The sequence below is a fragment of the Amycolatopsis sp. NPDC005003 genome, from assembly GCF_053600695.1.
The window spans coordinates 1-56,225 of the sequence record NZ_JBSGAI010000035.1 but is presented as its reverse complement, the minus strand read 5'-3'; the positions used below and the strand labels follow the sequence as shown (position 1 = coordinate 56,225).

Annotated in this window: 51 protein-coding genes (1 of these 51 running past the window's edge); 22 read left to right on the top strand and 29 right to left on the bottom strand. The window is 71.9% G+C overall.

All coding sequences use genetic code 11. From position 1 onward, the window contains the following. Together ACWED2_RS33415 and ACWED2_RS33410 are read right to left on the bottom strand one after the other, a co-directional pair. Positions 1-808 carry the start of a class I adenylate-forming enzyme family protein gene (locus tag ACWED2_RS33415; RefSeq protein WP_449694495.1) on the bottom strand. It extends 884 nt beyond the left edge of the window, so 808 of the gene's 1,692 nt are visible here — the first part of the coding sequence; its start codon is at positions 806-808; its stop codon lies off the left edge, out of view. Further along, on the bottom strand, positions 805-2,277 hold the full coding sequence (locus tag ACWED2_RS33410) for a carotenoid oxygenase family protein (protein ID WP_449694494.1): 1,473 nt from the start codon (positions 2,275-2,277) through the stop codon (positions 805-807). The genes ACWED2_RS33415 and ACWED2_RS33410 overlap by 4 nt, the downstream gene beginning before the upstream one ends. A gap of 139 nt (positions 2,278-2,416) precedes the next feature. On the opposite strand from ACWED2_RS33410, the gene ACWED2_RS33405 reads away from it, so the two are divergent. Beyond that, on the top strand, positions 2,417-3,373 hold the full coding sequence (locus ACWED2_RS33405; RefSeq protein ID WP_449694493.1) for a winged helix-turn-helix transcriptional regulator: 957 nt from the start codon (positions 2,417-2,419) through the stop codon (positions 3,371-3,373). 71 nt (positions 3,374-3,444) lie between these two features. After that, complete coding sequence (locus ACWED2_RS33400; protein WP_086858770.1) at positions 3,445-3,630, top strand: DUF5302 domain-containing protein; 186 nt, start codon at positions 3,445-3,447, stop codon at positions 3,628-3,630. Positions 3,631-3,774: 144 nt separating this feature from the next. Here ACWED2_RS33400 and ACWED2_RS33395 read toward each other — a convergent pair whose 3' ends face one another. After that, positions 3,775-4,704, bottom strand: a complete 930-nt coding sequence (locus ACWED2_RS33395; RefSeq protein WP_449694492.1) for an MBL fold metallo-hydrolase — start codon at positions 4,702-4,704, stop codon at positions 3,775-3,777. A gap of 14 nt (positions 4,705-4,718) precedes the next feature. Here ACWED2_RS33395 and ACWED2_RS33390 point away from each other — a divergent pair, with 14 nt between their 5' ends. Then, positions 4,719-5,732 (top strand): LysR substrate-binding domain-containing protein, encoded by a 1,014-nt coding sequence (locus tag ACWED2_RS33390; protein ID WP_449694491.1) that lies wholly within the window; start codon positions 4,719-4,721, stop codon positions 5,730-5,732. On the opposite strand, the gene ACWED2_RS33385 is transcribed toward ACWED2_RS33390, so the two are convergent. The 5 genes from ACWED2_RS33385 to ACWED2_RS33365 form a co-directional block, all read right to left on the bottom strand. Continuing rightward, a complete protein-coding gene (locus tag ACWED2_RS33385) occupies positions 5,717-6,517 on the bottom strand; it encodes a serine hydrolase (RefSeq protein WP_449694490.1) in 801 nt (266 codons plus the stop codon). The two genes, ACWED2_RS33390 and ACWED2_RS33385, sit on opposite strands and share 16 nt — an antisense overlap. After that, positions 6,514-7,587 carry a Glu/Leu/Phe/Val dehydrogenase dimerization domain-containing protein gene (locus tag ACWED2_RS33380; protein WP_449694489.1) on the bottom strand — a complete coding sequence of 358 codons (1,074 nt, stop codon included), beginning with the start codon at positions 7,585-7,587 and terminating at the stop codon, positions 6,514-6,516. Before ACWED2_RS33380 ends, ACWED2_RS33385 begins: the two co-directional genes overlap by 4 nt. Positions 7,588-7,748: 161 nt before the next feature. Continuing rightward, the gene (locus tag ACWED2_RS33375; protein ID WP_449694488.1) at positions 7,749-8,942 is read right to left on the bottom strand and encodes a kynureninase; all 1,194 of its coding nucleotides are present in this window, start codon (positions 8,940-8,942) and stop codon (positions 7,749-7,751) included. Beyond that, positions 8,939-9,733: a tryptophan 2,3-dioxygenase gene (locus ACWED2_RS33370; RefSeq protein WP_449694487.1), complete on the bottom strand. Its 795-nt coding sequence runs from the start codon at positions 9,731-9,733 to the stop codon at positions 8,939-8,941. The genes ACWED2_RS33375 and ACWED2_RS33370 overlap by 4 nt, the downstream gene beginning before the upstream one ends. Continuing rightward, positions 9,730-10,545, bottom strand: a complete 816-nt coding sequence (locus tag ACWED2_RS33365; protein WP_449694486.1) for a PaaX family transcriptional regulator — start codon at positions 10,543-10,545, stop codon at positions 9,730-9,732. Before ACWED2_RS33365 ends, ACWED2_RS33370 begins: the two co-directional genes overlap by 4 nt. 48 nt (positions 10,546-10,593) lie before the next feature. Between ACWED2_RS33365 and ACWED2_RS33360 the strand changes: the two genes are divergently transcribed. Genes ACWED2_RS33360 through ACWED2_RS33345 form a run of 4 tightly spaced genes read left to right on the top strand, consistent with a single transcriptional unit; the run spans position 10,594 to position 14,372 of the window. Further along, complete coding sequence (locus ACWED2_RS33360; protein WP_449694485.1) at positions 10,594-11,346, top strand: creatininase family protein; 753 nt, start codon at positions 10,594-10,596, stop codon at positions 11,344-11,346. Next, the gene (locus ACWED2_RS33355) at positions 11,339-12,859 is read left to right on the top strand and encodes a benzoate-CoA ligase family protein (protein ID WP_449694484.1); all 1,521 of its coding nucleotides are present in this window, start codon (positions 11,339-11,341) and stop codon (positions 12,857-12,859) included. The genes ACWED2_RS33360 and ACWED2_RS33355 overlap by 8 nt, the downstream gene beginning before the upstream one ends. Beyond that, positions 12,856-13,548: an SDR family NAD(P)-dependent oxidoreductase gene (locus ACWED2_RS33350; RefSeq protein WP_449694483.1), complete on the top strand. Its 693-nt coding sequence runs from the start codon at positions 12,856-12,858 to the stop codon at positions 13,546-13,548. Before ACWED2_RS33355 ends, ACWED2_RS33350 begins: the two co-directional genes overlap by 4 nt. After that, positions 13,545-14,372 (top strand): enoyl-CoA hydratase family protein, encoded by an 828-nt coding sequence (locus ACWED2_RS33345; protein ID WP_449694482.1) that lies wholly within the window; start codon positions 13,545-13,547, stop codon positions 14,370-14,372. Before ACWED2_RS33350 ends, ACWED2_RS33345 begins: the two co-directional genes overlap by 4 nt. Before the next feature lie 4 nt (positions 14,373-14,376). Here ACWED2_RS33345 and ACWED2_RS33340 read toward each other — a convergent pair whose 3' ends face one another. From ACWED2_RS33340 to ACWED2_RS33325, 4 genes are read right to left on the bottom strand one after another with little or no spacing between them, the layout of a single operon-like run. Continuing rightward, positions 14,377-15,291, bottom strand: coding sequence for an SMP-30/gluconolactonase/LRE family protein (locus ACWED2_RS33340; protein ID WP_449694481.1), 915 nt, complete (start codon positions 15,289-15,291; stop codon positions 14,377-14,379). Between the two features lie 10 nt (positions 15,292-15,301). Then, positions 15,302-15,958: a histidine phosphatase family protein gene (locus ACWED2_RS33335; RefSeq protein ID WP_449694480.1), complete on the bottom strand. Its 657-nt coding sequence runs from the start codon at positions 15,956-15,958 to the stop codon at positions 15,302-15,304. Then, positions 15,958-17,016, bottom strand: a complete 1,059-nt coding sequence (locus ACWED2_RS33330) for a phosphotransferase family protein (RefSeq protein ID WP_449694479.1) — start codon at positions 17,014-17,016, stop codon at positions 15,958-15,960. The genes ACWED2_RS33335 and ACWED2_RS33330 overlap by 1 nt, the downstream gene beginning before the upstream one ends. Next, entirely contained in the window at positions 17,013-17,765 is a 753-nt protein-coding gene (locus ACWED2_RS33325; protein WP_449694478.1) for an SDR family oxidoreductase, read from the bottom strand. Before ACWED2_RS33325 ends, ACWED2_RS33330 begins: the two co-directional genes overlap by 4 nt. Before the next feature lie 382 nt (positions 17,766-18,147). Here ACWED2_RS33325 and ACWED2_RS33320 point away from each other — a divergent pair, with 382 nt between their 5' ends. Next, positions 18,148-19,077, top strand: a complete 930-nt coding sequence (locus tag ACWED2_RS33320) for a hypothetical protein (protein WP_449694477.1) — start codon at positions 18,148-18,150, stop codon at positions 19,075-19,077. A 3-nt stretch (positions 19,078-19,080) separates the two neighbouring features. On the opposite strand, the gene ACWED2_RS33315 is transcribed toward ACWED2_RS33320, so the two are convergent. Next, a complete protein-coding gene (locus ACWED2_RS33315; RefSeq protein WP_449694476.1) occupies positions 19,081-22,020 on the bottom strand; it encodes a helix-turn-helix transcriptional regulator in 2,940 nt (979 codons plus the stop codon). 76 nt (positions 22,021-22,096) lie between these two features. Between ACWED2_RS33315 and ACWED2_RS33310 the strand changes: the two genes are divergently transcribed. Beyond that, positions 22,097-22,387 (top strand): nuclear transport factor 2 family protein, encoded by a 291-nt coding sequence (locus ACWED2_RS33310; protein WP_449694475.1) that lies wholly within the window; start codon positions 22,097-22,099, stop codon positions 22,385-22,387. A gap of 36 nt (positions 22,388-22,423) precedes the next feature. Here ACWED2_RS33310 and ACWED2_RS33305 read toward each other — a convergent pair whose 3' ends face one another. Beyond that, entirely contained in the window at positions 22,424-24,058 is a 1,635-nt protein-coding gene (locus ACWED2_RS33305; RefSeq protein WP_449694474.1) for an acyl-CoA synthetase, read from the bottom strand. Between the two features lie 152 nt (positions 24,059-24,210). Between ACWED2_RS33305 and ACWED2_RS33300 the strand changes: the two genes are divergently transcribed. Beyond that, positions 24,211-25,899, top strand: coding sequence for a bifunctional 3'-5' exonuclease/DNA polymerase (locus ACWED2_RS33300; protein WP_449694473.1), 1,689 nt, complete (start codon positions 24,211-24,213; stop codon positions 25,897-25,899). Positions 25,900-25,980: 81 nt separating this feature from the next. On the opposite strand, the gene ACWED2_RS33295 is transcribed toward ACWED2_RS33300, so the two are convergent. The 4 genes from ACWED2_RS33295 to ACWED2_RS33280 all read right to left on the bottom strand — a co-directional run bounded on the left by ACWED2_RS33295 (position 25,981) and on the right by ACWED2_RS33280 (position 33,369). Then, on the bottom strand, positions 25,981-27,687 hold the full coding sequence (locus tag ACWED2_RS33295; protein WP_449694472.1) for a sialidase family protein: 1,707 nt from the start codon (positions 27,685-27,687) through the stop codon (positions 25,981-25,983). Positions 27,688-27,786: 99 nt separating this feature from the next. Then, positions 27,787-31,677 carry an ATP-dependent RNA helicase HrpA gene (hrpA, locus tag ACWED2_RS33290; protein ID WP_449694471.1) on the bottom strand — a complete coding sequence of 1,297 codons (3,891 nt, stop codon included), beginning with the start codon at positions 31,675-31,677 and terminating at the stop codon, positions 27,787-27,789. A gap of 148 nt (positions 31,678-31,825) precedes the next feature. Next, complete coding sequence (locus ACWED2_RS33285; RefSeq protein ID WP_449694470.1) at positions 31,826-32,086, bottom strand: hypothetical protein; 261 nt, start codon at positions 32,084-32,086, stop codon at positions 31,826-31,828. Between the two features lie 119 nt (positions 32,087-32,205). Further along, positions 32,206-33,369, bottom strand: coding sequence for a lactate 2-monooxygenase (locus ACWED2_RS33280; RefSeq protein ID WP_449694469.1), 1,164 nt, complete (start codon positions 33,367-33,369; stop codon positions 32,206-32,208). A 104-nt stretch (positions 33,370-33,473) separates the two neighbouring features. Here ACWED2_RS33280 and ACWED2_RS33275 point away from each other — a divergent pair, with 104 nt between their 5' ends. Then, positions 33,474-34,652: a saccharopine dehydrogenase family protein gene (locus tag ACWED2_RS33275; RefSeq protein ID WP_449694468.1), complete on the top strand. Its 1,179-nt coding sequence runs from the start codon at positions 33,474-33,476 to the stop codon at positions 34,650-34,652. Positions 34,653-34,656: 4 nt separating this feature from the next. Here the strand turns inward: ACWED2_RS33275 and ACWED2_RS33270 are convergent, their stop codons facing one another. Continuing rightward, positions 34,657-35,487, bottom strand: a complete 831-nt coding sequence (locus ACWED2_RS33270) for an SDR family oxidoreductase (RefSeq protein WP_449694467.1) — start codon at positions 35,485-35,487, stop codon at positions 34,657-34,659. Further along, the gene (locus ACWED2_RS33265) at positions 35,468-36,946 is read right to left on the bottom strand and encodes a flavin-containing monooxygenase (protein ID WP_449694466.1); all 1,479 of its coding nucleotides are present in this window, start codon (positions 36,944-36,946) and stop codon (positions 35,468-35,470) included. Before ACWED2_RS33265 ends, ACWED2_RS33270 begins: the two co-directional genes overlap by 20 nt. Positions 36,947-37,014: 68 nt before the next feature. On the opposite strand from ACWED2_RS33265, the gene ACWED2_RS33260 reads away from it, so the two are divergent. Next, positions 37,015-37,605, top strand: a complete 591-nt coding sequence (locus ACWED2_RS33260) for a TetR/AcrR family transcriptional regulator (protein ID WP_449694465.1) — start codon at positions 37,015-37,017, stop codon at positions 37,603-37,605. A 175-nt stretch (positions 37,606-37,780) separates the two neighbouring features. Beyond that, positions 37,781-38,626, top strand: a complete 846-nt coding sequence (locus ACWED2_RS33255; protein WP_449694464.1) for a chitosanase — start codon at positions 37,781-37,783, stop codon at positions 38,624-38,626. Between the two features lie 5 nt (positions 38,627-38,631). Here the strand turns inward: ACWED2_RS33255 and ACWED2_RS33250 are convergent, their stop codons facing one another. The 3 genes from ACWED2_RS33250 to ACWED2_RS33240 are packed head-to-tail and all read right to left on the bottom strand — an operon-like array spanning position 38,632 to position 40,781. Next, on the bottom strand, positions 38,632-39,618 hold the full coding sequence (locus ACWED2_RS33250) for a PHP domain-containing protein (protein ID WP_449694463.1): 987 nt from the start codon (positions 39,616-39,618) through the stop codon (positions 38,632-38,634). A 9-nt stretch (positions 39,619-39,627) separates the two neighbouring features. Next, the gene (locus ACWED2_RS33245) at positions 39,628-40,131 is read right to left on the bottom strand and encodes a metallophosphoesterase family protein (protein WP_449665016.1); all 504 of its coding nucleotides are present in this window, start codon (positions 40,129-40,131) and stop codon (positions 39,628-39,630) included. Continuing rightward, a complete protein-coding gene (locus tag ACWED2_RS33240; RefSeq protein ID WP_449694462.1) occupies positions 40,128-40,781 on the bottom strand; it encodes a GntR family transcriptional regulator in 654 nt (217 codons plus the stop codon). Before ACWED2_RS33240 ends, ACWED2_RS33245 begins: the two co-directional genes overlap by 4 nt. A gap of 75 nt (positions 40,782-40,856) precedes the next feature. On the opposite strand from ACWED2_RS33240, the gene araD reads away from it, so the two are divergent. From araD to ACWED2_RS33225, 3 genes are all read left to right on the top strand, one after another. Then, positions 40,857-42,569: an L-arabinonate dehydratase gene (gene araD, locus ACWED2_RS33235; RefSeq protein ID WP_449694461.1), complete on the top strand. Its 1,713-nt coding sequence runs from the start codon at positions 40,857-40,859 to the stop codon at positions 42,567-42,569. 116 nt (positions 42,570-42,685) lie between these two features. Then, positions 42,686-44,470, top strand: coding sequence for a VanW family protein (locus ACWED2_RS33230; protein WP_449694460.1), 1,785 nt, complete (start codon positions 42,686-42,688; stop codon positions 44,468-44,470). A gap of 51 nt (positions 44,471-44,521) precedes the next feature. Next, the gene (locus ACWED2_RS33225) at positions 44,522-45,715 is read left to right on the top strand and encodes an MFS transporter (RefSeq protein ID WP_449694459.1); all 1,194 of its coding nucleotides are present in this window, start codon (positions 44,522-44,524) and stop codon (positions 45,713-45,715) included. Positions 45,716-45,870: 155 nt separating this feature from the next. On the opposite strand, the gene ACWED2_RS33220 is transcribed toward ACWED2_RS33225, so the two are convergent. Then, the gene (locus ACWED2_RS33220; RefSeq protein WP_449694458.1) at positions 45,871-46,149 is read right to left on the bottom strand and encodes a hypothetical protein; all 279 of its coding nucleotides are present in this window, start codon (positions 46,147-46,149) and stop codon (positions 45,871-45,873) included. 209 nt (positions 46,150-46,358) lie between these two features. On the opposite strand from ACWED2_RS33220, the gene ACWED2_RS33215 reads away from it, so the two are divergent. Beyond that, the gene (locus ACWED2_RS33215) at positions 46,359-47,633 is read left to right on the top strand and encodes a diguanylate cyclase (protein ID WP_449694457.1); all 1,275 of its coding nucleotides are present in this window, start codon (positions 46,359-46,361) and stop codon (positions 47,631-47,633) included. A gap of 5 nt (positions 47,634-47,638) precedes the next feature. On the opposite strand, the gene ACWED2_RS33210 is transcribed toward ACWED2_RS33215, so the two are convergent. Next, the gene (locus tag ACWED2_RS33210; RefSeq protein ID WP_449694456.1) at positions 47,639-48,991 is read right to left on the bottom strand and encodes a TrpB-like pyridoxal phosphate-dependent enzyme; all 1,353 of its coding nucleotides are present in this window, start codon (positions 48,989-48,991) and stop codon (positions 47,639-47,641) included. 77 nt (positions 48,992-49,068) lie between these two features. Between ACWED2_RS33210 and ACWED2_RS33205 the strand changes: the two genes are divergently transcribed. From ACWED2_RS33205 to ACWED2_RS33190, 4 genes are all read left to right on the top strand, one after another. After that, positions 49,069-49,734, top strand: coding sequence for a dienelactone hydrolase family protein (locus ACWED2_RS33205; RefSeq protein WP_449694546.1), 666 nt, complete (start codon positions 49,069-49,071; stop codon positions 49,732-49,734). Further along, positions 49,731-50,462 (top strand): phosphatase PAP2 family protein, encoded by a 732-nt coding sequence (locus ACWED2_RS33200; protein ID WP_449694455.1) that lies wholly within the window; start codon positions 49,731-49,733, stop codon positions 50,460-50,462. The genes ACWED2_RS33205 and ACWED2_RS33200 overlap by 4 nt, the downstream gene beginning before the upstream one ends. Before the next feature lie 64 nt (positions 50,463-50,526). Next, the gene (locus tag ACWED2_RS33195) at positions 50,527-50,874 is read left to right on the top strand and encodes a GntR family transcriptional regulator (protein WP_449694454.1); all 348 of its coding nucleotides are present in this window, start codon (positions 50,527-50,529) and stop codon (positions 50,872-50,874) included. A 20-nt stretch (positions 50,875-50,894) separates the two neighbouring features. Then, positions 50,895-51,395 carry a hypothetical protein gene (locus ACWED2_RS33190; protein WP_449694453.1) on the top strand — a complete coding sequence of 167 codons (501 nt, stop codon included), beginning with the start codon at positions 50,895-50,897 and terminating at the stop codon, positions 51,393-51,395. A 13-nt stretch (positions 51,396-51,408) separates the two neighbouring features. Here the strand turns inward: ACWED2_RS33190 and ACWED2_RS33185 are convergent, their stop codons facing one another. From ACWED2_RS33185 to ACWED2_RS33175, 3 genes are all read right to left on the bottom strand, one after another. Then, positions 51,409-53,007 carry a hypothetical protein gene (locus tag ACWED2_RS33185; RefSeq protein WP_449694452.1) on the bottom strand — a complete coding sequence of 533 codons (1,599 nt, stop codon included), beginning with the start codon at positions 53,005-53,007 and terminating at the stop codon, positions 51,409-51,411. 115 nt (positions 53,008-53,122) lie between these two features. Further along, complete coding sequence (locus ACWED2_RS33180) at positions 53,123-54,346, bottom strand: RNA polymerase sigma factor (RefSeq protein ID WP_449694451.1); 1,224 nt, start codon at positions 54,344-54,346, stop codon at positions 53,123-53,125. Continuing rightward, complete coding sequence (locus tag ACWED2_RS33175; protein ID WP_449694450.1) at positions 54,343-54,666, bottom strand: YciI family protein; 324 nt, start codon at positions 54,664-54,666, stop codon at positions 54,343-54,345. The genes ACWED2_RS33180 and ACWED2_RS33175 overlap by 4 nt, the downstream gene beginning before the upstream one ends. 129 nt (positions 54,667-54,795) lie before the next feature. Between ACWED2_RS33175 and ACWED2_RS33170 the strand changes: the two genes are divergently transcribed. Beyond that, the gene (locus ACWED2_RS33170) at positions 54,796-55,257 is read left to right on the top strand and encodes a phage tail protein (protein ID WP_449694449.1); all 462 of its coding nucleotides are present in this window, start codon (positions 54,796-54,798) and stop codon (positions 55,255-55,257) included. A 3-nt stretch (positions 55,258-55,260) separates the two neighbouring features. On the opposite strand, the gene ACWED2_RS33165 is transcribed toward ACWED2_RS33170, so the two are convergent. Then, on the bottom strand, positions 55,261-56,121 hold the full coding sequence (locus tag ACWED2_RS33165) for an aminoglycoside phosphotransferase family protein (protein ID WP_449694448.1): 861 nt from the start codon (positions 56,119-56,121) through the stop codon (positions 55,261-55,263). Positions 56,122-56,225 lie beyond the last annotated feature (104 nt).

The following is a 56,225-nucleotide window of genomic DNA, read 5'->3' as shown; positions in this document are numbered from 1 at the left end:
GGACGAACACCGCGCCGGTCAGCAGCCACGGCAGGAACATGCCGCCGATGCCGGCCATGTTCGTCATCGGGAACGGCGAGAGCAGGACGTCTTCGCGGGTCATCCCGGCGGCCTGGGCGCAACCGGCGGCCGTCGCCAGCCAGTCGCCGTGGCAGCGGGGCACGGCCTTCGGTTCGGCTTCGGTGCCGGACGTCCAGCAGATGGTGACGCAGTCGTTCACGTCGGCTTCGGTCAGGTGTGCGGCCAAAGCGGACTTCTCCGCTTCGGACAGCGGGGCTTCGGGCCAGGCCAGGGCGCCGGCCGGTTCGTCGTCCCCCGAGGCGACGACGAACCGGACCGACGGCGCCGAAGCGCCAACTAGCCCAAGGGCCGCCCCGGCGAGCTCGTGCTCGCCGTATCTGGATGCGGTCACCACCCCGACGGCGCCGGTGCGCCGGCACATCGGGCCGATCTCGTGTTCCCGGTAGGACACCGGGAACGGGGTGACGATCGCGCCGATCCGCACGATCGCGAGGAACGCCTGCACCAGGACCGAGCAGTTCGGCAGCTGCACGGCCACGACGTCACCTGCCCGCACCCCTCTGGCGAGCAGGAACGCGGCCAGGACGTCGACGCGTTCGTCGAGCCGGTTCCAGGTCCACCGCACCGGGTCGCGTCCGACCAGTGCGGTGGTGTTCGGTGGATCGACCAGCGCGAGACCCTCCGGGTCGGCACTGACCCGCTCCTTCACGAGCTGGTCGATCGTCTCCGCACTCCACCATCCCCGCGCCCGGAAGTCCCGGGCGCGACCCTCTCGATGGCATCTCATGAACGGAGGTTTTCCAGCTGGTCCGCCCGGACCCAGGTCGCGTGAAAACCGAGCGGGACACGCTGGGGAAGCAGGACCCTGGCCACGGGTCCGGCAGCGAGATCGGCGGCGTCGAAGACGTCCAGTTCGGAGCGCCCCTCACGCTCGTCCTGCACGAACGTCACCAGATAACCGTCCGCCGAGTCGGCGGCTGCTCCTTCGCGGGGTGCGAACGGAGCCTCACTGCCCCACCGGCCGGGACCGAACCGGTATTCGGTCTTCGTGCCGGCAAGATTGTCGTGGCGCACCAGCCCGTCGAACTTCAGCGTCGACTCGGGCGAGATGTGCACCGCGTAGGAGTACCGGTTCTTCCGGCCGACGCCGCGGGCGTCGACGGTCGGGAACTCGGTGTTGTCGTCGTCGAGCGGCGCCTCGTGACACGCGCCGGTCCGCAGGTCGAAGCGGTAGCGGTGCAGCTGGGCGTCCAGCCGCAGGTAGGACAGCATTTTCGCGAGCGGCGTGTGCGCGTCGGCGCGCGGCTGCGGGCGCTGCACGCGGCAGACGTCGAGGATGACCTCGTCGCCCTGCTCCCAGGCGTTGACGACGTGGTAGATGTAGCACGGGCTCGCTTCGAACCACCGGATCTGGCTACCTTCTCCGTAGCGTGGCATGACGCCGAAGCGGCTCGGCAGCGAGCGGTCGAAGTGCAGCTTGTGGCGCCCCCGCTTCGCCGCCGCGAGGTCCTGGACCAGCGGCAGGTCCATCAGCACCGCGTAGTGCTCGGTGATGGCCATGTCGTGCGGCAGGCGCGGGCCGGGCAGCTCGATGTCGGTGGTGCGCACGACCGTGCCGTCCGCGCTGATCACGCCGTAGCGCAGGTACGGCGGGCGAGGTCCGTAGTCGAACCAGAACAGCTCGCCGGTGGTCTCGTCGACCTTGGGGTGGGCCATCATGTCGCCGGCCAGCGTGCCGAGGAAGTCCTCGGCGCCGAGGGTCTCCAGCGAGAGCGGGTCGACCGCGTACGGCGAGCCGCAGAGGTACCAGGTGGCGAGGATCCGGCCGCGGTGGAAGATGACGTCGGTGTTGGCGTTGTCCTTCAGGCCCAGGCCGTGGGTGTTGCCGAAGGGGTTGTCCTTCGGGTTCTCCATGACGCCGGTCCAGAGCGCCTTGCCCGCCGCGGACTCGGCCTCGAAGGCCTTCGTGCGGATCCAGCGGTTGCGGTAGCGGGCCTTGCCGTTCTCCAGGTGGACGGCGTGGATCATGCCGTCGCCGTCGAACCAGTGGTAGCGGCCTTCCGGGGCGAACCGCGGGTTCGGGCCGTTGCGCAGGTAGACGCCGTTGAGGTCTTTCGGGATCTTGCCGATGACCTGCAGGTCTTCGGCGTCGATCTCGGTGCCGACCGGGGCGTAGACGCCCAGCAGGTAGGGGTTGTCCTCGCCGGTGTCCGCCGTCCGGGCCACCATCAGCGGCTGTTCGGAGGTGCTGGTCATCGGGCTGCTCCCTGGCTGTGGGCCTCGGTCGGCGGGCTGCTGGAAACGAGACTATGATTTGTGTACCCAGCTGTCAATAGGCTTCTTTTGGTGTAGTCAGGTGCTACCCTGAAGCCGCCATGTAACGAGGGGGAAGGTTTTGGTGGAGGCGACTGCACAGCGCATCCGGCCGGCGGGAGATCCGCTCCGCCGGGCGCTCGAGCTCGTCGGTGACCAGTGGACGCTGCTCATCCTGCAGAGCCTGTTCCTGCGCTTCCGCCGGTACGAAGAGCTGCGCCTGCGCCTGGGCATTTCGCCGACGGCGCTGTCCGGACGGCTGCGGGACATGGTGGACGCGGGCATGCTCGTCCGCGTGCCGTACCGGGACGCGCGCCGCACGCGGCACGAGTACCGGCTCACCGAGCGCGGCCTGGAGCTGTGGCCGCTGCTGATCTCGATCTGGGCGTGGGAGCGCGAGTGGGTCGAAGGCCGCCGCGAGGTACTGCCGACGCTGATCCACCTCGACTGTGAGCTGGCTACATCAGCGCCGCTGGGGTGCGCGGCCTGCGGCCGCCGGGTCGACGCCCGGGACGTGCGGGCCTCGCGGCTGGACAGCACCGGCGTCGCGGCGGCGACGGCGTCCAAGCGCTTCCGCCGCAAGGACGCGGATTCGCTGGCCGGCGACCCGATGATGTTCTTCCCGGACACGATGGAGCTGCTCGGCGACCGGTGGTCGACCGGCCTGCTGGTCTCGGCGCTGCTCGGCTGCCGGCACTTTTCGGAGTTCGAGCGCGAGCTGGGCATCGGGCCGAGCGTGCTCTCGGCCCGGCTGAGCAAGCTGGTCGAGGTGGGCGTGCTGCGGACGGGAGCGGCCGCCACGCGCACGGACGCGCGCGACTACCGCCTGACGGCGAAGGGCCTGGCGTTCTTCCCGGCGCTGGCGTTCATCGCGGAGTGGTCCCGCGGGTTCGAGGTGACGGGCCAGGAGCCGGACATCACCCTCCACCACGTCGAGTGCGGCGAGCGCCTGCGCCCGATGCTGCTGTGCGACCACTGCGGCCGCCCGCTGACCCGCAAGTCGGTGCAGTTCGGCGGCGTGCCGTCCCCGAAACGCTGAAATCGACTCGCCAATCGGGTGCGCGGCTGCCAGGCTGGAACGGTCACACGTCGTCGTTTTCGGAGGTAAGCATGAGTGAACCGACCCCGTCGCCCAGCGGCGAGGAGGACGACGTCAAGCGCAAGTTCCGCGAGGCACTGGAGCGCAAGCAGGCCCACGCCCGCTCGGGAGCATCCCACGAGAACGGCGGCGGAAAGAACCAGCACGCCCACGGCCCGGCGGCGAACAAGCGAACCTTCCGACGCAAGAGCGGCTGACCGGCAGGCAGGACCCCGGGAAACTCCCCCGCCCTCCCTGGGGGGCGTCCCCAAGTCCAGTCTATCGGCCCCCACCGACAAAGCCGCCCGAACGAGCTTCGGGCGGCTTTGCTGTGCACATCACGGCGAGATTGTGGACAACCACTACGGGGTGAACTCGCCCAGGTGGTCGAGGACCACGAACTCGCTGTCCGGGCTCGCCGCCGCCACCGCCTTGCGCAGTGTTTCCAGGCCGCCGGCGTCCTTCACCTGGCCGAGTGGCAGGTCGAAGTCGTCCCAGTGCGTTGCCGCCACGTATCTCGGGTTGCCCACCGTGCGCAGCAGCCGGGGGACGTACTCGCGGACCTTCGCCCCTCCCGGCGGCAGCAGCACCACGTCCGGACGCAGGCCGGGGAGCTCGGACTCGACGTAGTTCGATCCGCCGAAGTCCAGCACGCTCGCCCCGCCGCCGGACACGAGATAAGCCAGCGTGCCGCCCTCCAGGAGGTCCGCGATCACCCGCGGGCGGTCGCGGCGGGACAGGGGCCTCGTTCCCGGGAACGCCACCTGGGCCCGGCTTCCCGTGGCCGAGTGCAGGGATCGCAGCACCCGGATCGAGTACCCGTCGAACGTCAGGTCCTCACCGCCCGTCGCGATCGACAGCTGGTCCTCCGGGGCACCCAAGGCCGCCATGAGACTCAAATGCGTCTCGGTGCCGATGATCGTGGCTCCGGTGCGTTCGGCCAGGTACGGGACGTCCGTCAGGTGGTCGTAGTGGCCGTGGGTCACCAGGATGTGGTCCGCGCGGAGGAAACCGCGGTCGAGGTACCCGTCGATCAGCGACCGGTTCACCGAGAGCGGGGTGCGGGGGTCCGCGCCCGCCGGGGTGTACGTGCCCGTCTTGAAGCGGGTCGGCCACGGGTCGATCAGGACCGTCTTCGACCCGATGCGGATTTCCCAGCCATTGTTGCCCCACCAGCGCAACGTCATCCCGGAAGCCGAAGCCGCCCGTGCCACGCCCGGCGCGCCCGCGAGGATCGCCGCGGCCGCCGCGCCCGCGCCGAACAGCCCGCGCCTGCTGATTCCTGTCTCCATGGGACCACCCGACCATGAACCACCGAAGCCTGTCCAAGATCGACGACGGCACCAACCCATATGCGAACGGCTATCGTCGCAGCGTGGACCACCTTCGTTCGCTGCGGTACTTCCTCGTCGTCGCCGACGAACTGCACTTCGGGCGGGCCGCCGAGCGGCTCGGGATCGCGCAGCCGCCGTTGAGCCAGCGCGTCAAACGGCTCGAAGCCGAGCTGGGCGCGACACTCTTCGAGCGCGGCCGCCGCGTCACGCTCACCGAGGCCGGCGAGGTGCTGCGCGCCGAAGCCCGCGATCTGCTCGCCCGGTGGGACCGGATGACGGCGCTGGTCGGCAAAGCCGGTCGCGGGGAGCTGGACGGCCTGCGCGCGGGCGTGCCACCGGACCTGCCCGGCCGGGCGCTGGCCGCGATCCTGACGGAGTTCGCCGACGAGTGCCCGGCCGTGCGGCTGGACCTGCAGGAACTCACCACCGCCGAACAGTCCCGGCTGCTCGCCGGCCGCGAACTCGACGCCGGCCTCCTGCAACTGCCCGTGGACGTGGTCGGGCTCGAGCTCGGCCCGGTCGTCGACACCCCGCTGGGCGTGGTGCTCCCCCGCGACGCACCCCTCGCGCGGCGCTCGAAGCTCGCCCTCGCCGACCTGGCCGGGGAAGGGCTGGTGCACGCCCCGCGCGCCGCCGCGCCGGGGAGTTACGACGCGCTGCTGCGCACCTGCTGGGACCACGGCTTCCGCCCGGCCGCGATCCGGCACGCCCGCAACCCGGAGTTCGTCCTCGGCCTGGTGCTGGCCGGGCACGGCGTGGCGTTCGAACCCGCGGCCCGCAAGGAACCGCGGTTGGTGTGGCGGCCGCTGGACGGCGAAGTGCTGCGGACCCGGATGGCCTTCGCCTGGCCCGCGGCCAGCCCGCACCCGCAGGCCGCGACCCTCGCGCGGATCGCGGCCACGGTCCTCGGGGACGACGGAGTCTCCCGCCTGGTGCCACCGCCGCAGGAGCCGCGGCCGTGGGACGTGTTCTACGAGCGCAGCTGATCGACCGCCGCCCGCGCCGCGCTTCCGATCGCGCGGTCGATGTCCGGGCGCCGCAGCGTCTCCGCGCCGCCGACCGTGAACACCGCCACCGCGTACGCCGCGCCGTCCGGGTAGGTCGCGACACCGATTTCGTTGCGGATCCCCGGGAGCGTGCCCGTCTTGCCCGCCACCGCCACCTCCGGCGGGAACCCCGCCGCCAGCCGGTGCCAGCTGACCTGGGCGGACATCCACTCGCGGACCGGGGCGCCGGCGTCGTCCGCCCAGATCGCCGCCAGCAACGCCGTCATCTCCCGGGGCGTGGTCGCGGACGTCCTCAGTGGATCCAGCGCCCGCGGCGGGCGGCCGGCCGCGGTGTCCTCGATGATCGTGCGCAGCACGTCCCGCGGCGCGCCGACCACCGAAGTGCGCGTCAGGCCCAGCTCCGCCAGCAACGACCGGACGTTGTCCACGCCGACCCGGTCGAACAGCAGGTCCGCCGCGGTGTTGTCGGACACCGAAAGCGCCAGCAGCGCCGCGTCCCGCAGGCTGTAGGAGACGTCGTCGGCGAAGCCCGCCGAACCGGTGCCGCCCAAGCGGTCCGCCGCGGACGCCCGCACCCGGTCGGTGGGGTCGAGCAGGCCGGCCGCCACCTGGCGCGCGAACTCGAACGCCAGCGGCACCTTCACCACGGACGCCAGCACCACCGGCGAATCCGCACCCCAGCCCAGTGCATCGACGGAACCGAGCCGGCGGGCGTGCAGGAAACCCCGCACGCCCGCCGCTTCGAAGAACGCGGAAGGACTCACCCGGTCATGATGGACCGCAGCCGGCCGACCTCCGCCATCCGGCGCTCGGCGAGGCGGTCGGCCGCCGTCGCCGGGGGCACGCCGTCGGTGTCGGCCAGCGCGAACACCGCCTTCGTCGTGTCGTAGATGGCCGTCGTCTTGCGCTTGGCGCGCTCGAAGTCGAAGCCGTGGCGTTCGTCGTCGACCTGGATCACGCCGCCCGCGTTCACCAGGTAGTCCGGGGCGTACAGGACGCCGCGGTCGGCGAGCTGCTTGTCGATGCCGGCGTGCGCGAGCTGGTTGTTCGCCGCGCCGCAGACGATCCGGGCACCGAGCACCGGCACCGTCTCGTCGTTGAGGACGCCGCCCAGCGCGCACGGCGCGAACACGTCCAGCTCGGTGCGCAGCAGGGTGTCCACATCGGACACAACCTGCACGGACGGGTGCGCCTCGAGCGTGCGGGCGATCGCCGGCGCGTACACGTCGGCGATCGTGACCTGCGCGCCGGCCGCCACGAGGTGGCCGACCAGGATGTGGCCGACCTTGCCGACGCCGGCCACGCCGACGCGCTTGCCGGCCAGGTCCGGGCTGCCCCACACGTGCTCGGCCGAGGCCCGCATGCCCTGGTAGACGCCGAACGCGGTGAGCACCGACGAGTCGCCGGCGCCGCCGTCTTCGGGCGAGCGGCCGGTGACGTACCGGCATTCGCGGGCCACGACGTCCATGTCCTGCACGTACGTGCCCACGTCGCACGCCGTGATGTAGCGGCCGCCCAGTGACTGCACGAAGCGCCCGTACGCGCGCAGCAGCGCTTCGGACTTGAGCGTCTTCGGGTCGCCGATGATGACGGCCTTGCCGCCGCCGAGGTCGAGCCCGGCCAGCGCGTTCTTGTACGCCATGCCCTTGGACAGCGCGAGCACGTCGTCGAGCGCGTCGGATTCGGTGGCGTAGGGGTGGAAGCGCGTCCCGCCCAAGGCGGGGCCGAGCGCGGTGGAGTAGATGCCGATGATGGCCTTGAGGCCACTGGCCTGGTCGTGGCAGTACACGACCTGTTCGTGCCCGGTGCCCCGGGCGAACACTCCTTCGGTCACGGGTGGTGACTCCTTTGTCATCCGCGCCCGGTTCGTGGCCGGGACGCGCCTCACGGGTTGGCGGGCGCCCGGCGCGGAGGTCGTCCGCTCGGGTGCCCGGGATCAACCTAGATCCCCGGTGATCGCGAGACCAGTGGAGGTCTCGCGATACGGACCGGTAATCAGCCGTTGATCACCTTGCCCAGCGTGCGCATCGCGGTCTCCAGCTGGGTGTCCGAGAGGTACGGCGCCGGCCCGAAGCGCAGGTACGGCCCCCGGCTGTCGGTGCGGACGCCCTCCGCGGCCAGCGCCACCTGCAGCCCCGCGGCGTCGGCGCAGCGCAGCGACAGGAACCCGCCGAGCATCCCGAGCGGCGTCTCGCGGTCGCGGGTGACGACGTCCTCGGGCAGCCCCAGCGAATCGAACACCGACGCGAGCAGCCCCACCTGGTGCTGCGACACCTCGCGGAGGAACTCCGGGGTGAGGCCCTGCTCGGCGAAGAACCGCTGGACCCGGACGCCGCGGTAGTGGCTTGCCGGGTCGTAGGTGGCGCCGGCGAACCGGTCGCCGCCGGTGGCGTAGGGCACCGCGCCCGGGTGGCGCTCGTCGGCCAGCGCGCCGAACTCGGCGTACCAGCCGGTGATCACCGGCCGCAGCTCCTGGGCGTGCGCGGGCAGCCGCAGGAAGCAGTTGCCCTCGCCCAGCTGCAGGTACTTGTAGCCGCCGCCGAGCACCCAGGCGTTGGTGAGCCCGAGGTCGTGCAGCGCGAACGGGACGACGCCGAGCGCGTGGTAGGCGTCGACGACGAGCTCGATCGAGCGGCCGCGGCAGACGTCGGCCAAGTGCGCCAGCCCCGGTACCAACCGAGACGTCTCGAACAGCACCGCGGACACGAGCACGGCGGCGGTGTTGCCGTCGACCTCGCCGGCGACGCGCTCGGCGAGGGTCGTCACCGGGTCGAGCGGCACCCGCACGACCTCGACGCCTTCCTCTTCGAGGCGGGCGAGCTGACGGCGGAGGGTGTGGAACTCGCCGTCGGTGGTGACCAGGCGCGGCCGGCGCGGCAGCTCCATCGCCGACAGGAAGCGCAGCACCAGGTCGTGCGTGCTCGCGCCCAGCGCGTATTCGCCGTGCGGGTCGCCGAGCAGCAGGCGGAAGCCCGCGCGCAGCTCGTCCGCCTTGGCGAAGGCGCGGTCCCACTTGCCGTCGACGTCACGGGCGGCGTCGGCGAAGGACTCCAAGAGCCCCTCTTCGGCGACGTCCGGCCAGGCCTGGTGCGAGTGCCCGGAGAGCAGGAGGCGGTCGGCCACCGCGAACCGGGTGTAGTGCGCGGCGAGGCTGTTGGCGTCCGCGCGCAGGTCGTCCAAAGTGGTCACAGTCGGCTCCGTACGGCCCAGAGATCCGGGAACATCGGCTGGAAAAGCGTGGTACGCAGGTAAGTCGCGCCGGATGATCCTCCCGTCCCGGTCTTGTCGCCGATGGTGCGTTCGACCATCTTCACGTGCCGGTAGCGCCACTCCTGCATCCCTTCGTCGAGATCGACCAGACACTCCGCGACGACCGAGGGTCCCCCGTCGTCGCTGTACACGTCCAGCAATATCGCCTGCAGGGCCGGGGACGGCTCCACCGGTCGAGTGACGTCTCGGTCACACTCGACCGCGTAGCCAGAAACCTTGAGGTACGCGAGAAAAGAGTCGAACAAGGACGGTCGCGCCATCGCTTCGGCAATGCGTTTCCGCTGCTCGCCACCCTCGGGGTAGTGCGCGAACACGCGCTCGTCACGCCGCCCGAGCACCGCCTCCAGCTCGCGGAACTGGGCCGACTGGAAGCCGCTCGAAGCGTCCAAACGGGCGCGGAAACTGGTGAACTGGCTGGGCGTCATCGTTTCCAGCACGTCGATCTGCGCGACCGCGACCTTGAGGATGGTCAGGATCCGGCGCAGCGTGCGGATGGCGTGCGCGGTGTTGCCCTTTTCGAGGTTCCGCTGGAGGAAATCGATTTCGTGCAGGATCTGCTTGAACCACAGCTCGTACACCTGGTGGATCACGATGAACAGCAGCTCGTCGTGCTCGTCGGAGCGCAGGCGCTGCGCGTTCAGCACTTCGTCGAGCCCGAGGTACGAGGTGTAGCTCAGGGCTTCCTGGGTCGCTTGGCTGGGTTGGGTCATCCCTTGGTCACCTCGTCGAAATGGCGCTGGGCAGGCTGCGCGAGCGCGGTGTACAGATCGTGGAACAGCTCGACCGCCGCCGCCCGGCGGTCCGGAGCGGGCACCAGGTCGGCGGGCAGTTCCGGGTCGAGCGACGGGAACATCCGGAAGGTGTGCACCAGCCGGGTGCGCACCTCGAACGCCTCGGCGTCCGGCGGCTCCCGGCCCGCGTACCCGCCGAACTGACCGACGAACGCGGCGTACCGCGCGGCCAGGTCGTCGAGGTCCCAGGCCCGGCCGGCGAACCGGCGGACGTCGAGGGCGGCCGACGGCCGGCCGAGCAGCAGGCCGGCGTGCTCGGTGACGTCGAGCTCGCCGAGCAGGGCGACGACCTCGGCCTCGCGGTCGTGCGGGGCGATCCAGGTGCCGTCGGAGTAGGGCCCGAACCCGAGGAACCGCAGCCGCCGGACCAGGCGTTCCCGGGCCTGGCGGCGGCTCTCCGGGATGCTCTGCCACAGCACGGTCCACTCGCCGGCGGCCCGCTCGCGGCGGCCCAGGGAGAAGATCCGCCGGTCGCCGTCGGCGAGCAGGGCGACCGTGCGCCTGGTCAGCGAGTAGTGCACGGTCCGGCCTTCGCGGTGGCGCTGCAGCAGGCCGCGACGCACCAGGCGGGTGAGCGCGATCCGCGCGGCGCCGTCGGAGAAGCCCAGCTCGGCGAGCACCGCGACCAGGCCGCCCGACCACACCCGGCGGGTTTCGCGCGGGTGCACGTAGCTGCCCAGCAACGTCATGACCAGCTCCTGAGGGCCGGCTTCGAAGGCATCGGTGGGCATGGGCGCAACTCTATACACCTCAGGCCGCTGCGGTGTAGCGTGAATTGCGTGACGTACTTCGCGGACCTCACCTCGCGGCAGGTCGCTTCGTTGCCGGACGGCGAGCGCGTCCCCGTGCTGCTGCTCCCGGTGGGCGCGGTCGAGCCGCACGGCCCGCACGCGCCACTGGGCACCGACCCGCTCATCTCGCGCGGGATGTGCGAGCGGGCGGTTGCTCGCTTGGCCGCCGACGAGGACGTCCGCGTGCTCGTCCTCCCCGAAGTGCCGTACGGGGTGACCCGGTTCGCGGCCGGGTTCGCCGGCGGGATCCACGTCGGCGAGGAGACGCTGCACTCGCTGCTCGTCGACATCGGCGCGGCCCTGATCGGCCAGCGGCTCCGGCGGATTCTGCTGGTCAACAACCACTTCGAGCCCGCCCACCTGGTGACGCTGCGGCGGGCGGTGGAGACGCTGAACTTCGCCTACGACGGGCGGGTCGCCCTGCTCGACCTGGTCCGGCGGCGGCACGCGGAGCGGCTGACCGAGGAGTTCCGCTCCGGGGAGTGCCACGCGGGGCGGTACGAGACGTCGCTGGTGCTGGCCGACCGGCCCGAGCTCGTCGACCAGGCGCTGATGCGGACCCTGCCGCACGTGCCGGTCAGTCTCGCCGCGGCTCCTTCCGACGGGGGCTTCCGGGAGATGGGCATGACCGAGGCGTACTGCGGCGCGCCGGCCGAGGCGACCCCTTCCGAGGGCGAAGAGACCTTCTCGACGTTGACCGACCTGCTGGTGGAAGCGATCCGGGAGCTGGCCCGTGAGTGAGCCGTTCAACCTCGCCACGCACTTCCTCGACCGGCACGTGGCGGCGGGCCGGGGTGACCGGACGGCCCTGTTCGTCGGGGACCGCACGATCAGCTACGCCTCGCTCGCGGCGCTGGCGAACCGCGTCGGCAACGTCCTGCTGGACGCCGGTGTCCGGCGCGGACAACGGGTGCTGCTGGCGCTGAGCGACGGCGACGAGTTCGTCGCCGCCTGGTACGGCGCCCAGAAGATCGGCGCGGTGACCGCCGAGGTGTACCCGTTCCTGCAGCCCAAGGACTACGCGTACTACCTCGGCTACACCGAGGCCGTCGCGGTGCTCGCGGACGCCGTCACGCTGCCCGCGCTGCGCCAGGCGGGCGCCACCGGGTTGCTCGTCACGGGCGTGCCCGAAAGTGAGCTGCTCCCGGGTGAGCGTCCATTCCGGACCCTGGTCGACGCCGCGCCGGATTCGCTGGAGGCCGCACCGACCACTGTGGACGACGTCGGCATCTGGAAGTTCACCACCGGCAGCACGGGCGCGCCCAAGGCGTGCGTGCATCCCTTGCGCAGTCCGCTGGAGAGCTTCGAGCGGTACGCCGTCCAGGTGCTCGGCCTGCGCGAGGACGATCGGATCCTCGCCGTGCCGAAGCTGTTCTTCGGCTATGCGCGTGATCTGGTGGCGCTGTTCCCGTTCGGCGTCGGTGCCGCGGGGATCGCGTTCCCCGAGCGCACCACGGCGGACCTGGTGTTCGAGCTGATCGCCCGCCACCGGCCGACCGTGCTGGTCAACGTGCCGACGATGATGAGCGCGATGGTCGCCCACCCGGCCGCGGCGAAGCAGGACCTGAGCTGCCTGCGGATGACGACGTCGGCGGGCGAGGCACTGCCGTCGGAGCTGCACCGCAAGTGGGACGCGGCCTTCGGCGTGCCGGTGGTGGACGGGATCGGCTCGTCCGAGGCGTACCACATCTACCTGTCGAACCGGCCGGGCGCCGCGCGCGTCGGCACGTTGGGCACGCCCGTGCCCGGCTACACCGCCGAGGTGGTCGACGAGCTCGGGAATCCCTTGCCGGACGGCGAGATCGGGCCTCTCCGGGTGACCGGGCCGACGATCGCGCTGGAGTACCACGGCGACCCGGAGAAGTCGGCGCGGACGTTCGACGGCGACACGCTCACGTCGAGCGACCTGTTCAGCCGCGCCCCGGACGGGTACTTCCGCCACCACGGCCGCGCCGACGCGCTGCTCAAGGTCGGTGGCGTGTTCGTCGCGCCCGGCGAGATCGAGGACTGCCTGCTGGGCCACCCGGACGTCACCGACTGCGCGGTGGTCGGCCACGAGGCCGACGGCCTGGTCGTGCCGCGCGCGTACGTCGTGCTGCAGCCCGGTTCGGCGGTCACCGCCGACGCGCTGAAGGACCACGCGAAAGCCCACCTGGCCAAGCACAAGTACCCCCGCGAGGTGGTCTTCATGACGGAACTCCCCCGCACGGCCAACGGAAAGCTCGACCGGCGCGCCCTGGCGGCCCGCCCGTGAGCCGCCTGGTGGTGGTCACCGGCGGCACGCGCGGCATCGGCGCGGCGATCGCGGCCCGGTTCCGGTCTTCCGGCGACACGGTGCTGGCGCCGGGCCGTGCGGACTGCGACGTCACGTCCGAGGAAGCCGTGGCCGCGTATTTCGCTTCGGCGGGCCCGGTCGACGTGCTGGTCAACAACGCCGGAATCTCCTCGAGCGCCCCGGTTTCCCGGACTTCGCTGGCCGACTGGCGCGAGCAGTTCGAGGTGAACGCGACGGGCGCGTTCCTCTGCACGCGCGCGGTGCTGGACGGGATGCGCGCACGCGACCGCGGCCGGATCGTCACGGTGGCGTCGACGGCTTCGCACGTCGGCTACCGCTACACGGCGGGCTACACGGCGTCGAAGCACGCGGCGGTGGGCTTCATGCGCGCGGTGGCGGCGGAGCTGGCCGGCACCGGCGTCACGGCGAACGCGGTGTGCCCGGCGTTCGTCCGCACCGACATGACGGCGACCTCGGTGGAGCGGATCGTCTCCCGCTCCGGCCGGTCCTCTTCGGAGGCGGAAGCGGCGCTGGCGGCGGCGTCCCCGCTCGGCCGGCTGCTGGAGCCGTCGGAAGTGGCGTTCGCGGTGTCCTTCCTGGCGGCCCCGGAGGCCGCCGCGATCAACGGCCAGACCCTCGTACTCGACGGCGGAGGAATCCAGTCATGAGCCCGTTCCGCGCAACCGCCCCGCTGACCCGCGAATGGGAGCACTTCGGCTTCGCGGTGGCCGACGGGGTGGCGACGGTGACGTTCACGCGTCCTTCGAAGCTCAACGCGCTGACGTTCGACGTTTATGCGGATCTGCGGGACCTGGTCATCGAGCTCCCGCAGCACGAGGACGTCCGGGTCCTCGTGATCACGGGCGAAGGCCGCGGGTTCTGTTCCGGAGGTGACGTCGAGGAGATCATCGGCGAGCTCCAGAAGTTCGAGACGGCGGAGCTGCTGGAGTTCACCCGCATGACGGGCGCGGTGGTGAAGGCCCTGCGCGAGTGCCCGATCCCGGTGATCGCGGCGGTCAACGGCGTGGCGGCCGGAGCGGGTTCGGTGATCGCGCTGGCCAGCGACTTCCGGCTGCTGGCCGAGTCGGCGAAGTTCGCGTTCCTGTTCACGAAGGTGGGCTTGGCGGGGGCGGACATGGGCTCGGCGTACCTGCTGCCGCGGCTGGTTGGCCTGGGCCGGGCGACGGAACTGCTCATCCTGGGCGACAAGGTGTCGGCGTCGCGAGCTTCGGAGATCGGCTTGGCTTCGCAGGTGGTGCCCGACTCGGAACTCCCCGATGCGGCCGCGGCGTTGGCACGCCGGCTGGCCGACGGCCCGGCGCTGGCGTACGCGACGACGAAGGTGCTGCTGACCCGCGAGCTGGACATGGACCTGGGCAGCGCCATCGAGCTGGAGGCGATCACGCAGGCGCTGCTGATGACGGCGAAGGACCACAAGGAGTTCTACGCGGCTTGGACCGCGGGCCGGGAGCCGCGCTGGACCGGACGCTGAAGGCTCAGCTCACGGGCGTCACCGCGATCGCCGACTCCTCCAACGAGCCGAAATACAGCCGCCCCTGCCACTCGCGGACGCCCACGAGCATGTGGAAGCCCGGGATTTCGCCACGCAGCTCACGCACCACCGTCCCGTCCGCCGCCACCCCCAGGACACCCACCTCCCGCCCCGGCGAGGGCTGCAGCGACGTCGGCAGCCGCCGGACACCCGCCCGGAGGAAGGCCGGCAGCCGCCGGACCACGTCGAGAGCCGCGACGCGAGGGGACGCCTGCGTGATCCAGATCAGGCCGTCCGTACCCGTCGAGATGTTGTCCGGGAAGCCCCACAGACCGTCGACGAACACCTCCGAACGGCCGTCGGCAAGCCATACCCGGGACACGCTGAACCCGCCCGTCTCCGCCACCGCCACGAACGACCCGTCCGGGGCCAGCGCCACGCCGTTCGCGAACTGGAGGCCGTCGAGCAGCAGGTCGATCGTGCCGTCCGGGGACCGGCGCAGCAGCCGTCCTCCTGCCGTCTGCTCGATCAGGTCGTCGCGCCAGTTGTCGATGCCGAAGCGGCGGGAGGAATCCGTGAAGTAGACCGTCCCGTCCGCCGCCACCGCCGCGTTGTTGCAGAACACGAAGTCCAGCCCCAAGGCGGAAGTCGCCAGGGTGGAAACCGCACCGCCGGCGAGGGGGACCACCAGCAGCCCGGCGCGGGCGTCGCAGACCAGCAGCTCGTCCTCGCCGTACAGCTCCAGCCCGAGCGGGCGCCCGCCGGTGTCGGCGATGACGTCGATGCGCTGCCCGTCGGGCGAGAGGCGCAGGATCCGGCCGTCGTCGACGCCGGTGTAGATCCGGCCCTCGCCGTCGACGACGACGTCCTCCGGGCCGTGCCCGTTCACCGGGTACAGCGTGACCTCGCCGAACTCCATCGAGCGCCTCCTACCGGTAGGTGAGCAACGCGGCCGCGTCCGCCTCGAAGTGCGGGTGCTCGTTGAACGACAGCAGCGTGACGCCGCCGCGGCCGGACACCAGCTTGGTGATCCCGCCGTTGACCGTGACGCGGTTGAGCTTGAGCAAGCCGGTCTCGGGGGTGCCCATGAGCAGGCCGCAGATCGTGGCGATCACGCCGCCGGAGGTGAACACGACCGCGTGCTCGCCCTTGCCCAGCGACGCCACCAGGTCTTCCAGCGCGGACCGGCAGCGCGCGAGGAACGCGGGCCACGTCTCGGCGCACGGCCCGCCGTCGCCCGCCGACGCCCACGCCGTCAGGGCCGCGTCCAGGATGCCTTGGTAGGCCCGCGAATCCTCCTGCGGCGCCCCGCCGGCGTGGTGGAGCGCGATGTCGACGTGGTCGTACTCGTTCCACCGGGGGTCCTCGACCACCGGGACGTCGCTGCCGAGCACCTTCAGCACCGTCGCCGCGGTGTCGCGCTGCCGCGCCAGCGTTCCGGACCGGACCTGACTGAAGACCACGTTGCGCCGCAGCAGTTCCGAACCGACCACAGTGGACTGCTCGAAGCCGCGCGGCGACAGCGCGTCGTAGTCCGAAGCGCCGAACGACGCCTGTCCGTGCCGAACGAGGTAAATCGCGCCCACTACACGCTCCCCTTCGCGATGATCTCGCGGCAGCGCCAGTCCAGGTAGCCGACGAACTGCCAGAAGTCCTTGAACGCCGGGTTGCGGGTGGCGCCGTCGCGATACCGCCGGTACAGCTGCTGCAGCACCGCGGCGAGCCGGAACAGGCCGTAGACCTCGTAGAACCGCCAGTTCCCGATCGACAGCCCGGTCTTCTCAGCGTAGCGCGCGACGAACTCCTCCCGGGTGAACATGCCGGGCAGGTGGGTCGGCTGGCGGCGGCTGGCGTGCATGACGTCGTCGTCGCCGGCCTGGACCCAGTAGGCGAGCATGCTGCCGAGCTCCATCAGCGGGTCGCCGAGCGTGGCCATTTCCCAGTCGAGGACGCCGGTGATGTTCAGCGTCGACGGGCCGTCCAGCACGAGGTTGTCGAGCCGGTAGTCGTTGTGGATCAGGCAGATCCGGACCTCGCCGGGCTGGTTGGCGGCCAGCCACGCGCGCACCTCGGCGAAGTCGCCGACGTTGTCCGTGCGCGCCGCCACGTACCGCTCGGACCAGCCGCGGACCTGCCGTTCGACGTATCCGGCGCCCTTGCCGAGATCGGCGAGGCCGGCCTTTCCGACGTCGACGGCGTGCAGGTCCACCAGCCGGTCGACGACCTTGCCGGACAGCTCGCGCGCCTGCTCCGGCGCCAGCGTCATCCCCGGCGGGAGGTCGCCGCGCAGGATCAGGCCGCCGAGCTTCTCCATGACGTAGAAGTCGCCGCCGAGCACGGCCGGGTCGTCCCCGAACGCCACCATCCGCGGCACGTACGGGAACACCGGCTTCAGCGCGTGCTGCACGCGGTACTCGCGCCGCATGTCGTGCGCCGACGCGGCTTTGTGCCCGGCCGGCGGGCGGCGCAGGATCAGCTCGCGGTCCGGGTAGGTGAGCAGGTACGTCAGGTTGGACGCGCCGCCGGGGAACTGCCGGACGTGCGGCGGTTCGTCCCCGAGGCCGTCGATCTTCGCGCGGAGCCAGGCGTGCACCGCGGCGATGTCGAAGGCGTCCTCCGCGCGGACCTCGACCGGGGCGTTCACGCGAACTTCCGCAGCAGCGCGGCCGGCACCACGCGCATGACGACGCTCAGCGGCACCCACGGCCACGCCGGGACGTAGGCGCGGCGCGGTTCGGCCTCGATCGCCTTGGCCAGCGCCCTGGCCCCGGTGTCCGCCTTGGCCAGCAAGGGGTTCCGGCCGATCCGGTCGTTCATCTCCGACTCGATGTAGCCGGGCCGGACGTCGGTGACGGCGATGCCCCGGCGCTTCAGCTCGATCCGGGTGCCGTCGACGAACGCCGAGATCCCGGCCTTCGAAGCGGCGTACGCGGTGAGCTTGCCCGGAAACGGGCGAAGCGCGCTGAACGAGGAGATGACGGCGAGGTGGCCGGCGCCCTGCTCGCGGAAGATCCCGGCGGCGGCCTCGATCTGGGCGGCGGCCGCGACGAAGTTGACCTCGAGGGTCTGGCGGTTGGCGTCGAACCGGCCGGTGCCGACCCGCTGCCCTTTCCCGAGCCCGGCGTTCACAATCACCCGGTCGAGGGACCCGAGCTCGGCGCGGAACTCCTCGAAGACGGCGAACACGCGGTCGTGGTCGGTGACGTCGAGGGTGCGCGTGACGACCGTGATCCCCGGGTGCGCCGCGGTCAGCTCGGCGGCCAGCTTCTCGAGCCGCTCGGTGCGCCGCGCGCACAGCGCCAGGTTGCGCCCCTTCGCCGCGAACCGGCGGGCCATGCCTTCGCCCAACCCGCTGCTGGCGCCGGTGATCAGGATGTTCTTCCGGAGCGTCATGCCCGGGATGCTACCCGGTGGTAACAAGACCGGTGGCCCGGCGCTGGGGGCGTCGCCGGGCCACCGGTCATCGCGCGGCCACCTCGGCCGGTCGCACAACTCGGCCGGGTGAACCGGAGCCGGAACCGCTCGCGCGGCCGGTCACACCTGCGCCCGGGTGGGCCGTGAGGGGGAGGCGGTGCCACCGGCGCAGGCAAGTCATACAAGCGCGTCGCCCCAGGCCGGGGCAATGGTTCACAGTTGCCAGTACTAGCCCGTTCGCCTGAGTGGCAGCCCCGGTGGCACGGCCGAAGAGGGGCACGGAGACCGGGCGGAAAACTGCTAACGTGCTCCTGGTCGGGAATCGTCGGGGGACGGCATGGGGCGGGTCGGGATTTCAGCGATGGCGAGCAGCACGGTGGGTGACGACCAGGAGAGCGGGCGCACCGAATTCGCCATCCGGCTACGCGCGGCCATCGCCACCAGCGGGCTCTCGCTCGACCGGATCCAGGCGCGGCTGCGGGCCCGCGGCGTCGTCATCAGCGTCACCGCGCTCAGTTATTGGCAGTCGGGCAAAAGACAGCCGGAGCGGCAGAGCTCGCTCTCGGCCGTCCGCACGCTCGAAGAGATCCTCGACGTCCCCGCCGGGTCCCTGCTCGGGCTGCTGCCGCCGCCCCGGCCCCGCGGCGGCGCCGGGAAGCGCCAGGCCGGCGGCGAGCCGATGTCGTTCCCGCGTGAGGTGCTGCAGCCGCTGCTGGAGAAGGTCGGCGCGCCGCACGCCCTCGAGCGCCAGCAGCCGCTGAGGATGGTCGGGCTGCACGACCTGTGCGAGATCGCCGCCGACGGCGGCCAGCGGGCGGTGACCGCGCGGGCGGTGTTCCAGGCGGTCGCCGACGGCCAGGACCGCTGGCTGCTGGTCTACACCCAGGACGACCCGGCGGCGGGTGTGCCGGAGCTGCACGCCGTGCGCAACTGCCGGGTCGGCCGCGCCGAGATCGACGAGGCACACGGCCTGCTCGTCTCCGAACTGCTCTTCGACCAGCCGATCAACCGCGGCGAGACGCACCTGATCGAGTACACGCTGACCAACGGCGGGCCGCCGTACCCGGAATGCCGCAACACGCACTACCGCGAGTTCCGCCGCCCGGTGCGGGAGTACCTGCTGGAGGTCCGGTTCGCCCCGGGAACGGCACCGGACCGCTGCTGGCAGTACTCCCGGAACGGCGCGAACGGCACCCTCGCCCGCCGGGCGCTGAAACTCGACGGCGCGGACGGGGTGCACGCGGTGGCGTTCGACTTCGGCCCGGGCGTCTTCGGCATCGACTGGGACTGACCTTCAGCCGAGCCGGGCCGCCGCGAGGGCAGCCAGTTCGGTGCGGTTCGCGATCCCGAGCTTCGCGTAGACGTGCGCCAGGTGCGTCTTCACCGTGCCGCGGCTCATGAACAGCCGGGTGCCGATCTCCGGGTTCGTGCAGCCCTCCGCCGCCAGCTTCACCACCTCGAGCTCGGTCGGTGTCAGGCTGCCCCAGCCGCTCGACGGCCGGCCGCGGCTGCCGCGGGCCCGGCGCACGAACGCGACCACGTCGTCGAGGGCCATCGGCGGTTCGGCGGTCACCAGGCCGAGCGCGTCGAGCTCCGCCTGGGCGGCCGGACGGCGAGGCACGCCCAGCTCGGCCCGGGCCTGTGCAGCCGAGACGAGCACCCGGGCCGCGTCGGCCTCGCGGCCGGTGCGCGCGAGCAGCGTCGTCAACGCATCGAGGCCGGCCAGGACGCCCAGCCGGAGGCCGTGGTCGAGGCGCAGGCTCAGGGCTTCGTGGTGCAGCTCGGCCGCCTGCTCCGGCTCCGCCAGGTACCCCTGCTGGTCCAGGGCGTCGGCCAGCGGCGACGGCAGCGACCAGCGGCGGGTCAGCTCGACGGCGGTGGCCAGCACCTCCGCGGCCTCGTCGGGCCGGCCGAGCTCGCGCAGCAAAGCACCGCGTTCGGGCAGGCCCTGCGCGGCCATGTACGTCCCGGGCACGGCTTCACGCTCGAACCAGCGCAACGCCGCTTCGGACTCGCCCCGCCGCCAGTGCAACTCGCCCAGCACCCCGGCCATGCCCGGCACGAAGACGTCCCCCGCCGTTTCGAGCAGCCGCAGGAACGGTTCCATCACGCGGAACCCGGCGTCGGCGTCCCCGGCGAAGCCGTGCACCCGGGCCGACTGGCACAGGGTCGTGTTGACCCGGTGGAAGTCCCCGAGCGGCGCGGCGACCTCGACGGCCCGCTCGGCGAGTTCCTTCGCCCGGGGCAGGTCCGCCGCCGCCAGCGCACTCGCCGACTGCACACTGAGGACGGTCGAGGCGAGCCCGCGGTCGCCGCGCCGGAGAAGCCCTCGGGCCGCCTCGGCGAGCAGCGGGGCCGCGTCGTCGTGCCGGTCGCGGACGGTCCGGATGATTCCGCGCAGCATCAACGCGCTGTCCCGCGCGAAGCCGTCGGCTTCCTTTTCGGCTTCGACGGCGAGGTCCCAGGCGGTGTCCAAGTCCGTGTAGAGGTGACCGAGCGCGGTCAGGGCGAGGCACCGCGCGCGCAGGTCCGCTTCGCCGAGTTCGGTGGCCAGGGCCAGCCCCTGCCGCGCGGCTTCGACGTCGAACGGCGCCGTGGTGTCCGCGACCAGTCCCATCCCGGTCAGCAGCCGGGCCTGCAGCGGCGTCCGGTCGTCCGGGCGGCGGGCCACCGCGCGCCTGAGATACGCCAAGCCTTCGTGCCCGCGGCCACCCAGGTTCCACAGCCACGCGACGGCCGCGGCGAGCCGGCGGCCCCGGTCCGGGTCCTCGTGCGCCAGGCCCCATTCCAGGGCCGCGCGCAGGTTGTCCCGCTCGGGCTCGACCCGGGCCCGCCAGGCGTCCTTGTCGCGGTCGAGCTCGGGTTCGGCGGCTTCGGCCAGCGCCAGGAAGTGGTCGAGGTGACGGTCGCGGACGGCGGCGGTCTCCCCCGCCTCGGCCAGCCGGGCCGCCGCGTACTCGCGGAGCGTCTCCAAGAGCCGGTAGCGGCCGTCTTCGGCGAGCACCAAGGACTTGTCGACGAGCCGGCCGAGCGCGGGCAGCACGGCCGGGCCGCCCGCCGCGTCGAGGGTGAACCCGTCGGCGAACACCGCGAGCCGCCGGAACACCGCGCGGTCTTCGCCGTCGAGCTGGTCGTGGCTCCACGCGATCGAGCCCTCGAGGGTCCGCTGCCGCTCCGGCACCCCGCGCGGACCGCGGGTCAGCAGCGCGAACCGGTCCTCGAGACCGGCGTCGATCTGGTGCGGGGTCAGGGTTCCCAGCCACGCCGCGGCCAGCTCCACGGCCAGGGGGATGCCGTCGAGCCGGGTGCAGATCGACCGGACGGCGGCCGCGCTGGAGGCGTCCAAGGTGAACAGCGGCCGGACCGCGCCCGCGCGCTCCACGAACAGCGCGACGGCCTCGTCGACGGCCAGCGGCGGCACCCGCCACACGGTCTCCCCCGGCACGCCCAGCGGCTCCCGGCTGGTCGTCAGCACCGCCACCTCGGGGCAGGACCGCAGCAGCTCGATCGCGACCTCGGCGGCGCCGTCGAGGACGTGCTCGCAGTTGTCGAGGCAGAGCAGGACGCGCCGGTCGCGCAGTTCCGTCGCGACCGAGCGCGCCGCACCGGCCTGGGGTTCCACCGGCACGCCGAGCGTCGCGGCGACCCGCTCGGCGACCTCGGTGACGGCGTCGAGCGCCACCCACCAGACGCCGTCCGGCCACTCCGTGCTCGCGGCGACCTGGGCGGCGAGCCGCGTCTTGCCGCTGCCGCCGGGGCCGGCCAGCGTCACCAGCCGGGTGCCGGCGAGCTGCCGCCGGACGTCGCGGACCTCGGCGTCGCGGCCCACGAACCCGGTCAGCTGCACGGGGAGGTTGTTCGGGACGGTGTCGAGCGAGCGCAGCGGCCCCGGTGTCTCGCCGAGCTCGAAGACGCGCTCGGGCGCGGCGAGGTCCGGCAGCCGGTGGCGGCCGAGGTCGTGCAGCGTCACGGCGTCACCGAGGGCCGTCGCGGCCCGGGCCGACACGAGGATCCGGCCCTCGTCCGCCAGCGCGCGCAGCTGTTCGCAGCGGCGGACGGCGGGTCCGGTGGGCGTGCCGTCGTCGCGGATCAGCACGTCTCCGGTGTGCACGGCCGCCGGGCCGCCGGTCAGCGCGGCGAGGGCCTCGCCGGGGGTCGTGAAGACCACCGGGGCGGCGTCGCCGGCGCAGAGGATGGTGACCGTGCCGGCCGGGAGGAGTTTCGTCGCAGTCATGGCCCGGTCAGTCTGCCAGCGGATCTCGGCCAGGTGGCCGATGTTGCGCTACTGGGTGCCTGCGACCGTCGGAACCGTGGAGACGTTCGAGGAACTGCTGGCCCGCTGGCGGGACGCCGAAACCCGCGGCGACGGCGCTGCGTCCCTGCTGGCCGCCGACTTCCGCGGTGACGGCCCGGACGGGCTGGTGCTCGACCGCGACCACTGGCCCGGCCGGGCGCCGGCCGCGGCGTTCCGGTGGACCCGGCTGGAGGTGACCGCCGCCGTCGGTGTCGCGACCGGACACCGCGACGGTGCCGCCTGCACCGTCGTCGCCGCGTGCCGGGAGGGACGCTGGCTGATCGTCAACGTCCAGCGAGGGTCATGAGAGCTTTTCGGGGGCCGGGTGGCGAAGCCTCGGTTGTCACTGGAGTTTGGTGCGGAGCACCTTTCCGGTCGCGTTGCGGGGCAGTTCGTCCAGGAACTCGACGTCGCGGGGCACCTTGTAGCGGGCCAGGTTCGCCTTGACGTAGTCGCGGATCTCGTCGGCTTCGAGGTCGGCGCCTTCCGCCCGGACCACGAACGCCTTCAGCCGCTGCCCGAACTCCGGGTCCTCGACGCCGATCACCGCCGCCTCGACCACGTCTTCGCGCTCGACCAGCAGGTTCTCCACCTCGATCGGGAACACGTTCTCGCCGCCGGAGACGATCATTTCGTCGTCGCGGCCGTCGATGAACAGGAGGCCGTCTTCGTCGAAGTGGCCGACGTCGCCGCTGGAGAGCAGGCCGTCGATGATCTCCTTGTGGCGGCCGTCGGTGTAGCCGCCGAAGCTGAGCCCGCTGCCGACGAACACCCGGCCCGTCACGTGCGGCTCGGTGATGCGGCTGCCGTTCTGGTCGTAGAGCGCCACCTTGCAGCCGACCGGCGCGCGGCCGACCGTGCCCGGGGCCTTCGCCCAGTCCTCCGGCGTCGCGACCGTCGCCACCGCGACCTCGGTGGAGCCGTAGAGGTTGTGCACGACCGGGCCGAACGCCTCGTTGGCCCGGTTGCCCAGGTCCGGCGAGAGCGCCGAGCCGGCGACGAAGATGATCCGCAGCGCCGAGGTGTCGTACTTGTCCCGGACGTCCTTCGGCAGGTCCACGATGCGCTGCAGCATGGTCGGGACGAGCACGAGCGCGGTGCACTTGTGCTCGGCCACGCCGCGCAGCGCCTCTTCGGGGTGGAACTTGCGCCGCATCACGACCTTCGAGCCGAGCGCGAAGGACAGGATGAACTGCGACAGGCCGGTGCCGTGGAACAGCGGCGCGCCCATGTAGGTGGCCTCGTTCGACCGCAGCGGGATCCGGTCGAGGAACTGCGCGGACGCGAGCGCGGAGGTGTGCGGCCGCGGCGCGCCCTTCGGCGTGCCGGTGGTGCCGCTGGTCAGCAGCACGAACCCGCCCGGCTTGGCCGGCGCGGGCCAGGGCCGGTCGTCGGTGCTGGCGATGATCTCGTCGAGCACCGGGACGGTCCGGTCGGTCAGGTCCGAGCCCGGGTCGACCCAGGCGAGGTAGCGGTCGACGCCGTCGGGGATCGCGTCGAGCAGGCCGGTGAACTCCTGGTCGTAGACGAGCGCGGTGACGCCTTCGCGCTTGGCGACGTCGGCGAGCTGCGGCTTCGCGAACCCGGTGTTCATCAGCAGCAGGCGGACGCCGAGCTTGCCGGCCGCGGCCATCGTGATGACGAGGCCGCGGTGGTCACGGCACAGCGCGGCGACCACCTGGCCGGGCCGGATGCCGCGCTCGGACCAGGCCCTGGCCAGGGCGTTCGACTGGTCGTCGAGCTGCTTGTAGGTGAGCGGGCCGAGCTCGTCGACGATGCCGACGGCGGCCGGGTCGCGGCGGGCGGAGATGTGGTTGGCGCCGGCGAACGGGCCGAACTTCCGCAGCGCGACCAGCGAACGCACGCCTTCGTCGACTCTGGGGAAGGGGACGAGGCCCGCCCGCCGCATCACGTCGACGCTGCGCACCGTCTCGGTCACCTTGTCCGCCACCGTGGTGGCGAGCGCGACCAGGCTCATCCGGGCACCTCCGTTGCTGCGGGAAGAGAGCCCATGCCGACGGCGGGCGTACCGGCGGTATGGGAGCTACCGGAGAGTAAACCAAGGGTAGGCCGAACGCACCAGCCCGCGAGCGAGCGGAAACTGTCGGTGGTGGTCGGCATGATGTCCGGGTGCAGGTGATCGCGGGACGGGAGGAGGACGGCAGCTTCACCGTGCACACGCCTTCGGACACGGTGTCCGGCCTGGACGAGGCGGCTTTCGCGGGGCTGGCGCGGGAGCTGGAGTCGTCGCTGGCGCCGCGGTGGGTGTTCCCGTCGGTGGAGCGGGCGTACCCGGTGCTGATCGCGGCCGGGCTGCGGGTGCGCCGCTGCTACGACCTCGAGCTGGCCGAGGGGCTGCTGCTGGCGTACGAGGGCGCGGAGGCGCAGTCGCGGAGCCTGCGTGCGGCGTGGGCCAGGGCGAACGGCGAGGAACCGCCACCGGATTCGGCGGCCGTCGAGTTGGCGCAGCCGACGCTGTTCGAGACGAGGGCGCCGACGCTGCCCGAGGGCGTGACGGTCGTCACGGCGGTGCGGCGCGTCCTCGCGGAGCAGGAGCGGCGGGTGGCGGCTGTCGAGCACCCGGACCGGATGCGGCTGCTGCTGGCGGCGGAGTCGGCGAGCGCGCTGGCGGCGGCGGAGATGTCGGCCGACGGTCTGCCGTGGCGCGCCGACGTGCACGAGGAGCTGCTGGCTGCGCGGCTCGGGCCGCGGGTGCCGGCCGGGCAGCGGCCGAAGGCGCTGGTCGAGCTGGGCGCGAAGATCAGCGAGGCGTTCGGCGGGCGGCCGGTGAACCCGGACTCGCCGCCGAGCGTGGTCCGGGCGCTGGCCCGCGAGGGGATCGAGGTGCCGGCGGCGCGGAAGTACCTGCTCCGCGGGATCGATCACCCGGCCGTCGGGCCGCTGCTGGAGTACAAGGAGCTGTCGCGGCTCTTCGCGGCGAACGGCTGGGCGTGGCTCGAAGAGTGGGTCACCGAGGGCCGGTTCCGGCCGCACTACGTCGTCGGCGGAGTGGTGACCGGGCGGTGGGCCAGCCGCGGCGGCGGGGCGCTGCAGATCCCGAAGGTGCTGCGGACGTGCGTGCGCGCGGACCCGGGCTGGAAGCTGGTGGTGGCGGACGCGGCCCAGCTGGAGCCGCGGGTGCTCACGGCGCTGTCGGGCGACCGGCGGCTGGCCGACGTCGCGGCGGCGACGGACCTGTACGCCCGGCTGGGCGAGGCGCTGTTCTCCGGCAACCGCTGGGTCCCGGCGGCGAACGACGACCGCGACGACCGGGCCCGCGCGAAGATCGCGATGCTGTCGGCGATGTACGGGGGCACGTCCGGCGAGGCCGGGCCGCTGCTGGGCCTGCTGCGGCAGCGCTTCCCGGACGCGGTGTCCTATGTGGAGCGTGCCGCGCAGGCGGGCGAGCGCGGCGAGCGGGTCCGGTCCCGGCTGGGCCGCACTTCGCCGGCACCGTCGGCGGCTTGGCGCGCGCTGACGGGCGGGCCGGCATCGGACGAAGCGGCCGAGCTGAAGGCGCGACGGGCGTCGCGGGGCTGGGGCCGGTTCACCCGCAACTTCGTGGTCCAGGCCAGCGCGGCGGACATGACGGCGGTGATGCTGGCGACCCTCCGCACCCGCCTGCCCTCACCCGCCCACCTGGTGTTCTTCCAGCACGACGAGGTGATCGTCCACACCCCGGCCGAGCTGGCCGCCTCCGTCACCCAGGCCATCGAGGACTCGGTGACAGAGGCGGCCCGCCTCCTGTTCGGCCCGGCCTGCCCGGTCCGCTTCCCCATGCAGACCGCGGCAGTCGACACCTACGCCGACGCGAAATAGCGAGTGATGCCCGCTCAGTCACGCGAGATCCCCCGCCAATCACGCGAGATCCGCGCTCAATCACGCGAGATCCGCGTTCCGCTACGGGAACATCGGCAGGGTCTGCGTCCCGACGTCCTGGTTCGGCAGCGTCCGGCCCGGGTTGCCGCGGAAGTCGGTCCACGCCGGGTGCAGCCGGAAGTCGGCGCCGACGGCCGCGGCCGTGTAGTCGCCGATGAACACGCCCTGCAGCTCCTTGCCCGTCTCCGCGCCCGTCGAGACGAACTGGACCTGCGGGTTCGCCGTCTGCGTCGTGATCCTGCGCAGCGGGGACAAGCCGTCGCCCCAGCCGGTCGCGTACGCGTAGTCCAGCCCGATGCCGTTCGGGTCGTACGCACGCGTGTACGACGTCACCGCGACCCGCCCGCCGAACGCCGCCACCGCCGGGAACACCTCGTCGGCGCCCGTGCCGACCTTCACCGGCTTCGACCAGCCGTGCCGGCCGTCCGACCCGCTCAGGAAACTGTCGCCGTTCGTCTTCACCGACTCGCCGTCGCGGTACGTGCCGTTGCGGTCGTCGGCCCAGGTCACCCACAGGTGATCCGTCACGCGGTCGTAGGTCAGCTGCGGGAAGCTGTTGACGCGGAAGTTCTCGCCGGTCAGCGCGTTGTTGGCGACGTCTTCGTCCACCGGGAAGTCGAAGTCGAGCCCCACTTCGGTGTGCCGGAACGTCCGGCCGCCGTCGCGTGAGGTCGCCACGACCACCGCGTCGTGGTCGGCCGGCCGGTCGCACGCGGCCGTCGCGCACACCGACGTCTCGTACGCCACCTGGAGCGTCCCGTCGCGGGTCACCACCGGGTTCGAGCCGCTGCCGAACGGCGTGATCCCGCCGGAGAACCCGGTCAGCGACGGCGAAATCCGGCGCACCGGCGACCACGTCCGGCCGAAATCACGGGACTTCGACAGCACGATCGGCGATTCGACGAACGCGCCGGACGCGTCGTAGGTGAACTGCGTCCAGGTGACGTAGACGTCGCCGGACACCGGGTCGGCGGCGATCCACTCCTTGTCGTTGAAGATGTGCGCCGGCGTCGGGGTGCCCGCCGGCGTGACGCCGTCGAGGTGCAGGATCGCCGGGTCGCCGAAACTGCGGCCGCCGTCGTGGGACACCGACACCGCGATCCCGCTGGCGAGCTGCTGGTCGTCCGGAACGGCGGCACGGCTGAACACCAGCGTCGCGTAGTAAACGGTGTTGTGCGGCCCGAACGCGACCGCCGGGTCACCAGCGGCGTCCATATAGGACAGCGGTGCGGCCGCCCCGGTGGGGTAGTCCAGGTGCGGCAGCTGGACGTTCGCCCAGGTCCGGCCGCCGTCGAACGAGGTGTAGGCGAAGCCGCCGGAGTCGTTGCGGGACTCGCGCGTGTTGTACAGCCGGTAGTCGTTGGACCCGGCGACGATGTTGCGCGGGTTCTCCGGGTTGACGGCGATGGTCGTCTCGTTCTGGGCCGTGCTGCAGCCGGTCTGGCTGCCGGTCGGCACGATGGTGTCCCCGTCGATGACGTCGGTGTTCGGCGCGAGCGGCCGGTACGGGTTCGGCTTGCCGATGTAGGTCTGGCAGAGCGCGGACAGCGCGGGATCGTCGCCGTCCTCCTCTTCCTCCTCGGCGAACTGCTCCTTGAGCAGCGGATTCGGGACGTCGTGGCGCGGCTCCACGGCGGCGTGCGCGGCGGGCGCGAAGAGGAACGGCAGGAGGAGCGCGGTGCAGACGGCGAAGATTCTTCGCCTGGCGGACGAAACACCCAAGGACATCGGAAAGTCCTTTCCCAGGAAGGTCTCCAGCCGACCCAGGCTTGACCTGCGAATGGACGCGGTCAACCGACGGAAGTGGGAAGCCGGACATTCCCGGCGTCACCCCAGGGCGTCGTCGAGGGCCTTCGTGATCCGCTTCAGCGACACCGGGTGCGCCGTCCCCAGCGTCTGGGCGAAGAACGAAACCCGCAGTTCCTCGATCATCCAGCGCACCTCGCGCAACGCCGGCGACGACGTCCCCGGCGGCAGCGAAGCCAGCGCGTCGGCGTACTCGCGGTCGATCCACGCGATGTCCGCCGTCCGCTGCAGGTCGCGGGTCGGCTCCGTGGGCAGCTTCTCCAGGCGCCGGGAAATTCCCTGCAGGTAACGCACCACGTGCCGCAGCCGCGAAGCGCCCGTCTCCGTCACGAAACCCGGGTACACCAAGCCGGACAGCTGGGCGCGGATGTCCGCCAGCGACTCCGCCGGGCCGCGTGCCGACGACAGCGCCACCTCGACGTCGTTCGCCGCGCGGAGGATCTTCTCCACGTCCGTCAACACCGCCAGCACTTCCGGGTGCAGCCCCTCGCGCACCTTCGAAAGCAGCACCTGGAAGCCCGCCTCGTCGAACACCGGGCCGCCGCCGGCCGCCATCAGGGCGTCCACCGCGCAGTCGACGCAGTCCTCGAGCAGCGCCGCCACACTGCCGTGCGGGTTGCGGTTCAGCACCAGCTTCGACGAGTTGGACAGCGACCGCGTGATGAACTTCATCGGCGAGTTCAGGTTCAGCCGCAGCATCCGCCGCGTGCCCGCCCACATCGCGTGTTCCTGCTGCTCCGGCGTGTCCAGGAGCCGCACCGCCACCGACGCGCCTTCGTCCACCAGCGCCGGGTACGCCTTGACGTCGTGGCCGCGCTGCGTCGACTCGAACACCTTCGGCAGCGAACCGAACGCCGGTTTCGTGAGCCCGGCCTTCTCGAGGGTGTTGGCCGCCTTGGAGATCGTCGCGCGGACCTTCGGCGCCAGCCGCCGCTGCAGTTCCGAGACGTCCTTGCCCTCGGCGACCTTCTTGCCGCGCTCGTCCACGACCCGGAAGGTCATCTTCAGGTGCTCCGGCACCGAAGCCAGGTCCCAGTCCGCGTAGGGAATCGTGACCCCGCGCAGCGCCCGCAGCTCGCGGCCGAGCACCTCCAGCAGCGGTCCGTCCGAAGGGGACACTCGCGAAAGGACGTCCCGCGCGGTGTCCGGCGCCGGGACGAAGTTGCGGCGCAACGCCTTCGGCAGCGACTTGATCAGCTGCGTCACCAGTTCCGCGCGCAGGCCCGGCACCTGCCAGTCGAACCCGTCCGGCGTCACCTGGTTCAGCACCGGCAGCGGGACGTGCACGGTGACGCCGTCGGCGTCCGCGCCCGGCTCGAACTGGTAGGTCAGCTTGAACACCTGGGTGCCCTGCGTCCACGAGTCCGGGTAGTCGCCCTCGCGGACGCTGCCCGCGGACTCGTTGATGAGCATGGACTTCTCGAACGACAGCAGGTCGGGATCGGTGTGCCGCGCCTTCTTCCACCAGCTGTCGAAGTGGCGCACCGAGACGACGTCCGTCGGCACGCGCGCGTCGTAGAACTCGTACAGCGTCTGGTCGTCGACCAGGATGTCCCGCCGCCGCGCGCGGTTCTCGAGGTCCTCGACCTCTTCCAGCAGCGCACGGTTCTCGGCGAAGAAGTGGTGGCGCGTCTGCCAGTCGCCTTCGACCAGCGCGTGGCGGATGAACAGCGCGCGCGACATCTCCGGGTCGATGCGGCCGTAGTTGACGCGGCGGTCGGCGATCAGCGGGACGCCGTACAGCGTGACCTTCTCGGTCGCGATCACCGCACCCTGCTTGCGCTCCCAGTGCGGCTCGGAATACGACCGCTTGACGACGTGCTGGGCCAGCGGCTCGACCCATTCCGGCTCGATGCGCGCGTTGACCCGCGCCCACAGCCTCGACGTCTCGACCAGCTCCGCCGACATCACCCAGCGCGGCTGCTTCTTGAACAGCGCCGATCCCGGGAACACGCCGAACCGGGCGCCGCGCGCGCCCAGGTAGTCGCCCTTCGCCGGGTCCTTGAGGCCGATGTGCGAGAGCAGCCCGGCGATCAGCGAGGTGTGCACGCGCTGCGGGTCGGCCGGGGACGCGTTCGTGTTCAGGTGGATGCCGAGCGGCTTGGCCAGCTGACGCAGCTGGCTGAAGATGTCCTGCCACTCGCGCAGCCGCAGGTAGTTGAGGTACTCGGTGCGGCACATCCGCCGGAACTGGTTGCCGGACAACGCCTTCTGCTGCTCGGCGACGTACTCCCAGAGGTTCAGGTACGCCAGGAAGTCCGACGTCGGGTCGGCGAACCGCGCGTGCTGGGCGTCGGCCGCCTGCTGCTTCTCCGCCGGCCGCTCCCGCGGGTCCTGAATGGACAGCCCGGCGGCGATGATCATGACCTCGCGGACGCACCCGTTCTTCGCCGCTTCCAGGACCATCCGGCCCATCCGCGGGTCGACCGGCAGCTGCGCGAGCTTGCGGCCGATGTCGGTGAGGCTGCGGTCGGAACTCGTCGAGGAGAACGCGCCGAGTTCCTGCAGCAGGCCGATGCCGTCGCTGACCTGGCGGCGGTCCGGCGGCTCGACGAACGGGAACGCGGCGATGTCGCCGAGGCCCAGCGACGTCATCTGCAGGATGACCGAGGCCAGGTTGGTCCGCAGGATTTCGGGATCGGTGAACTCGGGACGGCTTTCGAAGTCCTCTTCGGAATACAGCCGGATGCAGATGCCGTCGGACGTCCGGCCGCAGCGGCCCTTGCGCTGGTTCGCCGACGCCTGCGACACCGGCTCGATCGGCAGCCGCTGCACCTTGGTCCGGTGGCTGTAGCGGGAGATCCGCGCGGTACCCGGGTCGACGACGTACTTGATGCCCGGCACGGTCAGCGACGTCTCGGCGACGTTCGTCGCGAGCACCACACGGCGCCCGGTGTGGGACTGGAAGATGCGCTGCTGCTCGGCCGACGACAGCCGCGCGTACAGCGGCAGCACCTCGGTGTTGCGCAGGTTCGCCCGGTTGAGCACGTCCGCGGTGTCGCGGATCTCGCGCTCGCCGGACAGGAACACCAGGATGTCGCCGGGTCCTTCGGCGCACAGCTCCTCGACGGCGTCGAGGATGCCCTGGGTCTGGTCCCGCTCGTCGCCTCCGGGGGCTGCAGGGTTTTCGGGGTCGACCAGCGGCCGGTAGCGGACCTCGACCGGGTACGTCCGGCCGGAGACCTCGACGATCGGGGCGTCGTCGAAGTGCTTCGAGAACCGCTCCGGGTCGATGGTCGCCGAGGTGATGATGACCTTGAGGTCGGGGCGGCGGGGCAGCAGCTGCTTGAGGTAGCCGAGGATGAAGTCGATGTTGAGGCTGCGCTCGTGGGCCTCGTCGATGATCAGCGTGTCGTACTGGCGCAGCGACCGGTCGGTCTGGATCTCGGCCAGCAGGATGCCGTCGGTCATCAGCTTGACCAGGGTGTCCTGGCCGGACTGGTCGGTGAACCGGACCTTGTAGCCGACGGCGTCGCCGAGCTCGGTGTGGAGTTCACTGGCGATCCGGTCGGCGACCGTGCGCGCGGCCAGCCGGCGGGGCTGGGTGTGCCCGATCTGGCCGCGGATGCCGCGGCCGAGCTCCAGGCAGATCTTCGGCAGCTGGGTGGTCTTGCCCGAGCCGGTCTCCCCCGCGACGATCACGACCTGGTGCTTGCCGATGGCCGCGGCAATCTCGTCCTTCAGCTTGCTGACCGGCAGCTCTTCGGGGTACTCGATCTTGGGCACGCTCTCGCGCCGCGACTGGACGCGCAGCTCGGCCTTGCCGATGTCGGCGGCGATCTGCGCGAGCACGGAGTCGCGGTCACGGGCTTTGCGGGCGCCTTCGAGCCGCCGGCGCAGCCGCTGCTCGTCACGCGGCATCAGCTCGGGCAGGCGCGCTCGCAGCGCGGTGAAGGGGGATGGCTCGGACATTCTTGGTCCCAGGATAGCCGTGCGTGACGAACCGGGCCTCCGAATATCCCGGCTACGTGACCGGCCGCACCCCGGGGCCCGCCTCAAGCGCCCCAATGTGGCGTTCGGTGCGTGAGATGCACCCAACGCCACATCGGGGCGCTTGGGCTCAGCCGGGCTGGCCGGGCTGCTGCGGCGGCTGGACCGGCTGGACCGGGGCCTGCTGCTGCGGCGCGCTCTTGGCCCGGCTCAGCGCCACCGAACCACCGATCAGCGCGAGCCCGGCCACGCCGAGGACGATGCCGAACAGCGGCTGCATGTCGCTGGCCCAGGACAGGATCCGGAACTCGTAGTCGAACTGCTCGAGGACGATGGTGCCGAACCCGAGCACGGCGCACAGCACGCCGATCCGCATCATGATCGAAGACATGGGAAACCCCCAGGTGAGAGGAACGGTGGAGCCACCGGTCCGTCCCCGAGCGGGCCGTGGCGAGGCAGAACCGTAGCCGCCCCGGATCCCGCTGTCGCCGGAATTCCCGATTCGTTACCTCACGTCCGCTGCAGCGAGTCCGGGCCCAGGTCGGCGAGCGTACGGTGGCCGGACAGGCCCATGGTCAGGTCGAAGTCCGCCAGCAGGCTGCGCAGGACGTGGCGCACGCCGTCCTCGCCCGCGTGGGCCAGGCCGTACACCCACGGGCGGCCGACCAGGACCGCCCGTGCCCCGAGCGCCAGCGCCTTGAGCACGTCGGCGCCGGTGCGGATGCCGGAGTCGAACAGCACCTCCACGCGGTCGCCGACCGCCGCGACGATGCCCGGCAGCGCCTCCAGCGCGCCGATCGCGCCGTCGACCTGGCGGCCGCCGTGGTTCGAGACCACGATGCCGTCCATGCCCGCCTCGGCCGCGCGGCGCGCGTCGGCGGCGTGCTGGATGCCCTTCAGCACGATCGGGCCGTCCCAGTGCTCGCGCAGGAACGGCAGCTGGTCCCACGTCCGGTCGGTGCCGGTGAGCATGCCGATCCACCGCAGGATCGCCATGTTCGGGTCTTCTTCCGGCGTCTTCTCCAGCAGGCCGCGGAACACCGGGTCGGTGAACGGGACGGCGCAGCCCTCCCCCTTGAGGAACGGCAGGTACGCCTGGTCCAGATCGGACGGTCGCCAGGCCAGCGTCCAGGTGTCGAGGGTGACGACCAGCGCGGTGTAGCCGGCTTTCTTCGCCCGGGTCAGCAGGCTCACGCAGACGTCCGCGTCGCCGGGCCAGTACAGCTGGAACCAGCGCGGGCCGTCGCCGTTGGCCGCGGCGACGTCTTCGATGCCGGTCGACGACGCCGTGGAGAGGATGAACGGCAGCCCGACCGAGGCGGCGGCGCGGGCGGTCGCGGGCTCGGCGTCCGGGTGGACGATCGACTGGACCCCGACCGGCGCGACGGCCACCGGGGCGGGCAGCCGGGTGCCGAGCACCGTCGTGGCCAGGTCGCGGTCGGTGGCGCCGGTCAGCATGCGCGGCACGATGCGCCAGCGGTCGAACGCCTCGCGGTTGGCGCGGGCGGTCCCGCCGGAACCGGCCGCGCCCGCGACGTAGGAGAACGGCCCGGGCGCCATGACCTCGCGGGCCGACGCTTCGAGCCGGGTCGCGTCGGTCGAGCACGGCGGCAGCTGACCACCGAGTCCCTGCAGGTAGATCTCGTTCTGGTAGCTGCCGAAGCGTTCGGTCACGGTTGCCTCCTCGCGTTCGAGGGGGCACTGTACCCGCCGGTAGTTCACCCGGCGCCGGGATGTGACCGGCGGGTAACCTGAGCCGTCCCTTCGAAGGAGCAGACATGCGCGCGTACGACGTGGTCCTGTTCGGCGCCACCGGGTTCACCGGCGGCCTGACCGCCGAGTACCTGGCCCGCCACGCGCCGGCGGACCTGCGCTGGGCGCTGGCCGGGCGCAACCGCGGCAAGCTCGAAGGCGTCCGGGCGCTGCTGACGGAGATCGACGACCGGTTCGGCTCGCTCGACCTGCTCGTCGCCGACTCCGGCGACCGGGCGTCGCTGGCGGCCGTCGCGGAGGCCACGAAGGTCGTGATCACGACCGTCGGCCCGTACCTGACGCACGGCGAGCCGCTGGTGGCGGCGTGCGCCGAGGCGGGCACCGACTACGTCGACCTCACCGGCGAACCCGAGTTCGTCGACCGGATGTACCTGGCCCACGACCGGCGCGCCCGCGAGACCGGCGCGCGGCTGGTGCACGCGTGCGGGTTCGACTCGATCCCGCACGACCTCGGTGCGTGGTTCACCGTGCAGCAGCTGCCCGAAGGCGTGCCGCTTTCGATCGACGGCTATGTCCGGGCCGGTGGGATGCCCTCGGGCGGCACGTTCCTGAGCGCGCTGACCATCATGTCGCGCCTGCCCGCCGGGGCCCGCGCGGCACGCGAGCGGGCGGCGGCCGAGCCGCGGCCGTCCGGGCGGTTCGCCCGCGCCCCGCTCGGGCGCCCGCACCGGGTCGCCGATCCCGGCTGGTGGGCGGTGCCGCTGCCGACGATCGACGCCGAGGTCGTCCGCCGCTCGGCGGCCGCGTCCGAGCGCTACGGGCCGGACTTCACCTACCGGCACTTCGCCGCGGTGAAGCACCTGCCGGTGCTGGCCGGCGGCGTCGCCGGGGCGGGCGCCCTGCTCGCCGCGGCCCAGGTCCCGCCGGCGCGGCGGGCGCTGTCCCGCCTGCTGGCGCCCGGCAACGGGCCCAGCCCCGAGCGGCGCGCGCGGTCGTGGTTCTCGGTGCGGTTCGTCGGCGAAGGCGGCGGCTCCCGGGTGGTGACGGAGGTGTCCGGCGGCGACCCGGGCTACGACGAGACGGCGAAGATGCTGGCGGAGTCGGCGTTGTGCCTGGCGACGGACGAACTTCCACCGTCTTCCGGCCAGGTGACCACGGCAACGGCGATGGGCGGCGCGCTCGTGGACCGGCTGACCAAGGCGGGCATCCGCTTCACGACCCTCGTGAGTGGTAATTCGGGTTAGAACCCTAATTACCACTCACGAGGGGTCTGACCTGCGCCGAAACCCGTCGGACGTAAGCCGCGCGGGCGTCCGGGTCCAGTTCCTTCAGGGCCCGGTCGTCGCCGAGCAGGCCACGCGCCCAGGCCATCACCGGCTCGGGCGTCAGCGCGGCCAGGAGGTCCCAGGCGCCGAGCCAGCGCGGCACCGCCGTCTCCGCCCGGCGGGTCCGGAGGGTGCCCGCGATCGCCCGGGCGACGTCTTCCGGGTCCACTGTGGGCAGTGCCCCGCCCAGCCGCACCCCGGACGCCAGTTCCGTGCGAACCGCGCCGGGCAGCACCGCGCTGACGCTGACGCCGGTCGCCGCGTACTCGCGCCGCACCGCCGCGGTCAGCCCGACCGCGGCGAACTTGCTCGCGTTGTAGACCGCCATGCCCGGCAGCGGGATCTTCCCGGCCATCGAGGCCACGTTGACGACGTGCCCGCGGCCGCGCGCGATCATCCCGGGCAGGACGGACCGCAGCCCGTGCACGAGCCCCTGCACGTTGACGTCCAGGGTGGTCCGGCCCACCGCGTCGGGCTCCTCGAGGAAGTCGCCGAGCGGCATCACGCCCGCGTTGTTGACCAGGACGTCGATCCGCCCGAACCGCTCGGTGACGGCGGCGGTGAACGCGTCGAAGGACTCACGGTTCGTGACGTCCAGCGGGAAGGACGGCACGCCGGAAGCGGTGTCGAGGTCGCCGACGCACACCGTGGCGCCCCGTGCCGCGAACTCGGCGGCCGTCGCGCGGCCGATTCCCCTGGCGCCGCCGGTGATCGCGACCACCGCGTCGCGCACCTCAATCGCCGGATACCGCATGCGCACTCCTGATCTCGTAGTCGGCCTCGCGAAACTCGCCCACCTGCGACCGCAGCCGTCCGGTGGAGAAGGGCCAGCTGAAGCTGTTGCGGCCGTTGACGTCGGTGTAGTAGCTCGAGCAGCCGCCGGACTGGTAGACCGTGCCCGGCAGGGCCCGCTGGACGTCGGCGTTGAACGCCGCCTGCGCTTCGGGGCGGACCGACAGCGACGTCCCCTCCGCGCGCAGCGTCCGGGTGACCGCCGCGACCGTGTGCCGCAGCTGCGCCTCGACGATCGTGAACGCCGACGAGTGCCCGGTGCCGAGGCTGGGCCCGAGCAGCAGGTACAGGTTCGGGAAGCCGGTCACCGCCGTCCCGAGGTAGGCCTGCGGGCTGCCCTTCCAGTGGTCGTCGAGGCTGCGGCCGTCGGCGTCGAACACGCGAGCCGACACCGGCATGTCGAGGATGTGGAAGCCCGTGCCGAAGATGATCGCGTCGACCTCCGCCGACGAGCCGTCGGCGCCGATCACCCGATTACCGGCGACGGACCGCACCGCCGTCGGGTGAACGTCCACATGGGACCGGGTCAGCGACCGGTAGTACGTGTTGGACATCAGCAGGCGCTTGCAGCCGAGCGTGTAGTCCGGTGTCAGAGCCGCGCGCAGCGCGGGGTCGCGGACCGACCGGCGCAGGTGGGCCAGCCCGATCTTCTGCACCTGCCGCAGCAGCCACGGGTGCCGGAAGCCGAAGCCGAGCGTCTCCATCAGGCCGTACTCGGCGCCGCGCAGGGCTCGCTGCAGGGCCGGGAACCGGCGCAGCAGGAACCGCTCGACGCCGGGGACCGGGTGGTCGGGCTTCGGCAGGACCCATTGCGCGGTGCGCTGGAACAGGTGCAGCCGCCCCACGCGGGGCACGATCTCGGGGACGAACTGGACCGCGGACGCACCGGTGCCGATCACCGCCACGCGCTTGCCGGTCAGGTCGTAGCCGTGGTTCCAGCGGGCGGAGTGGAAGACCTCGCCGGGGAAGCCGCCGAGGCCCGGCAAGTCCGGGATCAGCGGTTCGTGCCAGGGACCGGTGCCGGCGACCAGGATCCGGGCGGTGTACGGACCTCGCGACGTCTCCAGCTCCCACCGGGACTCCCGGGCGTTCCACTGCGCGCGCGTCACCTCGACGCCGTAGCGGATCTTCCCGGTGACGCCGAAGCGCGCGGCCGTCTCCTCCAGGTAGGCCCGGATCTCGGCCTGGCCGGCGAACGCGCGCGTCCACTCGGGATTGGGTGCGAAGGAGTACGAGTACAGCGCGGACGGGACGTCGCAGGCGCAGCCGGGGTAGGTGTTGTCGCGCCAGGTCCCGCCGAGCGCGTCGGCCTTCTCCAGCACGGCGAGGTCGCCGACACCGGCCTGGGAGAGGCGGATGGCGGCACCCAGCCCCGACGCCCCGGCACCGACGACGAGGACCGCGAAGTGACGTTGTTCCATTTTTCGGAGACTAACAGTATCTGAAAACCAGCGGTACCCCGATTCCGAAGTTCGCTAGAGTTGGCCGCATGGCCCGACTCACCCGCGCGGAAAGCCAGGCGCGCACCCGCGAGCAGCTGATCGAGACCGCCAAGCTGCTGTTCCTGCGCGAGGGCTACTCGGTGACGTCGCTGGAGAAGGTCGCCGACGAGGCCGGGTATTCGAAGGGCGCGGTGTATTCGAACTTCCGCAGCAAGCCCGAGCTCTGCCTCACCGTGCTCGACCGGATCCACGACGAGCAGGTCGCCCTCATCGCCGAGGCACTGGCCGGCGCCGAGGGCGTGGAAGGACTGCTGACGGCGTTCCAGACGTGGGCCGAGCGCAGCATCGGCGACGAGGCCTGGACCGCCCTGGAGGTCGAGTTCGCCGTGAACGCGCGGCGCGACCCGCACGTGCGCGCCGAGCTGGCGGCGCGGGACAAGGCGATCCGCGACACCATCGCCGGCCTGCTCACCGGGTACGCCGAGCGCTTCGGGATCACGCTCCCGATGTCGGCCGACGACGCCGCGACGGCGTTGCTCAGCCTCGGCATCGGGCTCGGCGTGCAGCGCGCGATCGACCCGACGATCCCGGTGTCGGTGCTGCCGGACGTCATCCGCCTCTTCGCCGGGGTGCGCTGATCGTCCTTTGCGGACCCTGCGAAAAGTGGTCTGGACCGTTCACGAACATGAACGGATTCCGCCTCTTGTGGAGCTCGCTGACTCTTCGCTACCGTGTCGCTACGCCGCAGCTCCACCCGCACCATCCGTACCGCCGTGATCCGACGGCGCATCCCGCGGAAAGGGTTCCTCACCCATGAGCAAGAAGTTGCGGCCGGTCCTCATCGGCACGCTCGGCGCCGCGTCCGTCGCGGCCCTCGTGATCACCACGCCCGCCTTCTCCTCGGCCGCCCCGGCGCCGGTGGCCGCGACCAGCACAGCGGTGCAGGCCGCCGGCGACCTTTCGGCCCCGGCCAAGAAGGAGATCGCGATGAAGCTGGTCTCCAGCGCGGAAAACTCGTCGCTGGACTGGAAAGCGCAGTACAAGTACATCGAAGACATCGGCGACGGCCGCGGGTACACCGCGGGCATCATCGGCTTCTGCTCCGGCACCGGCGACATGCTCGAACTCGTCGAGGCGTACACGAACTCGGTGCCGAACAACCCGCTTGCCAAATACCTCCCGGCGCTGCGCAAGGTGAACGGCACGGACTCGCACGCGGGCCTGGGGTCGGCGTTCGAGAGCGCGTGGAAGCAGGCCGCGGCGACGACGGCGTTCCAGACGGCGCAGAACAACGAGCGCGACCGCGTCTACTTCAACCCCTCGGTGAACCAGGGCAAGGCGGACGGGCTGAGCAACCTCGGCCAGTTCGCCTACTACGACGCGATCGTGATGCACGGCCCCGGCGACAGCTCCGACAGCTTCGGCGGCATCCGCAAGGCCGCGATGAAGAAGGCGAAGACCCCGGCCCAGGGCGGCGACGAGGCGACGTACCTCAAGGCGTTCTTCGCCGCCCGCAAGGTGATCATGAAGCAGGAGGAGGCCCACGCGGACACCTCCCGCGTCGACACCGAGCAGCTGAAGTTCCTCAACGAAGGGAACTTCGACCTGCACACCCCGCTGAAGTGGAAGGTCTACGGCGACTCGTACACGATCAACTAGCCGGGCTACCGGGTCAGGAGCGCATCCGCCGTACGGGTGTTGAGGATGCGCTCCGGCCCGATCCCCGCCTTGATCGCGCGCTCGCACCCGTACCCCAGCCAGTCGAGCTGCCCCGGCGCGTGCGCGTCGCTGTCGATCGTGAAGTCGCAGCCGATCTCCGCCGCCAGCCGCAGCAACCGCATCGGCGGGTCGAGGCGCTCCGGGCGCGAGTTGATCTCCACCGCGACACCGTTCTCCCGGCACGCCGTGAACACCGCTTCCGCGTCGAACTCCGACTCCGGCCGCCCGCGGCCGACCACCAGCCGTCCGGTGCAGTGGCCCAGCACCCGCACGTGCGGGTTCCGGACCGCCGCCACCATCCGGCGGGTCATGTCGCGCGAGGGCATCCGCAGCTTCGAGTGCACGCTCGCCACCACGAAGTCCAGCTCCCCCAGCAGTTCCTCTTCCTGGTCGAGCGAACCGTCGTCGAGGATGTCGACCTCGATGCCCTGCAGCAGCCGGAACGGTGCCATCAGCTCGTTGGCCTTGGCGACGATCTGCATCTGCGTCCGCAACCGGTCCGCGGACAGCCCGTTCGCGACCGTCAGCCGCGGGGAGTGGTCGGTCAGCACCATGTACTCGTGGCCGACGTCCCGGCCCGCCACCGCCATCTCGCCGATCGAGCTCCCGCCGTCCGACCAGTCCGAATGGGTGTGGCAGTCGCCGCGCAGGGCCGAGCGCAGCGGCTCTCCGCTCGGCAGTTCCTTGGCGACGATCTTCCCGCGGTACGCCGGATCACGGCCCGCCAGCGCGTCCTCGATCACCCCCGCGGTGGCCTTGCCGATCCCCGGCAACGACGTCAGCGTGCCGTTCTCCGCCATCTGCGCCAGCTTCTCGGCGCCGGTCTTGTCGACCGTCGCCGCCGCGTTCCGGAACGCCCGGACGCGGTAGGTCGGCTCGCCCGCGCGCTCGAGCTGGAACGCGATCTCCCGCAACGCCCATGCCGGATCCATGGGACCTGTCTACCCCTTCCGGGGCAGTTGATGCAGCTCGACGTCCACCAAGGCGCCGTCGCGCACCGCGGCCGTCTGGTACGTGCAGTACGGCTGACGACGGCGGTCGGTCGGCGACCCCGGGTTCAGCAGGCGGAGCCCGGACGGCGCCACCGTGTCCCACGGGATGTGGCTGTGGCCGAAGACCAGCACGTCGGTGTCCGGGAACTGCGCGGCACACCGCTGCTCGCGGCCCTGCTTGGCGCCCGTCTCGTGAATCACGGCCAGGCGCACGCCGCCGAGCTCGGCCCGGGCGATCTCCGGCAGCCGGGCCCGCAGCGCCGGGCCGTCGTTGTTGCCGTACACGCCGATCAGTCGCTTGCTGCGCTCCTCGAGCTCGTCCAGCAGGGCGACGTCGACCCAGTCGCCCGCGTGCACGACGACGTCGGCGGCCGCCACCTCGGCCCACACCTGCGGCGGCAGCTCGCGGGCGCGGGCCGGCAGGTGGGTGTCCGAGATGAGCAGCAGCCTCATCCGATGGCCTTCAGCACCCGTTCGAGGAACCCGCCGATGTGGTCGCGCAGCAGCGCGGCCGCGCCCTCGGCGTCACCCTTCTTCGCCGCCGCGAGGACCGCCTTGTGCTCGGTCCACTCCTTCTTCCAGCTGGGGTTGGCCTCCCAGCCGACGACGCTGATCAGCGCCGCGCGGTCCTTGAGGTCGTCGAGGATGCTGACCAGCAGCGGGTTGCCGCAGCCCGAGTAGAGGGCGCGGTGGAACCGGCGGTTCAGCAGGCTCAGCGCGGCCTGGTCCTTGTCCGCGATCGCCGTCGACGCCTCCTTCAGCGCCTCGGCCGCGTCTTCCAGCAGCTCGGGGTCGTGCCGCCCGACGGTCCGCCGGACGGCCTCGGGCTCGAGCACCATCCGCACGTCGTAGACCGACTTCGCGAGCTCGGCGTCGACCGTGATCACCGACGCGCCCTTGTACGGGCTGAACGTCACCAGCCCGGAGTTCGACAGCACCTTGAGGGCCTCGCGCACCGGGGTCTTCGACACGCCGAGCCGGGCGGCGAGCTCCGCCTCGACCAGCGGCTGGCCCGGCACCAGCTCCCGGGTCAGGATGCCGCGGCGGATCTCCTCCAGGACCACTTCGGTCCGGGAGGCGGGCAGGCTGAACGTCCCGGTCATGGCGCGCTCCCTCGATCTGTGAACCCCAATTCAACCAGGCCCACCGATCGTATATCAGATGCCATACTGGATCCCATGAAACGACCCGAGGAACTCCGCAGCCACCGGTGGTTCGGCGGCGACGAACTGCGCAACTTCAGCCACCGCGCCCGCAGCCGCCAGCTCGGCTACAACCCGGAAGAGCACCTCGGCAAACCGGTCATCGGCATCCTCAACACCTGGTCGGACATCAACCCCTGCCACATGCACCTGCGCGAACGCGCCGAGCAGGTCAAGCGCGGCGTCTGGCAGGCCGGCGGCTTCCCGCTGGAGTTCCCGGTCGCCACGCTGTCGGAGACCTACCAGAAGCCGACCCCGATGCTCTACCGCAACCTGCTGGCCATGGAGACCGAGGAGATCCTCCGGTCCTACCCGATCGACGGCGCCGTCCTGATGGGCGGCTGCGACAAGACCACGCCGGCGCTGCTGATGGGCGCGACCAGCGCGGGGCTGCCCGCCATCTTCGTCCCGGCCGGGCCGATGCTGCGCGGCCACTGGCGCAACGAGGTCCTCGGCAGCGGCACCGACATGTGGAAGTACTGGGACGACAAGCGCGCCGGGCTGATCGGCGACGCCGAAATGTCCGAACTGGAGCGCGGGCTGGCCCGGTCACCGGGGCACTGCATGACGATGGGGACGGCGTCGACCATGACCTCGGCCGCCGAGGTCCTCGGCGTGACGCTGCCGGGCGCCGCGTCGATCCCCGCCGTCGACTCGGCGCACCACCGGATGGCCGCCGCCAGCGGCGCGCGGATCGTCGGCATGGTCTGGGAGGACCTCACCATCACCCAGGTGCTGGACAAGCGCGCGTACGCCGACGCGATCACCACCGTGCTCGCGCTCGGCGGCTCGACCAACGCCGTGATCCACCTGATCGCGATGGCCGGCCGCAGCGGGATCCCGCTCGGTCTGGCGGACTTCGACGCGATCGCCCGGCGCGTGCCGGTGCTGGCGAACATCCGGCCCGGCGGCGACTGGCTGATGGAGGACTTCTACTACGCCGGCGGCCTGCCCGGGCTGCTGTCGCGGCTGACCGACCTGCTGCACCCCGAGCGGCTCACCGTCACCGGCCGCACCCTCGGCGAGAACCTCGCCGACGCGCGCGTGCACGACGACGACGTCATCCGCACGCGGGACAACCCGGTGGCGGCCGAGGGCGGGGTCGCGGTGCTGCACGGCAACCTGGCGCCCTCGGGCGCGGTGATCAAGCACATCGCGGCCGAGGAGCACCTGCTGACGCACACCGGCCCGGCCGTCGTGTTCGAGAACTACCCCGACCTCAAGAAGCGGATCGACGACCCGTCGATCACCGCGGACTCGGTGCTGGTGCTGCGCGGCTCCGGCCCGCTCGGCGGCCCCGGCATGCCGGAGTACGGGATGCTGCCGATCCCCGCGCACCTGCTCGAACAGGGCGTGCGGGACATGGTCCGGATCTCCGACGCGCGGATGAGCGGGACGAGCTACGGCGCCTGCGTCCTGCACGTGGCGCCCGAGTCGCACGTCGGCGGCCCGCTGGCCCTGGTCCGCGACGGCGACCTGATCACCTTGGACGTTCCTTCGCGCACCCTGCGGCTCGAGGTGTCCGATGAGGAGCTGGCGCGACGGCGTGCCGAGTGGACGGCGCCGCCTCCCCGGTTCGAACGCGGGTACGGCGCGCTCTACACCGAACACATCACGCAGGCCGACGAAGGTTGCGACTTCGATTTCCTGGCCCGGGCCGGCCACAACCCCGAACCGGACGCCCGCTGACGCCCGGCTGTGACCGATTCATCCCCCATTAGGGCGAGTGATACGGCTTGTCCGGGTGCCCCGTACGCTGTTCCCGTCACCGTCGCAACCCGGTGCCGCGTTGAAGGGGTGGAGAGTTGCCGTACGAACCGCACTGGCCCGACTCAGACGCTGAGCAGACCGTCGTCCTGCCGGCCGTCCGGCCCGAGCCGCAGCCGGATCCCTCCGCGGCGAAGCGCTCCTTCCGCAAGGCCGGCTTGATCGCGGGCGGGGTGTTCGCCGTGCTCGTCGCGATCTACGGGATCGACATCCTGATCAGCCAGGGCAGCGTCCCGCGCGGGGTGACCGTGGCCGGCGTCGACGTCGGCGGGATGGGCCGCGAGGCGGCCGAGCAGGAACTGCGCGGGAAGATCGAGCCGCGGCTCACCCGCCCGATCGCCGTCACCGCGGGCGAGTACCAGGGCACGCTGGCGCCGACGCTCGCCGGGCTGAAGCTCGACTGGCCGCAGACCCTCGACCAGGCCGGCGAGCAGCCGCTGAACCCGTTCACGCGGCTGTCCTCCTTCTTCTCCAGCCGCGAGGTCGGCGTCGTCAGCCACGCCGACAACGCGAAGCTCACCGCCGCGCTGGAGTCGCTGCGCGGCCAGGTCGACCGCGACCCGGTCGAGGGCACCGTGAAGTTCGAGGGCGCCACGCCGGTCGCCGTACCACCGAAAACCGGACAGAAGCTCGACGTGCCGGCCGCGACCGCCGCCGTCGTCGAAAAGTGGGCGAGCGGGGAAACCCTGGAACTGCCGGTGACCAGCACGCCGGTCCGCACCACACCCGAAGCCGTCCAGGCGGCACTCGACGGCTTCGCGCGGCCTGCCGTGTCCGGGCCGCTGCTGGTCAAGGGCGAGGGCAAGGTCGCCACCGTGAAGCCGGAGGCGATCGCCGCGGCGATCACCTTCGAACCGGCCGAAGGCGGCGGGCTGAACCCGAAGATCGACAACAAGAAGATCGCCGAAGCCGCCGGGCCGCAGCTGAAGTCCACCGAGAAGGAGGGCAAGGACGCGACCGTCGTCTTCGAAGGCGGCAAGCCCACGGTCGACCCCTCCACCGACGGCCGGACCATCGACTGGGACCCCAGCCTCAAGCCGCTGCCCGACGTGCTGAAGAAGACCGACGGCCGCGAGATCCCGGCCGTCTACAAGGACAGCCCGGCGAAGGTGACCACCGACCAGGCGAACCAGCTCGGCATCAAGGAGGTCGTCGGCGAGTTCACCACCGGCGGCTTCGCCCCCGAGTCCGGGATCAACATCCGCGTCGGCGCGCAGAAGATCAACGGCGCCATCGTCAAGCCGGGGGAAACCTTCAGCCTCAACGGCTTCACCGGGCCGCGCGGCACGGCACAGGGCTACGTGGAGGCGGGCGTCATCAAGGACGGCGCCCCCGGCCGCGAGGTCGGCGGCGGCCTGTCGCAGCTCGCGACCACGCTGTACAACGCGTCGTACTTCGCCGGGCTGAAGGACGCAGGACACAAGGAGCACAGCTACTACATCAGCCGCTACCCCGCCGCGCGGGAAGCGACGGTGTTCCAGAACCCCAACGGCTCCAGCGTCATCGACCTGAAGTTCACCAACGACTCGCCGACCGGCATCGCGATCCAGACGATCTGGACGCCGTCGTCGATCACCGTGAAACTGTGGGGCACCAAGCGCTACACCGTCGAGTCGATCCCGGGCGCGCAGACCAACCAGAGCGACCCGCAGCCCAAGCCGGGACCGGCCGAGAACTGCCACGCCTCGAACGGCGCGCCGGGGTTCACCACCACCGACACCCGCGTGCTGAAGGACGTCGCCACCGGCCGCGAGGTCGGCCGCTCGACCCGCACGGTCCACTACAACCCGCAGCCGAAGATCGTCTGCGGCGGGGGTCAGTGACCTCCTAACGGACGTTCACCGTCGGCGTTCGCGGCGGTACCCTGAGTGCCCATGACGGCGCGCGCGGTGGGGTTCCGGGACGTCCTCGCGGTGACCGAGTTCCGGGCGCTGTTCTCCGCCCAGCTCGTCTCGGTCACCGGCGACCAGCTGGCCCGGGTCGCCCTGTCGATCCTGGTCTACGACCGCACGAACTCGCCGGGCTGGGCCGCGCTGACCTACGCGCTGACGTTCCTGCCCGACCTCGTCGGCGGGCCGCTGCTGTCCGGGCTGGCCGACCGGCACCCGCCGCGGACGGTGATGGTGCTGGCCGACGTCCTGCGGGCCCTCGCGGTCGCCGTGATGGCGGTGCCGGACCTGCCGCTGCCCGTGGTGGCGGCACTGCTGGTCGGCGTCCAGCTGTTCAACCCGGTCTGGAACTCGGCGCGCGCCGCGCTGCTGCCGCAGGTGCTGCCGGGCGAGACGTTCGTGCCCGGGATGGGTCTGCTGATGATGCTGGTGCAGGCCGGCCAGGTCGCCGGGTTCGCGCTCGGTGGGCTCCTCGTGGCCGGTCTGGGCACCGGCGGCGCGCTCTTGGCCGACGCGGCGAGCTTCGCGGCGTCGGCCCTGTTCCTGGTCGCCGGCCTGCGGCCGCGGCCGCCGCGCGAAACCTCCGGCGTGCGGTGGTGGGGGCACGTCCGGGCGGGCTGGACGGTGGTGGTCGGCGACCGGCGCCGGCTCGCGCTGGTGGCACTGGGGTGCGTGTCGGGGAGCTACATCGCGGGCGAGGCGATCGCCGCGCCGTACGCCGCCGAGCTCGGCGGGGGCGCGGTGGTCGTCGGGTTGCTGCTCGGGGCGTTCGCCCTGGGGAACGTGCTCGGCATGGCGGCGCTGTCGCGGATCCCGCCGACGCAGCGGGGCGGCCTGCTGGGGCCGCTCGCGGTACTGGCGTGCGCGGCGCTGCTGGGCTGCGCGTTCGAACCGGACCTGGCGGCCACTTTGGCGCTGTTCACGCTCTCCGGAGTGGCCAGTTCGTACAACTTGATCGCCAACACGACGTTCGTGCAGCTCACCCCGGACACCCAGCGGGCACAGGCGTTCGGGTTCGCGCTGACGGCATTGCGGGTTTCGCAGGGGCTCGGTGTGGTGCTGGCCGGCCTGGCGGCCGAGCACGTGGCCCCGCACGGCGTCGTCGCGGGAGCCGGGGCGATCGGCGTGGTGGCGGCCTTCGGCGCGGCCCGCTGGTGGCGGCGGGCGCAGCCGGCCTGACTGGGCAGCCCCCGGTTCCCACGCTACCGGCGGGGACCGACAGTTCCGGGCCGCACCGGCACGGACCTGCGGATCCTCAGCGGCCGGTGCCGCTGTTCGGTGACCGGCGCGGGTGCCCGGTGACCGGTGCGCGGAGGCCGGTCACCGGGCACCGCTCAGTGCCGGGTCCAGTCGGTCGGGATGCGGCGCGGGGTCCAGTCGGTCGGGCACTGCGCCGGCGCGACGCCCGGGTGGGTCCAATCGGTGGGCAGCTCGCGGGCGGTCCAGTCGGTCGGCAGTTGCCGCGCGGTCCAGTCGGTCGGCAGTTCACGGGCGGTCCAGTCGGTCGGGATCGCGCGGGTCCAGTCGGTGGGGAGCTGCCGGGTCCAGTCGGTCGGCCGCTGCGCGCGGCGGCGGGACGGGACGATGTTGGCGTTGGGCAGGAAGTGCGACATGATTTCTCCAGTTCGCGAAAGGGTTTTGCACGGTGCGTGACCGAGCGGTAGCCCGACCAGCCTAGTGACACACCGCGTTCATTCGATTACAGTGACGAATTCTGCGAAGAGTTCCATCCTGAGCAGAAGGGCGTTTCGTGGGATTGTCCGGGTCCCCAGGGCGAAAGCCCAGCTCAGAACCTCCACGATCGGGTTTCCGAACGTGGGCGATGTGGAAGCTGGCCACTCCGGTGTTCGGCTATGTCCTCCTCGTCGACGCACTGGCACTGATCGCGGTCCTCGCGACGGCCGGGCTGGTGCCGGTCACCACTCAATCGCTGCTCTGGTGTGGACTGATCCTCGCCGGCGAAATCGTGCACCTCGAAGCGGCACAACGCATCGAGCGCATCCGCGAGCTGGCCGCCGACGGCCGTCCCCACATGCACCTGCAGTCGATCTGGATCTTCGCCGGGCTGCTCCTGCTGCCGCCGCCGCTGGCCACGCTGGTCATCGTCGTCAGTTATGCCCATTCATGGGTCCGCGTCTACAAACGGCGGGGCGTCATTCACCGGAAAGTGTTCTCCGGTGCGACGGTAATCCTCGCTTGCGCCGCCGCCGGGGCAGTTCTTTGGGCGGGCACCGGGCACTTGGCGCCCTTCGTGCCTTACCTGGACGGCTTCGGCGGGATGCTCGCACTGCTGACGTCCGGGATCGTCTACTTCGGCCTGAACTACGTGCTGGTGATCGTGGCGATCCTGATGAGCAACCCGGGGAAGCCGCCGCGGCAGGCGTTCGGCAACCCGTCGGACGTGCTGATCGTGCTGGCCGCGGTCGGCGTCGGCTGCGGCATCGCGCTGGTGATGACGGTCCGGCCGTGGCTGCTGCCGGTGCTCATGGTGACGCCGGTGGCGCTCCACATCGGCCTGCTGCTCCCCCAGTTCCAGGCGGCCGCGCGCACGGATTCCAAGACGTCGCTGCTGGCGCCGGAGTTCTGGGTCCAGCTGGCCCGCAACGAGCTGGCCCGCGCGGCGGAGCTGTCCTCGACCGCGGGCGTGCTGATGATCGACATCGACCACTTCAAGGCCATCGACGACGGCAACGGCCACCTGGCCGGCGACGAGGTCCTGCGCGCGGTCGCGGCGGCGATCCAGGGCTCGGTGCGCGGCGGCGACTACGTCGGCCGCTTCGGCGGCGACGAGTTCGTGGTGCTGCTCCCGGGCACGACCAGCGCGGAGATCGCGTCCGTCGCGGACCGCATCCGGACCGCGATCGCGCGGATCGAGGTGCCGGTTCCGGTGATCCGCCCGGGCAAGCCCGAGGTGATCAGCGGCCTGACGGCCTCGATCGGCGCGGCGGTGTACCCGGAAACGGCGACGGAGTACACGATCCTGCTGCAGGCGGCGGACGACGCCGTGTTCGAGGCCAAGGCGGGCGGCCGCGACCGCGTGGTCCTGGCGACCGCCCGCACTGAGCTGACCCGCCCGGAGATCCCCGACACGCTCTGACGGCGTTAGGGCAGGGTGGCGAGGGATTCCTCGAGGGTCGCCTCGGACAGTTCGTCGTCCACCATGTTCCCGGCGAGATAGGCGCCGTACGCCGGGAGGTCGAGGTGGGCGTGGCCGCACAGTGCCGTGAGGATCACCTTCTCCTCCCCGGTTTCCTTGCACCGCAACGCTTCCTGGATGCACGCCGCGAGCGCGTGGGTGGGCTCGGGGGCCGGGATGATGCCCTCGGACCGCGCGAACCGCACCCCGGCCGCGAAGCACTCCTGCTGCCCGATCGCGATCGCTTCGATCAGGCCGAGCTCGTAGATGTGCGAGATCAGCGGCGACATCCCGTGGTAGCGCAGGCCGCCCGCGTGGATCGGGTCCGGGATGAACTCGTGGCCGAGCGTGTGCATCTTCAGCAACGGCGTGAGCCCCGCGGTGTCGCCGAAGTCGTAGGCGTATTTCCCCCGGGTGAGGGAGGGACACGCGGCCGGCTCGACCGCGCGGATCACCGGGTCCATCCGGCCGGCCAGTTTCTCGCGCAGGAACGGGAAGGCGAGCCCGCCGAAGTTGGAGCCGCCGCCGGTGCAGCCGACGAGCACGTCCGGCGTGTCACCGGCCAGCTCGAACTGCTTCAGTGCTTCCTCGCCGATCACCGTCTGGTGCAGCAGCACGTGGTTGAGGACGCTGCCCAGCGCGTAGCGCGCATTCGGGTCCTGCGCCGCCTGCTCGACCGCCTCGCTGATCGCGATGCCGAGACTGCCGGTGGAGTCGGGGTGCTGCTTGAGGATCGCCCGGCCGGACTCGGTCAGCTCCGACGGGCTCGGGTGGACGGTCGCGCCGAACGTCTCCATCATCAGCTTGCGGTACGGCTTCTGGTCGTAGGACGCGCGCACCTGCCAGACCTCGCACTCGATGCCGTACTGGGCGCAGGCGAAGGCGAGCGCGCTGCCCCACTGGCCGGCACCGGTCTCCGTGGTCAGCCGCGTCACGCCTTCGGCCGCGTTGTAGAACGCTTGCGGCACAGCGGTGTTCGGCTTGTGGGAGCCGACCGGGCTGACGCCTTCGTACTTGTAGTAGATCCGCGCGGGGGTGCCCAGCGCCTTCTCGAGCCGTCGCGCCCGGAACAGCGGCGACGGGCGCCAGAGCCGGTAGACCTCCCGGACCTCCGCCGGGATGTCGACATAGCGATCAGTCGTCACTTCCTGGGCGATGAGCGCCTGCGGGAACAGCGGCGCGAGGTCGTCCGGGCCGACGGGCTCGCGCGTGCCGGGGTGCAGCGGCGGTGGCGGCGGCTCGGGCAGGTCGGGGATAACGTTGTACCACTGCGTGGGGAGATCGCTTTCGTCCAGGACGTATTTGGTCTGCTCAGCCATCACGCCTCCTTGGTCGGCACCTCAACTTAGGACGCTCCCGGCCGCGGAACCAGTACGGTGATCGGGTGACGAACCCGATGCTGAGCGACCTCCCGATGTGGCACCCCCCGTCCGGCAGCGGGCCCGGCCTGGTGCTGGTCCAGGAGATCTTCGGCCTGGACGACTACCTGCGCTCGGTGGCGTCGGACCTGGCCGCCGCGGGGTACGTGGTGGCGGTCCCCGAGCTGTTCTGGCGGACGGCCCCCGGCTGGTCGTCGACGCACGACGAAGCCGGCGTCGCGGCCTCGATGGAGGTGGCGGGCTCCTTCGACCCGGCGTTGGGACTGGCGGACGTCCTGGCCACGGTCGCCCACCTGCGGTCCCTGCCGTCGGTGACCGGTGGCGTGGGAGTCCTGGGCTTCTGCCTGGGCGGCTCCCTGGCGTTCGCGGCGGCGGCCGAGGGCGACCCGGACGTGGCGGTGTCGTTCTACGGCTCGACGGTGGCGGAGCAGATCGACGGTCTTTCCCGGGTCGGCTGCCCGATCCAGTTCCACTTCGGCGGCCAGGACCCGTACATCCCGCGGTCCGATGTGGCCGTGGTGGAGCGGGCGGTGGCCGCGCACCCCGGGGCGGAGATCCACGTGCAGGAGGAGGCGGGGCACGCGTTCCACAACAACGTGGCCCCGATGTTCCACCACCCCGAAGCGGCGGCGCGGGCGTGGGAGCTGACGACGGAGTTCCTGCGGCGGACCCTGCCGGCGTGAAGGCGGCCCTCTTCCGGGCGGCCGGCGAGCTGGTCTTCCTGCTGCTCTGGTTCCTGCTGTTCGCGCGTCTCGACGCCGCCGTGGGCAAGGACTTCTCGGCCGCCACCGCGAATGCGCTGGCCCTGCAGTCCATCGAAGACCTGGCGCACCTCGGCATCGAGCGGGGCGTGAACGGCTGGCTGGCCGGCCACCCGGCCCTCGCGCACCCGGCGGTGTACCTGTACCGGCTGTACTACGTGGTGGTCGCGGGAGTCCTGCTGTGGGTGTTCGTCCGGCACTCCGCCGTCTACCCGCGGGTCCGCCGGACGATGCTGGCGATGACGGCCCTGGTGCTGCCGGTGTACTGGGCGGTACCGATGTCGCCACCGCGGTTCGCGCTGCCGGGCGCGGTGGACATCGTGGCCAGGTACGACATCTTCGAGGTGGAGAGCTGGACCAAGCCGACCCACTACACGGCGATGCCCAGCATGCACGTGGGCTGGTCGCTGTGGTGCGCGTTCGCGGTGTGGACCGCGCTCCGGGACACGCACCCGCGGCTGGCGTGGTCGGCGTGGTCGTTCCCGCTGCTGATGACGGCGGACGTGCTCGCCACGGGGAACCACTACGTCCTCGACATCGCGGGCAGCGTCGCGCTGCTGACCGTCTCGGTCGGTGCGGCGTCGTTGTGGGGCCGGCTCGTGAGCGACCCCGCTCGCGCGATGATCCACCGGGTCAGGGTTTCGCGGTAGCCGCGCGCCAACGCCGCGCCGCCGTTGACCGACCCGGCCATATGGTGCTAATAATACTAGCACCATGAGATGGGAAGTGGATCACTCGTCGAGGGAGGCGCTGCCCCTCCAGATCGTGGCGTGCGTGCGGCGGGGCGTCGCTTCGGGAGAGCTGGCCGTCGGCGAGCAGCTGCCTCCCGCGGCCGAGCTGGCCAAGGCGCTTTCGGTCGACCGCAACACCGTCTTGGCCGCCTACCGGCAGCTGCGCGACGACGGTGTGCTGGAGTTCCGCCGGGGCCGCGGGGCGCGGGTGGCGTCCGCCGTCACGGAACCGGGTCCGGTCACCGAGGCCGCGCAGGCGCTCGTGACCATCGCCCGCCGGCACGGCTTGGGGCGCAACGACCTCCTTCGCCTCATCGAGAAGCTGACCTGACGTCGAAAGGACGGTGCCCCATGACGGCGCTCCCCGGCCCCGGCCGGTATTCGGTCTACACCGGCCGCGTGACGAACTGGCCGCTGCTCGTGGTGCTCGCCGCCGCACTGGCGGTGCCGCTGCTGTCGCTGGGCGGCCTGTCGCACGGCGACTGGCTCGACCCGGCCGGCCCCGCCGTCCCGCTGGCCACGGCCGCGGCCGTCGTGCTCGGCATCGCGCTGGCCGGCCTGCGGGTCAGGACGGCCGCGGGCCCGAACGGGGTTTCGGTCCACTGCGGCGCGTTCGGCCGGCCACACCGCACCTACCGCCTCGACGAGATCGAGCGCGCCGAGGTGACGGACCTGACGCCGTCCCTGTGGCGGCTGCCGCTCGGGTTCTGGTGGACCCCGCGCCACACCTACTACACGCTCCGCACCGGGCCCGCCCTGCGGCTCACCTTGTACACCGGCCGGACCGTGACGATCACCGTCCCCGACCCCCACGCCGTGGCCACGATCGTCCACGACGCGAAGTCCGCTTGACGACGCGGGCGCGCTAGGACTCTCGCCCCGCGCCGGGCGGATCGACCGGCCACGGCGGCCCGGACGGCAGGCGCGGCCACGGCGGATCCGCCGGTGGACGGGCCGGGTCGCGGGCGCCGGCCCACCAGCCGGCCGCGAGGATCACCGGCAGGCAGGCCGCGGCGAGGATCAGGGCGAGATCGAGGGCCTGGCCGCGCTCCTGCGGGTGGCCCACCGTCCAGCCCAGCATCGGCCCGGTGTACGCCAGCCCGGTCAGGACGGCGGCCGCGACGACGACGGTCATGCGCGGCCGGTGCAGCAGCGGCTGCCCCAAGGTGAGCCCGGCACCGATGCCGATCAGGCACAGCATGGTCACCAGCCAAGGTCCGGTCGCCGCCCCGGAGTCCGAGGTGAAGAACGCCACCCCGCCGACGACCGGCAGCCCCAGCACGATGAGCAGGACGAGCGGGACCACGGCGGTGAACCCGCGGCCGATCCGGGCACGCACCCGGCCGGCCGCCACCGTCGTGCCGATCAGCAGGGCGAGCAGGGCGAGCAACCCGGCGCTCAGCACGCTGTCCCCGATCACCCGGCCGAACCCGGTGAGCGGCGCCGGCCGGATGTCCAGCCCGGTCTCGGCGACCACGACGGGGACGCGCCGCCAGGCACCGCCGGCGTCGCGGACCACCAGCCCTTCCACCCCGTTGGCCATGATCACCTCGTGCCCACCCGGGACGGCGCGGACGACGAGCTCCACACTGCCCACTTTGGACAGGTGCATCACCCCGCCCGCGAACGGGTGCTGACGCAGGACGAACGGCCACCGGGCGGCGGGCAGTTCCCAGGCGGTTTGCCAGATCCGGCCGCCGTCGGTCGTTTCGTCGACGCCGGGCAGGCGGCCACCACTCGGCACCATCCCCTGCAGATCGAGATCGGCGGTCCCGCGCACCCGGTAGCAGTGTGCGGGCACGTCGGGCACGCACGCTTCGGCCTGCCGCTTCGGCGACGACCCCGGGTCCGTCTGCGGCACCTGCGAAAGGTACTTCCAGCCGTCGACGCCCGAGGCGGAACCGTAGATCCCCCCGGCCGCCTCGATCACGACCTGCGACCCCTCGCTCCGCACGGATTCGACCGCCGGGGTCAGGTCTCCGGGCGCCGACGTCGCGGTGATCGCCAGCACCGTGCACGGCACCGCGACCACCACCCGCACCCGGAACGCCAGGCCGTCCGGCAGGGGCGGGGCCCCCGTCACCCGGCGCCAAGCCCACCAGGAAAGGCCCAGCGCGGGCAGCGCGACCAGGTCGGCCGGGTCGGCCAGGACCACCGACGGCCCGTTGACGACCGACCACGCCGCCGAAGCGACGCCGGCGCCCCACGACGTCAGCTTGACCACGGCGAATCCGGCCCCGGTCGCCAGCACCGCGGCCGCGGCGCCGGCCCGGGCGGTCAGGAACAGGCCGAGCAGCAGCCCCAGCACCGGCGGGGCGGCCACCAGCCCGGCCACGTCGCTGAGCTTGCCGGTGACGAGCCCCGGCCACGCCGGTTTGAGCACGTGGTCGTTGAGCAGCAGCACGGCCGTGGCACCGACCGTCAGCGGATGCGCCGCCCAGCGCAAGAACACCCCAGTTCGCATTCGGTACAGCCTGCGGGGCGGTGATCACGGCCGTGACACGGCCCGGCCCCGGATCGGCCTGGAGCTTCCGGCGAAGCCTTTTCGCGGCGACCGGAGGCCGGCGCCGGGTCACCGGCTACCCCAGCTGATCCCGGCGGCGCGTCAGGTACGCGATCTCGGCCGTGTTGCCCGCCAGCTCGATGGCGGTGTCATAGGCCGCACGGGCTTCCTCGCCGCGGCCCAGCCGCCTCAGCAAGTCGGCGCGGGTCACGTGGTAGGCGTGATAACCGGCCAGCCGGTCTTCGAGCCGGTCGACCGCCGCGAGTGCCACCTCCGGGCCGTCGAGCTCGGCGACCGCGATCGCCCGGTTGAGGGTCACCACCGGCGAGGCGTCGACGCGGGCCAGCTGGTCGTACAGGGCGACGACCTGCGACCAGTCCGTGTCGCGGATGTCGCGGGCGGACGTGTGCACGGCGTTGATCGCCGCGAGGATCTGGTAGCGGCCCGGCACCACCCCGGCGGCGAGGCGCTCGCGCACCAGCCGGTGGCCCTCGGCGATCATCGCCGTGTCCCAGGTTCCGCGGTCCTGCTCGTCGAGCGCGACCAGCTCGCCCGCCGACACCCGGGCCGGGCGGCGGGCCTCGATGAGCAGCATCAGCGCCAGCAGGCCGGTCACCTCGCCGTCGTCCGGGAGGAGGGCGTGGACCAGGCGGGTGAGCCGGATCGCCTCGGCGGTGAGGTCCTGCCGGATCGGGTCGGTGCCGGGGCCGGTCGCCAGGTAGCCCTCGTTGAAGACCAGGTAGAGGACGGTGAGCACGCCGGCCACGCGGTCCGGGAGGTCCTCGGCGGACGGCACGCGGTACGGGATGCGCGCCGCCTTGATCTTGGCCTTCGCGCGGGTGATCCGCTGCTCCAGCGCGGTCTCCTTGACCAGGAAGGCGCGGGCGATCTCGGGCACGGTCAGGCCGCCGACCAGGCGCAGCGTCAAGGCCACGCGGGCGGGCGTCGCCAGCGCCGGGTGGCAGCACGTGAAGATCAGCCGGAGCCGGTCGTCGTCGATGGCGCCGGCCGGCTCCGGCGGGGTGTCGTCGTACACCGTCCGGGCCTCCTTGTGCTTGTCGTCGCGCTTGTTCTCGCGCCGGATCCGGTCGATGGCCTTGCGGACGGCGGTGGTGGTAAGCCAGGCGCCGGGGTTCGGGGGCACGCCGTCGGCCGGCCACCGCTCGACGGCGGTCGCGAACGCCTCGGCCGCCGCCTCCTCGGCGACGTCGAGGTCGCCGAACCGCCGGGTCAGCGCGGCCACCACCCGGGCCCACTCGCCGCGGTGGGCCCGGATCACCGCTTCCTGCGCACCGGTCACCGGAAGGGCCGCACTTCGATCTTCCGGTCACAGACCTTCGACGCCTCGGCGGCCAGCTTGAGCGCGACGTCCAGATCGGGGACGTCCCACACCCAGACACCGGCGAGGTACTCCTTCGACTCGACGAACGGCCCGTCGCTGATCACCGCCTGCTCACCCCGGTTGTCGACGACCGTGGCCGCGTCGGTGTCCGCGAGCCCGCCCGCGAAGACCCAGTAGCCCTCGGCGATCAGCCGGTCGTTGAACTCGCTGATGGCGGGCTGCCGGTCGGTGCGGCCGGGGTCGGCCTTGTCGTCGATCACGGAGACGAGATACTGCATACAGAATCCTTTCCTCGTGCCTGCTTCACCTCGACCACGAACGCCGCCGCCGCGATCCGACACTCCTCCCGGACTTTTTTCCGGAGAGGACCTACGCTGAGCCCGACCCGGACACAGCGGAGGATCGTCATGCCCCACACCGTGGACTTCGACACCGTATCGACGGACGGCCTGGAGTCGTCGCCGGTCGCGGAGGCGCTGGCCGGGCTGCGGGCGAACGAAGCCAGGTACTTCAAGAACAAGTACGACCACGTCTTCACCGTCGAGCCCGCCGCCGAGGCGCAGGCGACCATCGACCGGGTGCACCGCATCCTCGACGAAGAACGCGGCATCGTCATCGCCTCGCGCCCGCTCGAGGCGACCGAGTTCCAGGTCGAGAACGTCCGGTGGGCCTACGTGTTCTACGAGAACGGCCTGTCGGTCAACGTCCTGTACACCGTGGACGACGGCGGGAAGCGAGCGGTCGGTTTCAAGCTCTCCGACGGGATGGACGTCCCCGAGGAGCTGGCGTCGTTCAAGTTCGCCCGCCAGAAGTCGAAGCTGGCCGGCACCATCCGCGGCTCCTACTTCGTCATCAAGAAGGAGTACTGACCCTCATCCGGCGAGGGCCTCGGTGATCTGGCGGGTCGTCTGCGCCGCGACCCGCGGGTCGACGGCGGCGTAGTGCACGTAGGCGTTCAACCCGGTCGCCAGCGCCCAGCCGCGGCCACGGGTCCAGGTGGCGCCGTCGACGTCGAGCGCGGCGCGGAACGTCGCTCGCGTTTCCGCGGACAGGAGCGTGAAGGCGATCGTCAGGTCGCACGCCGGGTCGCCGACGCCGAGTTCGCCGAAGTCGATGACCGCGCTGAGGCGGCCGCCGGTGGTCAGCAGGTTGCCCGTGTGGAAGTCGCCGTGGCACCAGACCGGTGGCCCCGCCCAGGCGGGGGCCGCGAGCGCGGTCTCCCACAGCCCGGTCAGCGCCGCGCTGTCGAACGCGGCGCCGACCTGCTCGATGGCGGCCCGGGTCGCGGTGTCCCGGGTGGCCAGCGGACGGCCGGCGACGTGCGCGGTCTCGCCGTGGAACCGGTTCAGCGCGGTCAGGAACCCGGCCAGCTCGACGGCGGCCTCGTGCGACCCCGACAGCGCCGAGACGGTGGCCACCTCGCCGTCCAGCCAGCGCGACACCGCCCACGGCCACGGATAGCCGAAGCCCGGTCGCCCCACCGCCACCGGTTCGGGAACCGCCAGCGGCAGGTGCGGCGCCAGCCGCGGCAGCCACTCGGCTTCCTTCTCCGCCTGCCCGATCGCGCCGGCGTGGCGGGGCAGCCGCACCGACAGCTCCGCACCCAGCCGGTGGATCACGTGATCCGAGCCGGCCTGCGGGTACCGGGTCAGCGGCAGCCCGGCCCACTGCGGGAACTGTGTGTCGACCAGCCGCCGCACCAGCGCGGTGTCGATGGCCGGTTTCGTCTCCACGGTCAAGGAGCTCGGGGGTGAGCACGCCGCCATCGTCGCACGCCCGGTCGTCACGCCGACGTCAGCCAGCGGTTTTCACACACGCTTCGTGGTTCACTGTCCCC

Excerpts from the sequence above, each read along its gene's own strand:
- ACWED2_RS33175 (WP_449694450.1), bottom strand. The coding sequence starts at position 54,666 with ATGCAGTATCTCGTCTCCGTGATCGACGACAAGGCCGACCCCGGCCGC.
- ACWED2_RS33295 (WP_449694472.1), bottom strand. The coding sequence starts at position 27,687 with ATGTCCTTGGGTGTTTCGTCCGCCAGGCGAAGAATCTTCGCCGTCTGC.
- ACWED2_RS33390 (WP_449694491.1), top strand. The coding sequence starts at position 4,719 with ATGAACCACCGAAGCCTGTCCAAGATCGACGACGGCACCAACCCATAT.
- ACWED2_RS33190 (WP_449694453.1), top strand. The coding sequence starts at position 50,895 with ATGACGGCGCTCCCCGGCCCCGGCCGGTATTCGGTCTACACCGGCCGC.
- ACWED2_RS33210 (WP_449694456.1), bottom strand. The coding sequence starts at position 48,991 with ATGGCTGAGCAGACCAAATACGTCCTGGACGAAAGCGATCTCCCCACG.
- hrpA (WP_449694471.1), bottom strand. The coding sequence starts at position 31,677 with ATGTCCGAGCCATCCCCCTTCACCGCGCTGCGAGCGCGCCTGCCCGAG.
- ACWED2_RS33255 (WP_449694464.1), top strand. The coding sequence starts at position 37,781 with ATGAGCAAGAAGTTGCGGCCGGTCCTCATCGGCACGCTCGGCGCCGCG.
- ACWED2_RS33320 (WP_449694477.1), top strand. The coding sequence starts at position 18,148 with ATGGCGAGCAGCACGGTGGGTGACGACCAGGAGAGCGGGCGCACCGAA.
- ACWED2_RS33170 (WP_449694449.1), top strand. The coding sequence starts at position 54,796 with ATGCCCCACACCGTGGACTTCGACACCGTATCGACGGACGGCCTGGAG.
- ACWED2_RS33395 (WP_449694492.1), bottom strand. The coding sequence starts at position 4,704 with ATGGAGACAGGAATCAGCAGGCGCGGGCTGTTCGGCGCGGGCGCGGCG.
- ACWED2_RS33400 (WP_086858770.1), top strand. The coding sequence starts at position 3,445 with ATGAGTGAACCGACCCCGTCGCCCAGCGGCGAGGAGGACGACGTCAAG.
- ACWED2_RS33275 (WP_449694468.1), top strand. The coding sequence starts at position 33,474 with ATGCGCGCGTACGACGTGGTCCTGTTCGGCGCCACCGGGTTCACCGGC.
- ACWED2_RS33185 (WP_449694452.1), bottom strand. The coding sequence starts at position 53,007 with ATGCGAACTGGGGTGTTCTTGCGCTGGGCGGCGCATCCGCTGACGGTC.
- ACWED2_RS33245 (WP_449665016.1), bottom strand. The coding sequence starts at position 40,131 with ATGAGGCTGCTGCTCATCTCGGACACCCACCTGCCGGCCCGCGCCCGC.
- ACWED2_RS33365 (WP_449694486.1), bottom strand. The coding sequence starts at position 10,545 with ATGCCCACCGATGCCTTCGAAGCCGGCCCTCAGGAGCTGGTCATGACG.
- ACWED2_RS33215 (WP_449694457.1), top strand. The coding sequence starts at position 46,359 with ATGTGGAAGCTGGCCACTCCGGTGTTCGGCTATGTCCTCCTCGTCGAC.
- ACWED2_RS33250 (WP_449694463.1), bottom strand. The coding sequence starts at position 39,618 with ATGGATCCGGCATGGGCGTTGCGGGAGATCGCGTTCCAGCTCGAGCGC.
- ACWED2_RS33370 (WP_449694487.1), bottom strand. The coding sequence starts at position 9,733 with ATGACCCAACCCAGCCAAGCGACCCAGGAAGCCCTGAGCTACACCTCG.
- araD (WP_449694461.1), top strand. The coding sequence starts at position 40,857 with ATGAAACGACCCGAGGAACTCCGCAGCCACCGGTGGTTCGGCGGCGAC.
- ACWED2_RS33260 (WP_449694465.1), top strand. The coding sequence starts at position 37,015 with ATGGCCCGACTCACCCGCGCGGAAAGCCAGGCGCGCACCCGCGAGCAG.
- ACWED2_RS33265 (WP_449694466.1), bottom strand. The coding sequence starts at position 36,946 with ATGGAACAACGTCACTTCGCGGTCCTCGTCGTCGGTGCCGGGGCGTCG.
- ACWED2_RS33325 (WP_449694478.1), bottom strand. The coding sequence starts at position 17,765 with ATGACGCTCCGGAAGAACATCCTGATCACCGGCGCCAGCAGCGGGTTG.
- ACWED2_RS33345 (WP_449694482.1), top strand. The coding sequence starts at position 13,545 with ATGAGCCCGTTCCGCGCAACCGCCCCGCTGACCCGCGAATGGGAGCAC.
- ACWED2_RS33240 (WP_449694462.1), bottom strand. The coding sequence starts at position 40,781 with ATGACCGGGACGTTCAGCCTGCCCGCCTCCCGGACCGAAGTGGTCCTG.
- ACWED2_RS33340 (WP_449694481.1), bottom strand. The coding sequence starts at position 15,291 with ATGGAGTTCGGCGAGGTCACGCTGTACCCGGTGAACGGGCACGGCCCG.
- ACWED2_RS33410 (WP_449694494.1), bottom strand. The coding sequence starts at position 2,277 with ATGACCAGCACCTCCGAACAGCCGCTGATGGTGGCCCGGACGGCGGAC.
- ACWED2_RS33305 (WP_449694474.1), bottom strand. The coding sequence starts at position 24,058 with ATGAGCCTGGTCGCGCTCGCCACCACGGTGGCGGACAAGGTGACCGAG.
- ACWED2_RS33285 (WP_449694470.1), bottom strand. The coding sequence starts at position 32,086 with ATGTCTTCGATCATGATGCGGATCGGCGTGCTGTGCGCCGTGCTCGGG.
- ACWED2_RS33195 (WP_449694454.1), top strand. The coding sequence starts at position 50,527 with ATGAGATGGGAAGTGGATCACTCGTCGAGGGAGGCGCTGCCCCTCCAG.
- ACWED2_RS33220 (WP_449694458.1), bottom strand. The coding sequence starts at position 46,149 with ATGTCGCACTTCCTGCCCAACGCCAACATCGTCCCGTCCCGCCGCCGC.
- ACWED2_RS33225 (WP_449694459.1), top strand. The coding sequence starts at position 44,522 with ATGACGGCGCGCGCGGTGGGGTTCCGGGACGTCCTCGCGGTGACCGAG.
- ACWED2_RS33205 (WP_449694546.1), top strand. The coding sequence starts at position 49,069 with ATGCTGAGCGACCTCCCGATGTGGCACCCCCCGTCCGGCAGCGGGCCC.
- ACWED2_RS33315 (WP_449694476.1), bottom strand. The coding sequence starts at position 22,020 with ATGACTGCGACGAAACTCCTCCCGGCCGGCACGGTCACCATCCTCTGC.
- ACWED2_RS33270 (WP_449694467.1), bottom strand. The coding sequence starts at position 35,487 with ATGCGGTATCCGGCGATTGAGGTGCGCGACGCGGTGGTCGCGATCACC.